Here is a 57,671-nt window from a genome sequence, read left to right as displayed (position 1 = left end):
CATTGTTGTAGAACAGCAGCTCGTGCGTGCCTTCCGGCATGGCAACCCGTCCTCCTTCATCGGGCAGGTTGCTCTCCATACGTTGTCCGTCGCTGGTATAGACTTGGACGCGTATTCCGTCGGCCGGAGCAGGGCGCAAATCGTCATAGTCATGCTTCCAGTCCTCTTCCCACAATTCTTCCCAGTCATAGGTATAAGCACGTTCCCATTCCTGTTCCCAGTCGGAAGAGAGATTCACCTTCACGGACAAGCCATGTTCGTCATGATCGTAACACAGGTCCTTCCGGCAGCTCGTGGAAAGGAATGTCAATCCGGCGAGCGTGAGTCCCATGAGGGTATATCGTAGCGTTGTTTTCATCGTGCGCCTCCTTTCTTTTTACCGGTATCCCACAACCGCCACACGAGGGCAAACTTCAGTTTCAACGGGCCGAAGTAGTTCATCCGGTTTGTCTGCTGGTACACGTAGTGTCCGTCGATGGGAAGGTATTCCTCGTACTTGCTGTGCATGTAGCCCACCCCGATACCGGCCTCTAAGGAGAACCGCCGTCCGATGGGGAACATGTAGCCGTAGCTGACACCCACCATTTCGGCCTCGCCCTGATAGCCCTCCTTGCCGTTTTCGAGGTCGTACCACGTGAAGCCCCCGAACACGCCGAGGTAGTGGCCGTGCCACGGGTTGCCTTGCTTCTGCCCGAACCACCAGCGTCCCTCCGGGCTGATCGTGGCCACTTGGTAATACTTGTGCCTGCCATCGTTCTTCCACCACGCTATCTCGCCTTCGAGGTTCACCGTCCAGCGGTCGGCAATGCGGTATTCGACTTCGAGCGAGGGCATCAGTATCGCGTCGTAGAGCAGGTTGGTCTTGACGGCCAGCCGCTGCACCGTCGGTCTTTGCGGTTGCACGGTCGCTTCCTGCCGCACCGTTGCTGGCTCGGAGGTCGTTTCCGCCACGCTATCGGGTTGCAGGGCCGGTTCCGGCTCTTTCACTTCCGCCTCTTTTCGGGAAATAGTCACGGGCGATTCCGATTTCCGGTAGCAGGCCACCGAGAGACTGGAACGCAAATCCGGGAAGAAGTTCTCCTGCATGTACACGTAAGGCCGTCCGCCGCGCAGCTCCATGAGCTGTTTCTTTCGTCCGTCCACCACGCGTCCGGATTCATCGAACACCCATACCGGCGTGTGATCGAGGATGTGCAGTACCTCTTTTTTATAAAGCATATCTGAGGCAGCGACCATCCGGCGCAACATGTCCCACGCGATACCTTCGCCATGCATACTGACGATACTGTCGGGGATTCCGGCATGGCGCACGAGATAAGCTTTCAGGGAGTCGGCCCTGCGCTTCGACAGCACCTCGTTAAGACGGTTCGCACCGTCGGGTGATGCCCACGAGCGTATCACGACGTTTTCGAGACGCCCCGTCCCGTGTTCTTCGCGCAGAATGCGGATAAAACGCTCCAATTCCGTGCGGTTGTCCCGGAAGAGCACGTCCACGTTCCTGTGCCCCTGCCGGTAATGGATACGGGCCGAGTCCAGCTCCTGCGCATGAACATACCCGCCACAGAATAAAAGAAATAATAATAGTATTCGTTTCATTGTCATATTCCGTCTATGCCAATTTATATCAGCTATTTATTCAATTCCCTGTACGTTTATCCGTGCCGTTCTTCCCCTTTAAAAGGATAAAAAGCACCAAACCAACAAATAATCAGCCGGATAACTGTCAGTTGTGCCGGTTTATTTGTTGGTTAAATCGTTGGTTTAATCGTTCATTAAAAAAGCTATCGGAAAAAAGGTCGTATTATTCGGACACTCCGGGAAAATTTGTCCTGCTCAAAGAGTTGAAACGCAAATTCTTGCAGATTTTCTTTGTGGATAATTTCTATTTTTGTAGCTTTGTGGCTGAAAACGAACGTAAAATCATACCGTCCGTTTTTGCGACTTTCCTTTCCGTCTTGTCTCTTTTTCTTTCATGGCCTTGTCTATTTCCTTATAGCGGCTGCGGAATTTCAAGAACGTATCCCGCGAGATGTCGAAACGCCTGCATATATCGGTAATCGTACAGTCTTGCTTCAACATGCCGACGACGACCTTCCGGTTTTCAATCAACACGTTCATTTTCGTGTAACTGCCTTTTTTCCTGCCGAGAACGACACCCTCGGCTTTCCGCAAGGCAAGCGCCTCCTTGGTGCGCATCGAAATCAGGTTGCGCTCAATCTCCGCCACCAGCCCGAAAGCGAAACAGAGTACCTTGCTATTGATGGAGTTGTCGAACGAATACCCCTCTTTGGTGGTGTAAAGGTTGATTCCTTTCTCCAGACATTTGCCCATGATGGCCATGAGGTCCGTCAGCGTGCGGCTTAGACGCGACACTTCCGTTACAATCAGCGTATCGCCATGTTTCATGCGCCGTATCAGCCCCCCTAATTTACGGTCGCACCCCTTCTTTTTGCCGCTGGCGACCTCCGTTACCCACTGGTTAATGGAAAGATTTCTACTGTCGGCGAAACGCCGGATTTCATCTTGTTGATTAGCCGGGTTCTGTTTGCCCGTACTGACCCTTAAATAACCTATTATCATATCCTTAATTATTTTACGGGAGCGACATTGCTCCCGTCTGATATAAATAAGGCATGATGGTTCGAAATGAAAGGATTTTGTGCGTAATTGTAGATATAACATCTTATTTTACACCTGTTTTAATATCTTTCCGTTATTTCTTTCCTCTTCTCTTTTCGTCAGCACTCCCTTGTCGGTTGGATTTTCCTATGCAAAGGTACAGCGGTCGTCCGGCATCAAGCACCGCCGTGCTAACGGCTCGTGGATTGCCCGGAAGCCTTCCCAAATCAGAGATGTCCTTTCAGTCCCCCGCCATGCTTTGCCTGTCGGGTTGGGTATTCCGTGAAATCCCCGGCTGTTTGCTTGCCTTCCCGTCCTTTCCCCGCTGTCTGACCTGCATGTAAAATCTCTCCCGACAAGGAAAGCCGAAAGGCTTCCGAGAGGAGGGAAAAGAAAAACAATATTTAACGAACCAATAAAAAATTACGATTATGCCAAACTGGTGCAGTACAGCGTATGCCATCGAAGGCGACGCACAGGAAATCAAAAAACTTTACGAGTTGATGAAAAATTTGCAGGAACGGAAAGAGCCGTCCGTAGAAAACGGCTTCGGTACATCGTGGCTGGGCTGCCTCGTGGATGCCTTGGGCGAAGACTGGAACAAGGTGAGCTGTCGGGGAGACTGGGCGAACCTCGAAATAGAGGACGAAACCCTCCGCTTTACGACAGAGACGGCATGGGGACCGTGCAATGAGACACTCGACCTCGTATGCGAGAAATTCCCGTCGCTCCGTTACTATTACCAGACGGAAGAGCCGGGCATGGGCATTTACGAGACCAATGACAGCGAAAGCAGATATTTCCCAGACAAGTTCCGTGCCGAGGTATATACTCTCGAAGATGAGTATTATAGCGAATACTTTACCAATCGGGAAGCCATGTTCGAGTGGCTGGAAGAAATCTTCGGGCAACCCGTAACCTCCGAAACGGATGTGGAGCGTATCATGGAGCAATGGAAGGAAAAAAATGAGCAGGTTTATTGCAGCGTGGTCAAGTACGAAATTGTGGAATAAAATTCGAGACGACATGAAAACCTATCATTGGAAAGAGTACGGTTTCATCGGGACAGTGCCCGACTTTGCCCGACATCTCGGAGTATGCAAAAGTCAGACTTTTGTCAATGCGGTGCGGAGAGTTTCCCGACACGTATATAACTGTATGAGTGCGCGGGAACAGGCGGAATATGAAGAGAAGCGGGAGCGGGTAAAACCCGCTTTCCGCCTCTATCTCGACCAAGAGCATACGCAATTCGTCACGGTCACGAAAGAGGAATACGAGGCTATCGACCTGCCCGTGGTGCAGGAGGAAATCGGAACATTCAAACTGTGTTACAGAAACAGAGTCCTGTCTGCATCGTTTGTAGGGGATAACCGTGATGAAATCTCTGTGGCATCTGCCATGAAAAAATACAAGGAGGAAGCCGTGCGTTTCGCCGAGCAAGGCATGTTGGCCACGGGTTACTTCAATACCCGTCTGTACTCGGAGCAGTTCAAGGTTGAAATAAGCTATACAGCATTGGTGTTTTTACACGGACTGGGATTGCTCGTTCCTGCCTTCCTCCTGCTTCCCGGATGGCTGGGAGTAAAGGGAATCTGGCTTTCCATGCCGCTTACTGAAATAACGACCTTATTGCTCGTCTTCCTTTGGCAGTACCGTATGAAATAGAATAATAGCCCAAAAGCCTGAGAGGCAAATGGGCTATTAAAGCTATTTAACAAGCTATTCCGCATTGAAAGCCTTTCGGAAGAACGTTTCTATCTTGTCGAAAGGAATCACGCTTAGGTTGTAGTACAAGTCGGTATGGTGCGCCGGATACGATCAGCAGCTCCTTGTTGCCGCCTTTCAGGCGCTTGAAGGTGTTTTCCCTGAAATAACGTGAATGCGTCTTCTCCCGTGCATCCCCGATAGTCTTACCTTCACCGATTTCCACACCGGGCAGAAGATAATGCCGCCACCTATCCATACATTTTGCCCAGATTTTAATTGGTCCTACCTTAATAAAGCACCTGCAGAGATCATAATTATTAATACTGGATTAATATTTATGTAAAGTTGAAGAATGAAATAAACGTAAATTGTTATTTTTGTGACAAATTATTAAATAGACTTTACCATGAAAAAGAACTCAGTAAAAATATGGGCTATTTACCTTTTAGCCGCAGGAAGTCTGATGGCATGTGGAACACAAGACATTCAGACCGGAAACCTGAATGTCATCCCGTTGCCGCAGGAAATTGTAGAAACCCCGTCGGCGGCACCCTTTGTCATCAACTCTTCCACCACAATTTGTTACGAAGAGGGCAACGAGAAACTGGCAGGCACAGCCCGTATGCTTGCAGGTTATATCAAGGAAGTGACAGGAACGGAAGTCAAAATAGGAACTAAGGCTGGAAAGAACTGTATTATCCTAAAGGTCGATCCGTCCATTACACACAAAGAAGGCTACGAACTGAATGTTTCGGTCGATGTCATCACCTTGACAGGTGCTACAGAAGCAGGTGTCTTCTATGGCTGCCAGACCATACACAAGGCACTCCCCATAACGGATGGAAAGGCGCTTGCCTCACTGCCCGCAGGAACAGTGAAAGACTTTCCGCAGTACAACTATCGCGGCTTTATGATAGATGTAGGCCGTCATTTCTTCCCGAAGGAATACCTAAAGGAGCTGATAGATGTCATGGCACTGCACAACATCAACTACTTCCACTGGCATCTGACCGAAGACCAAGGCTGGCGTATTGAAATCAAGAAATATCCAAAACTGACTGAAGTCGGCTCTTACCGTAAGGAAACAATTACTGCGCCGGGGTCCGGGAAATTCGACGGTACACCGGTCAGTGGTTACTACACACAGGAAGACGCCAAAGAAATTGTAGCATACGCGGCAGAACGTTTCATTACGGTCATTCCGGAAATAGACATGCCGGGACATATGTTGGCAGCACTGGCTTCTTATCCGGAACTGGGATGTACAGGCGGTCCGTATGAAACGGCTACAAAATTCGGTGTTTTCAAGGAAGTGCTTTGCGGAGGAAACCCTCAAACACTGCAATTTGCCAAAGACGTGGTAAACGAACTGATGGATATATTCCCGGATGCACCTTATATTCACATCGGAGGAGATGAATGCCCGAAAGCGGAATGGATGAAATGTCCGAAATGTCAGGCCAAGATTAAGGAACTGGGACTGCACGACACTGAAGAACACAGCAAGGAGAACCAGCTTCAGGTGTACTTCATGAACGAAGTGGAAAAGGAAATTGCCAAACGAGGCAAGAAAATGCTGGCATGGGATGAGATTCTGGAAGGCAATCCTAATCCGGAAACCACGACCGTCATGGCATGGACAGGCATAAAGGCATCCGTCAAAGCCGCACAACTGGGACATTCCACTATCGTCTGCCCAATCAGCCACCTGTATTTCAGCAATCCGGGTTATAACCGCCTGAAAGGCATCAGCAGCGTAGAACGCGTATATATGTTCGAGCCTCAGTCGGAGAAGCTGACCCCGGAAGAAAAGAAGAATATCATCGGAGTGCAAGGATGCATCTGGACGGAATGGACAAAGGACAGCGTGAAAATGGAATGGCAGATGATGCCGCGTATCGCCGCGCTGAGTGAGTTGCAGTGGTGCAATCCGGAAAGGAAGGACTTGAACGGATTTCTGAAACGCCTCCGTCACCAGATGGATTTATACGAATTGTACGGCTATCATTACAAAGAAGACATAGAGGATGTGACAATAAGTGTCAAGCCTAAAGGACAGGACGGCATTGCGGTTGTCGAACTGAATACATTCGACAATGCATCGGTCTACTACACACTGGACGGTTCCGAGCCGACAAGCGAATCGCTCCGGTATACGGAACCATTCATGATAAATCGGACAACGACCATCAAGGCACGAGCTATCCGCAACGGGCGTGAAAGCAATGTAACCGAAGAAACTCTGACGTATAATCTGGCTACCATGCATTCCATCACCCCTTGAGTTCAACTTATAAATGCAACTTTTTGGGTGCGGATAATAAGCAATAAAAACATTTATTTTTCAGAGAGGAAAGAGAGACAATGTCCCCCTTTCTCTCACTCTGAATGGATAAAGTTTGCTATCTTTGCTTTAATTGTCCGTCCAAAGAAAAAAAAGTTGCAGATGAGCAAACATATAACCGAGGAACAAAGGTATGCAATTTCTATGATGTTGCAAATACCGATGAGCAAAAAAGCAATAGCGGAAGCTATCGGAGTAGATAAAAGCACTGTTTACAGGGAGATAAAGCGCAATTGCGACGCCCGAAGTGGTAGCTATAGCATGGAGCTTGCCCAGCGAAAAGCAGACAGGCGCAAGCAGCAAAAACATCGCAAGGAAGTGCTTACACCGGCAATGAGAAAACGGATAATAAAGCTGTTGAAGAAAGGATTCAGCCCGGAGCAGATTGTCGGCAGGAGCCGCTTGGAGGGAATTGCGATGGTATCTCACGAAACGATATATCGCTGGATTTGGGAGGATAAGCGGCGGGGTGGCAAACTGCACAAATATCTTCGCAGACAAGGTCGCAGGTATGCCAAACGTGGTTCTAAAAATGCAGGGCGAGGATTTATCCCAGGCAGGGTGGATATTGATGAGCGTCCCGAGATAGTGGAACTGAAGGAGAGATTTGGTGATTTAGAGATAGATACAATTATTGGTAAGAACCACAAAGGTGCCATTCTTACCATTAACGACAGAGCAACAAGCAGGGTCTGGATACGCAAGTTGTCGGGAAAAGAAGCCATCCCGGTAGCTAAGATTGCAGTATGGGCACTGCGGAAAGTGAAAAACTTAATACACACAATTACGGCTGACAATGGAAAGGAGTTTGCAAAGCACGAGGAAATTGCGCAAAAATTGGAAATAAAATTCTATTTTTGCAAACCATACCACTCATGGGAACGTGGTGCCAATGAAAACACCAACGGGCTTATCAGGCAGTATATCCCAAAGGGTAAGGACTTTAGTGAAGTAACCAACAAACAGATTAAGTGGATTGAAAATAAACTCAATAATCGACCTCGTAAAAGACTTGGATACCTCACGCCAAACGAAAAATTTAAACAAATTATTAATCAGAATTCTGTTGCATTTGCAAGTTGAATTCAGCCCCTGAAATGCGAACCCGACGAAAAATATACCTATCAGGGAGCAAACTTGCTGGTAGACGGCTTGCAGGGTGACGATAATTATCGTTCGGGACGCTATATCGGTCTTTACGGACAGAACTTCGATGCAATTATCGACTTGCAGGAAACGAAAGAAATATCTTCGGTCTCACTCGGCACATACCTTGTTCCGGGAGACTATATCTTCGGTCTGACCGGTTTGGAAATATATGGTTCTAACGACGGAAGCGCATACAGCAAGATTGCCTCGAAGACCATACCGGTACTGGAAAAAGGCAGCAAGAACAATGTACTGAAACGTGATACGGTAAGTTTCGGAAAGACCAAAGCACGCTATGTACGCATTATCGGAAAAAACACTCCGGTACTTCCGAAATGGCATCCGGGTGCAGGTAAACGAACTTATCTATTCCTTGATGAGATTACTATCGACTAAATTTAACAGACGATCACCGGAATAAGCCATCGACCGTATCATTACATAAAAGGGGTAACTCAAAAGTCAAATTTCATAAGGATGAGCTTATAAACAGTAAGTTAATGCCTTATTATTAAGAGCCTTGTCATGGCCCCGAGTAAACTGCACCCCGAAAGTTAGACAAAAACTTTTGGAGTGCAGTTCTGTTGATTCGAGGGGCTTTCTATATCATCTGTTTCCACGAGACAATTTTCTGTTTTAGCCGTTGTCCGTATCCTTTATATCATCGGGCTTTCCCCTTTATTTCACTGTTGTATCTTATCTTATTCTTTCCCTTATCTCGTTTCTGATACTCCCTTCCGGCTGGATTTTTCCATGCAAAGGTACAGCAGGTAAATCCGACAGTTTCACGCTTCAGTTGTTCTTCCTGTGGCATGTACGGATTCGGAAAGAACCTGAAAATCTTGCACCGTTCAAATACGCTTTGGAAGCCTGTTGCTTGGATAATGTACAGACTTTCAGTCGCCGATACATCACGCTCGAAAAAGCATTGCTTCATTGCCTGAACGGTTTCAATGAGAATGCGGTCATTCCGAACCGTTACCAATCCCTGCAAAACTATTTTTGCAGACATACACATGGCAAACGCTAATCCCCGGCAGAGGATTGTCTTGCAGTACAAGTCTCCGATCCTGTAAAACAGGTTTCGGAGACTTTATTCTGCACGGTCATTTCTCCGGTTGTCTTTCTATGTCGGCAGCTTCCTTGTTTAAGCCGGTACTCTATTCCTCTTATATTCAGCCGAATTATTTTTTATTCTATGATTTTTATTATAATTGTGTATACTTTAATGTTACTATTCATTCAATTTTACCCACTTTCGTTGGTTAGTACCAGACTCCATGACAAGACATTTTCCGTTTTCTATCATGTAAATGTGGGCATATTGGCAGGGGACAACCTCTTTCCCCTGCCGGTTGACAACACCGTTCCGGTACGTGTATTTGGCGACAGCTTTGACCGCTTCGGCATACTGGCCGCCACCCAAGTTGAAGCTTTCAATGCGGACATATCTGTCACAAGGAATAACCAACTTGGCTTCTTCTACGGTAGCACGTCCGGCAAAACCATCCTTTCCGCTTCCTTTGATATAAAGTTTCAGCCAATCGTCATATACATACATTTCATCATAGATTGGCTCGAGCACAATATTTCCGTCCGGGTCTATCATGCCATATTTCCCATCAAGGGAAACTTTGAGCAGGTTGTCCCTATATTGCTCTATTTTGTTATAAACTTGGGATGTGACTTGCTTGCCTGTCCGGTTATCCACCAGATAACAAAGACCGTCTTTATAAAGCGCATACCTGTTTCCCGGCAGTGTTCTCGAATAGTCGTATATGGGCGGAATGACCTCTTTTCCGTTCGAGTCAATGTAGCCAACCTTGTCGTTGAGAATGACATGGGCAAGGTTTCCGTCTGCAAACGCACCTATTTTCTCGTATTTGCATGGTGCCAGTACATTGCCTTCAAAGTCCATCAGACCGTATCTGGAATTATACGAGATGCGGTAATAGGGAGTGTCGTCTTTCGTGCGCAGCACTATCAGGGGCTTGCCTTCTTTATCCTCTATGGTATAGTAACCGTATTGGCAGGGCAGAATCATTTGTTTCTGCGCATTGAGGAAACCCTCCCTGCCGGCTTGGTTAACAACGAATAGCCCGCTTTTCAGTTGTTCTATTTTATCGTATTCAAACGGCACGAGCACTTTACCCTCCGTATCGATGATGCCTGTCTTTCCGTTCTTTACCGCATAGGCTTCGTGTGAGGCAAACGGCGTGATACGTTCATAAATGCAGGGAATGATTTCCCGGTTTTCCTTGTCGATGAAACCATACAGCTCCTCTTTTGCCACCAATGCCCTGCCTTGGTGGAAGTAAGCAGCCTGAGTATATTGCAGCGGGATGACGATTTCTCCTTTACGGTCTATGTACCCAAAGTACCTGCCCACTTGCACTACTGCCAAATCTTCGGAAAATTCTTCGGCATAATCGTATTTGCCTTCTATCCATTCCTTGCCTTTTTCATCGACATAGCCGAATTTCCCGTTTTCGCAACGGTGCGGTATAAGGGTAGATGGTGGTTGACTGTTACATGACACTATGAGCATAAGCGGAACAGCCAAGAATAAATGTTTGAGCATACTTCTGATCGTTTTCATAAATCTAAATTAGGTTGGACGATGTTTAATTTATTCTGATATATTGAGAACCCTCCTTTCGCCACGTCTTGCCTGAACCTGTTACATCTTTGTAGATTCCAAAGCCATGTTCGTAGGCTTCATACGTACCGTCATAATCTTCAATTATGATATTTCCGCGACTTCCATTGCTCCCTCCACTGCCGGAGAATGCTGCCAGCCCCAGCCACAGTAAAGCTCCAAGTATCAAGGTGCTCAACATTCCAAGAAAAGAAATTCCCAAACCAAAAGCAAACATCGTGAACGAAAGGCTCATCCAAATACCACAATCTCTTAACAAATAGAGCAATACTGCCATATAGGCAACGAAAGCAAGTACGAAATGCCAAGTCTCGTTAAAGAACGGAGCTCCTGGCGAATCAGGGGTGATACTGTCGTATCTATTGTAATTAAAAATACCTAAGAACAGGATTACTCCTACAATGATAAAGATACCAAACAGAAGTTTTCTCCAAAAGCCATCGAAAAGACTGCCCGTAAACTCCCGGTAAATAGTGTACTGGAAGAACAGGATGCCAATAGCTACAAAAAAATTGATAATAGTAAATATCCATCCTACATCCGAAGGGTCGCAGAACCAGACGAGTGCGCTGTCACTCCCAGCTCCGAACATGAACAGTTCAGCCCCGCCCCATAAAAGGCAACCTGCGTGGAACAACGATCTGGTATCTGTACGTAGTCCGATGAAGGCAATGACGGCAAACAGCAATATGGCAAAAGGGGTATAATGCCGGAGTTCGGAAAGACCGACTGTGGAGTAAGATGTTCCAGCCGGAGCAGCCAGAGTGGAGAAAGGCTCAAGGTATTGTTCATGCACATAGCCCGTGCGACCGTCATTCAAAGACACTTGTGCCCAATCATCTTCGCACGCCGTCACCTGCACGAGATCTCCATTGGACAACGACCCGATTTTAGCCCCACCCGGTGCATTGCGCACATTGAGCGTGGAGTTAACGTTTACCCGATATAGACCGGGAGCAATGGCGGCAAAAGCGGTCATCGCAAAAAGGACTACCGCCAGCATTAATAAAAATCTTCTCATGGCAAAACGAACGGTTTATCAAATGACGACTGGCGCAATCTCCATAAGACTGCCGCACATAATGCAATCCAACACAGGTCGATGGCAATATACCCGCATGGCAGCGGAAACATGTTCAGCAGGATAGATACCACCATAACTGTCGCACCCGCAATGCCTAATACTTTGTCTTTCTTAAACAGTAAGGCAAAGACAATGGCAAATGCCAAGAAAGCTGCCCAAAGCGCCCAATTACCGTAATAATTCAAATCGTTCATCCAATTCCAATTATTCCCTACACGGGACGAAAGCAGAAGCCACATAAAAGGATAATCAGACTTGCCTTCCGTTTCCCAATAATTCTCCAAAGAACGGTACATTTCATCTCCGTCAAAACTGGATACCATATACAAGTCGTAAACGGTATTCACCAAAATCGGAACGAGACTGACACACCACAGCACAAAAGCCGTTTCGCCCAGCCACTTGTTTACGTGTACTTTCACTTTGGCGAAGAAAAGCGTCGTGAAGAAATAAAAGCAAACTGTGTAAGGAAAGTTAAGCCACACATAAAGAGGATATAGGGTAGTCGTGCTGTTTCCTCCGAACTCACTATACCAACCAACCTTTACCATTTCATCCTTACCGAAACCGGACAGGAACATCAGATTGACTAACAGCACATACGCCGTAGTCAGCAGCATTGCGGTTATAATTATTTTCGTTTTCATATCCATAAGTTTTAGCTGTTTATTCGTGTGCATGGAGAGTGATGCCCTGACAGTTCACCCGTTGTTTTACGAATTGGTGGTTGCCGTCCTCAAAAAATGCTTCAAACGGGTCTGAAGAAAGATTGTACCGCCTGATATAAACATCCATGTACAGGTCTCCTATACGAAGTTCTCCCGCCCGTAGGGGATAGAGTAATAACTTCCGGAACACCGCCACCTGATAATTCTTTCCATTCCGATGCTCTATTTGCCATGCGCTGCCCCGCAAATCTATCGGTTCTATTTTGAAATCGTCCGAAGAGATGAGTTGTTCCATATTGGCGAGGCTATCTGCAAGGGATGTGGTATATAACTTGCATTCCAACACGACGGGTTCATTTATACGAGGAGAGCGTTCTGATACGTTCATTGTCATAAAGACATCCGGTTTTGGTTGTGGGTCGGAAGAAGGAGGTAATTTCCCGTCAGGTACGACATTCACTGCGAGTTGCTGCGAATGTAGCTGATGCCCGTTCACCACAATACTTGCAGAGGGAATGGAACACCTGCCCACCTGTAATGCCTGCAACACATAAGTATAAGACTCTTGATATTTCCGGTTTATTTCTCCATCTACTTTTTCCACATTGGTGGCACTGCTTTTGGTGGGGCCAAGTAACACCTTAAAGCCTTTCAATTCGGGCACAGCAAGATTCTGTATTTCAACAGTAGCAGGTTTCTCCGGGAAAGATACAATAAATGTTAGCCGGAACTGTTTATTAATTTCGATATTCTCCGGAGCAGAAACTGTAAACGTAGGATCATTATTTGCGTATGCTTTTGCCGCTGTTCCGATAGCGCATAAGCAACATACCCATGCAATAAGTCGTTGGGAAAGAAATGTCTTTTTTGCGTGAACCGATAATTTATCCATCATCCTAAGTTCTTTTATGTCTTCCCAGTCCTTAGAAGGCTGTTATTAAATAATAAAAGCGTGAACTGCAAATGCCACGTCTTAAATCGAAGGTCGTAGGAAACCTGTAGTACAGATATGGATATAGCAGCCCACGCTATAGCGTGAGAACCACTATGCCTTCCTTGTACTACATCTGAAAATTTCCTACGTTTTCGATTTACAAGATAAGCATAACGCTTCTTTCTTTTCTAAATATGTCTTGGATAGAGTTGCCTCAATCCGATTGCAAATATACGAAAAAACTATCAATAAACTCTTTTCCTGATTAGAAAAGAAATTGCTATTCAGTAAATTATATAACTTGAACCTTATGACCGCATTTGGCGACTGCATAATATGCACATAAAAAACGGCCTCGAATGATTATTCCGAGACCGTTTCTGTCAAATTCAAGTTATATCAGTCCTTTATATGGCAAGCGCGTTTTCAAAGGTGCGTCTTGTGGAATGTCATAATATTGCTTTTCTATCTCTTCTGTCTTGTATAGAGGAAGAAAGCCGTTTTTGTCGTAATACTTAAGCACCCTTTCCTCGTTGTACGCATCCACTACGATAAAGCGGCATCCCGTTTTATTGTCCTCGTGACGGAACCAGTCTTTTATAAAGGTCATCAGTTGCTGTCCTACATGGCTCGGTGTGCCCTGATATTCCCGGTTTACCCCCAGTCTTCCTATCAGTACAGCCGGGTAGCTACGCCCACGTTTTGGGTTTACGATATTACGTTACAAACGATTTTTGTCATTGGAAGAGATTAATTTGGTCTTGATGCTGTCATTAGCCAAGGTAAACAACGCTACAATACGGTGCGGAAATTCAGTCGTCACCCAACATTAAGTTTTCCCTAAAAGTTCATCCGCATATAAATCGGCATCATGAAGGAAAAAATCATCAAGATCATCCTCGCCGCAAGTGAAAGGGAGACACTTTTCCCGCACTTCCCTGTATAGGCAAGCATGACGCAATCATCGTATAAAGAAATCCCGTTCATTGTTAGTTGAATCGGAATGAACGGGATTTCTCCAATACCTTTTGTAGCCGTTTCTTGGCCGCCACGGACAACTGTGGAGTTACCTTTACGGCATTCTTTTCTGCATTACGCACGAAATCTTCTGCCGTAGCACCTTCCAAAACCGGAATATTCTTAATCGTTATAACCATAATCATTAATTTTATGCAAATACTACTTTATTACCATACAACAAAATGGTACGCTGAATTTAACAATAACAGGGCTATATCAATTCACAAACAATTTGCCACTTTTTTATGTGGTTATTCTAACCATATTACATTCCTCTTACTATCTTGTCGTCGCTCCCTCGCCGGTTAGATTTTCCCATGCAAAGGTACAGCGGTCGTCCGGCGTCAAGCACCACTGTGCTAACGGCTCTTGAATTTGCCCGGCAGCCTTCCGCAAATCAAAGATGGCCTTTCAGTTCCCCGACAGGCACGGGCATGTCGGGTTGGGTATTCCGTGAAATTCTCGGCCGTTTGCTTGCCTTTCCGTCCTTTTCCCGCTGTCTGGCTTGCATGTAAAATCTCTCCCGGCAAGGAAAGCCGAAAGGCTTCCGAAGGGAGGGAAAAGAAAAGCAAGTTCAACAAATTAAAATTCAAGGTTATGCACAGCAAGATTTTTCAAATTACTCGAACCCGAGTGGACAAGGACAACTACCTGAACGAGGACACCCTCATGCAAGGCGATGACAGCTTTTTCGATTATTGCGCCGAGATTGACGACGAAGAACGCCAGTACCATATCGACAACTTGGTAAACAATATTCTGCCCAAAGGCATGTTCGAGTTTGTTTCCGACGATACCATACGATACAATGGTGGTGCGGCACAATGGAGAGAAGATTTTGTCGCAGACATTCGAAGCAGGGCGGAAGCCGTTACCCCCGAAAGCGTGCAAGAATGGATTGGCCCGGTCTATCAGCTCGAGAAATTTCTGAAAAACCCGCTCGATACCGCCTACTGGTTCTACATGGACGAAGAGGGATTGCAATCCCACGCCGAGCAATCCTACGAGTTCCTGCGACAGGTATGCGAATTTGAACCCGGCACGCTACTCTATATCGGCGGTGTTATCGACTATCATTTTTAACCTCAAAATGCAGAACGATGAAAGGTACGGAACATTTCAAACAGACTATCAAGGAATACTTGGACGAAAAGGCACGGACGGACAAACTTTTTGCCGCGTCGTATGCCAAAGAGAGCAAGAACTTGGACGATTGTATCACGTTCATTCTCAACCAAGTCAAGGCAAGCGGCTGTTGCGGAATGACTGACGACGAAGTGTGGTCGCTCGCCATTCACTACTATGATGAAGACAACATCGACGTGGGAAACCCCATTAGCTGCGGTGTCGTGGTCAATCACAAGGTAGAACTGACCGAAGAAGAAAAGGCACAGGCTCGAAAAGACGCGCTGAAAGCCTATCAGGAGGAAGAAATGCGCAAGATACAGCAACGCCACAGCAAGCCGAAGCCGACTGCCAAAGCTGCACAGAGCAACCAAACAGAACTTTCACTTTTTGATTTCTGACCATGAAAGCACGGACGAAATTCCAACAACGGGTAGCAGCCGCCAATGGGCGGTTGCTGCCTATCACAGAGAAGCAGACAGAATGGGCGTTCCGGCATACCGTCAGACATTATGCTTTTCGTACCCCCAGCGGACGGACGACCTGCCTTGATTGCGGATATCGGTGGAACGAGACGAAAACTAAACATTGCCATTGTCCGAACTGCCATGCCAAACTGACGCTCAAAGACACGCTTTGCCGCAAGACGGACGAGAAAAGTTATTTTTCCGTCATCACCACGCAGGACGGATTTCAGGTACAGCGGATTTTCAGAATGACCGTTTATTATCACAAAAGCCGGAAAGCTCGGACGGACGTGTGCGAAGTGGCGAGGTATTGGATGGACGAGAACGGGAAAACCGCTCTGACGGCCTTACAACGGGCAATGGGACGTTACTTGGATTGTTTTCTATACGGGTCGGGGCTGGAACTGCGGAATGATAACTATGTGTATCGCCACATTGCCGACTGCTATGTCTATCCGAAATACACGGTTATTCCGAAGTTACGGCGTAACGGCTTGAAAGGTTCGTTTTCAGACATCGCCCCGCAAAAACTGATGAAAGCCCTGCTGTCGGACAGCCGTGTGGAAACGATACTCAAAAGCGGACGCAAACGCGACCTCAAGTATTTTATAGACCACGCACAGGATTTGGATTTATGTTGGTCATCCTACAAAATCGTGTTACGCCAGAAGTATCGGATAAAGGGCATGGGAATATGGGCAGATTATCTCCGTATGCTCGACAGGTGCGGCAAAGACTTGCACAACGCCCACTATGTCTGCCCTGTCGATTTGAAAGCCGAACACGACAAGTACCAGAACAAGGTGCGTATTCTCCAAGAACAGGAAAAACGCATGGAGCAGATGAAACGGGCGAGGGAAAACGAGGCACGTTTCAGGGAGTTGAAAGGCAAGTTCTTCGGTCTGGAGTTCACGGATGGGACGATAGTCGTCCGTGTACTGGACAGCGTGGAAGCCTACTACGACGAGGGCAATGCATTACATCACTGCGTAGGACAGTGCGAATATTACCTCAAACCGGATACGCTGGTATTCTCCGCACGGATAGAAAACAAGAGGGTCGAGACCGTTGAGTTGAGCCTCGAAACATTCAAGGTGCTGCAGTCGAGAGGGCTGTGTAACAAAAATACGAAATACCATAAACGGATTATGAACCTTGTGCATAAGAACATCGCACTTGTCCGAAAGCGTATGGCCGCCTGATACCGGCTGCTGTCGGTCAACCACCTGCCAATCGGGACAGGTGGTTGTTTATATTCCGGCCGTTGCCGCATACTTTTGTAGGTAGCGAACTACATTGAATCAGCCATTTATATGCCATGAGCAGGCAGGACGTTTATAGTTTGCTTCTCCCTTTTATACCGTCGGATTATCATTTCCTCGAAGCTCGTCACCGCCACAGACTGTTTTTACCGTGCAAAGGTACGGCGGACGAACGGCAGACCAAGTATCGCAGAGCTACCTTGCTGAAATTTGACGAAAACTTTCCGGAATCACAGATTTCGGTATTTCATAAAATTTCATCGGCGGTTCCTTGTTCGCGGTTCTTGCTTCCGCCGTCGGGTATCGCACATAAAAACCGACCCTGCGGCAGGCTGAAAAGCTCGGAACAAAGGGAAATAAAAAAACGAAACGATGACAACAACAGAACAAATTATCGCAGTAGCCACAGGATTGGGCTGGCAAGTATCGACAACGAAGCACGAAAATAGCGTGGTGTTCGATTTTCAGCAATATACGCCCAAAGGGCAGGACTTCAACGTCTCTGTTGAAATGAAAGACGGGGATTTCGACGGGTTTCTGTGCGGACTGGAAAATTTCTACGAAGGTTTCGACCCCGACTATGAAGCCTACCTGTGGATAGGCAATGACGGGCACGGCAAAAACGGTGCACCCTACTACATCAAAGACATCGTAACCGATATGGAAGAAGCCGAGAAAATGATAGAAACCCTGTATGAAACATTAAAAAAGCAATAGCATGAGAATGAAAACACTTTACACAAAAGATGCGGAAAGGGCAGGAATAAGCCGCTTTCCAAATTTCCACAGGACAGGAAGCATCGCCGGAATGAAAGAACTGTATTATGGCAAAAACGCCCTTTTGGTACGTTGCGGCAATTACATCTACAATGTATCGAGTGAACCCGAAATTTATTATAACATAGCACATTAAATAATATTCATTATGGAAAGGACAAGTTGTAAGACAGATTTTCAGAGTTGGAAAGGTATAATGGCTCTAAAATTACTTTGCTGCAATATAGTTGCAGGCCGTTTCGATTGGAAGAAATATTGTTGCCCACAACCTTATTGTGGTCAGGAAATTTGCGTCATACCGCTACATTGCTCCTATGGACAGATAGGCTATACCGTGTATTTCCCTTATGCTGATATGCCGGAAGTGGAATATGATTGGGAAATGAACAAATTAACTATCGACAAAGAGAACTGGGAAAGCTATTTAACGTGAGTATAATTCAAAATATAGCCAGTTGCCCGTCTTTGAAAAACATACATCAATGGCGGGCTTCTTTCAAAAAACAGTATGTTGTTATGGTAGAAAGGGAGTTGAAAATAAAGTTATATTAAAGGAGCGGGGCATAGAATATTCAATATCTTTATCTTCAACCATATATTTTCCCCGAAATTGAGCAATTTCTTTGCAAAAATCATCTGCCATACGATAAATCTCCGTAACTTTGGTCTCTGAAAATATCATGGTAATTGCTTAAATGTCGTTAATTGAATACTATAAATTCAATGCTTTTATTGCTATGTGCCTAATTTATTTACAGAATTAGAATTGAAAGAATATGACACAGACTTTTTATACCAAATGGCAATTTTCTGTCCTTGCAGATGCAGGGGGTTATGTATCAAAGGAATACAATAACTTCCAAACGGCGTTGTTGAGTGAAATATCCAAATATGCAAAAGCCGTGGATGCGGCAGTTGTAGCCGAGAGCAAGGGGCATTACCTTACAAGTTGCTTTATTGAGCGTAACGGTAAATTCGTGTACATAAGCCATTCTTCGGATGCGCGGATGGACGGTGGGGTAAAAATAGAACTTGATTCGTTCCTGATACGGACCGCCCGGCACGCAAAGGATTATACCGGTGGTATCAATCAATATTGCGATATGTCACAGCTACAGTCAATGATTGACAAACTGTTGTCTTAATGTAATGTATAAGAATGTGAGGTAGCGTTGAAGTGAAGCCACCTCACATTCGTTTCCGTTATCGGTGCAGACCGCTGATGTAGCTTTCCTCTTGCACTTCACCCTGATACTCCTCCATTTCGCCCAGTTTCTCGTTCACGCTTTGCAGGTTGGCCTCCATCGACTGACAATGGTCGTAAGCGAAGCGGTGTCTGTCGGGTATATCCGTACCGGTAAACGGTCCGGCATCGAGCGTGTCGGTTTCCCTGTTATACCAGACGAACAGATGTTTTCCGTTCGGCATCTCGAACATCGGGAGTTTCTGATGTTTCAGGACATCGAACTCTTCCGCCGCCATATCCTTGGCCACCTCTTTCACATCATCGCTGGCGTGGTCGGTTCCGTAACGCCGGATATGGTCTCGTACCTCCTGCTCCGTGTACTTCAGCATGATGTCGTAAGTGCCCCCGACACTTCCGTTGTACACTACGGCAAAGTCTTTATCCTCGATTAGCAGATCATCTCCCCGGTTCTGGAGGGGAGAAGCGAATGTATGCTGCTCGTCCATACCGTTGCCGTCGTAATACTCCTTGGCGAGTGCCAGCAATCCCTTGTAGTCGCCTTTGTCCTTCAATTCGTCCAGTTGCGTCGTGTCATCGGTAGATTGGAGATAAGCCACCGATGCGTAAAAGATACGTTCCTTGGTCGAGTGTTTGTTCTCTTGCTCTTCAGTAACATTTTGTTCCAACTCCTGTGCAATCTTATCCACCTTTTGGGTAACGATTGACGAAGCCCTTTTCACGTCCAGAAGCGTCGTCTTGATAAACTGTGGCGATTCCTTCAATTCATCGAGCCACCCTTTGAGGTATGCGCAACTGTCTTCCTTGATATGCTTGGTCATGCCATAGCGTTGTGCGATCAGTGCACTGCCGAGTTCGGCCACCAGTTCCTCGCGGGCATACTCTTTCGAGCCGAAAGATGTCGGCTGGAGACGGTCGAGAACACCCTCGGCGCCGGTGGAGTGGACCATTTCATGAAACAGCGTTCCGTAAAAGGCTTCTCCGGACTGGAACTGTTCTTTTTCGGGCACGATTATCTCGTTTCTCGTAATCGAGTAGTATGCTTCGTCCTGATGTTTCGGTTTGATGGGACAAATCCAAAGCTTGTCCCGAATCATCGTATCGACGGGCACGAAACTGAAATGTTCGCCGTTTTCGACCCTTTTCCCGTTCTCTACCTCCAACTGCTCCCACAACTCCGGTCGTGCCTCCCGCAAGTTGGTCTGGGCGACATTGAACACCCGGAACACCTGCATACGGGGATAAACATTGTATTGCGCCTTCTCCTCGTTGGAGAGCTTCTTGTAATCGTCATACTTGATTTTTTCCTTTGTTTCCTTGTGTATGCAGGTGAATGTGGTCAGCATCACGGGAAAGGATTTCTCACCTTTCAGCACAGATACCCTTGGCAGTTCTTGTCCGTCCTTACCGGGCTTGTTGAGCCGCTGCACACAGTCGAACGTACAGAAACGGGGAATCTTGTACCCTTCGTTCTCACAATGCAGGAGCAGTAGGCTCGGTATGGGACGCCTTGTCGTCTTTCGGCGATAGGTTTCCCCATACCTGCCTCCAAACCGAACGTACATGTCTCCATGTATTCGGCTTTCCGTTGGTAATGTCAATTTTCTGTTAAACATAGCTTTGAATCAGTGTATTGCATTTTTCGCATACTGCCAATGTCTTGCGTCCTCTCTTCAGCATTAATCTATTCCACTCCGTATCTGCTTTCAGTTTACAGAGTGTTCTGACATGGTGCATTATCAGTGGCACTTTATTTCCGCAAAGTTCGCACACACCGTTATTTAGCCTTTCTACAAGCGATGCCTGCGGCAGAAAATATGTATTCGGCATGTGGTCACATTCTGCAAAATCATTGACAGTTTTTCTTCTGAACCCCTCATTGTACAATACCCTGCACTTTTCTTGACCCTTGTTGTCCATATATCGGACAACAAAGTCCTGCCCTTCACGATAACGTTTCCATTCTTTACGCATGGTACTGTTATGTTTGTGTGCAAGAGTTTTAATGCAACTGCGTTTCATGATACCTCCGAAAGTACCTCCGACAGCTGAGATGTTATTGGCTATCGAATAGTAGTTATAGAACCCTCTTATTTCAAGGTTGTATCTGGCTATGATATCCTCCTCTTTCATGCTTGTTAGGAAGCCTCTGGATTCAGCCCACCATATTTCTTTGCCATTGACTTGTTTTATTGCCATAGCATTCATAGCGAGCAGTTTCTCCCTTGCAATTTCAGTAGGGACATGTAGCCTTACATTTCCGTTGAACATTCGATTCGTTCTACCGAGGCTATTCTTTACCTTGCTTTCGGAACGTTGTACATAAATTTCATATCCGAGAAATTTTGCCTTGTCCTGTGCGTTTGTGATTAAGGTCTTTTCCTCAGACAGCTCAAGTTTTAGTTGTTCTTGCATGTACTTTTTGAGGTCTGCCTTTATCGCTTCACAGTCGGCTTTACTGCCGATAACCCCTATAAGGAAGTCGTCAGCATATCTCACGTATTTTAGTCGTCTGTACTGTTCGTCCATGTCATTCCCATACGGGAGTTGTTGCATTTCTGTACGCATGTTTCTGATTTGCGAGATAAGGATTTTCCTTTTCTCCACGTCAATTTCGGCGTTCAGTTTACGTTTCAGCGAGTTTCTTTTGTTGCAAATACGGTTGTAGGCTGGATTTACCCGTCTCTTGTTACCCTTGTCGAACCTCTTGGCATACTCGTTCATGAACTTATCAAACTTGTCAAGATAGATATTCGCCAGTATTGGACTGATGATTCCACCTTGAGGTGTTCCCGAATAAGTATGATTGAACTGCCAGTGTTCTACATATCCGGCTTTAAGGAACTTTCTAATCAAGCGAATAAAGCGAACATCGTTTATTCTTTCTTCAAGTATGCTTATCAGTACGCTATGGTCTATGTTGTCGAAGAATCCTTTAATGTCTCCCTCGATGAACCATTTAGCCCCGACAAACCTTTTCTGAATGCTTGATAGTGCGGTGTGGCAGCTTTTGAAAGGTCTAAACCCATGTGAGGTGTATTCAAAATACCCTTCATATATGGCTTCAAGTATCATTCTTACCACCTCCTGTACAAGTTTGTCTTCAAAGGAGGGTATGCCCAACGGACGCATTTTACCGTTCTTCTTGGGAATATATACCCTCTTTGCCGGATTAGGTTGATATGTCTCGTTTTTGAGACTTGCTATAAGAGATTCTATTCTTTGAATGCTCATTTGGTCAATGGTCTTGCCGTCAGTACCAGGTGTCATATTGCCTTGCTTAGTGTAAATACGTTGATAGGCAACATAAAACATCTGTTCATTGAATAGATTTCGATACAGCCTTTCGAACCTGTAGCCCGAAACTTTGCTGTGTTCACATAAATTGTTTAATACTTGCTTTGGATTTCTCATAATGTCTCTCACATTATCCGTTGTTTGTATTAAAATTACCAACTGCTTCCCTTCGCCATGTACAAGGCTTTCCCTTGCTCAGACTACTACGGAAGCTCCGTTGCCATGTCGGGTATTCAGAGTCTTTACCCATAGCCTTTTGGCATCCCGATTTAGGCAATCTCCAGTTAGCACGCATAGTAACTATTGGCACGACAGATTGTCGGATGCGACTTTCGTTCTTTTCTTGCTTATCGCAAGTGCGTCGTGGTTGATACCTTTTGCCCATATTCCTAATGCTTTGGAATTGAGTACCACGAGAGGGCGTAGATATAACTGCCTTTCCGCCCACGCCACGCCTTATGCCGCTGAACTATCGTTGAACCAATGCAGGCTTCATCCTTATATCTGTCTTTCCCCCTCACGGAACTGTGTCGCATGACAGTTAGCCACACATTCCGTTTTACTGAAATGCTGTTTTCACCTTTTGCTTTCGCTCGGGGCTTATTCAGTTGGGAGTAGAACATATTGTATCCTATTCTAATCTCTTGCCACAGAGATATTTACTATGCGACCATTCTGGACGCACGCATCAGGGCATTCATACCGTTATACTCGCGCCCTGACAGGTTACGCGGCCATTGCAGTACACCCTCGGTAAACCACGGCTTGTGCCAATCTTTCTGGATGCTTTCGATTTTCTCGATCATCATCTCGGCAAAGAGGTCCAGCGCCTTATCCTCGCTGTTCGGTCCCTCCGTATTTCGCTTTCTATAACCGGCCATGACTGCTACTGATTGGAGTTATCCGATTCGGGAACATATTGCGTCAATTCTTCCACCCGGCAGGAGATGTCCGGCTTCCCGTTATGTGCCGAGACTGTCAGTTCGCCCTTGGCCTCTACCTTGACACCCGGTTGCAACCACTCTTCGCGTTGCCTGTCGAAGCAGAAGAAGCGCACCCACTGGTACTCGAAATTCTCATCGACCTTCTCGGTGCTGAATGCCGAGAACATCGTATAGGACTTATCCTTTTTGTCTTTCCGTTCCTCGATGTTTTTGCCCACCTTGCCGCGGAATGACAGTTCGCCCTTGATGGAATCTGCGATGTCTTTTGCCGTGGCGATACGGTCGGCAAAGAGGTTGAAATAGAGCTTTTCGCCCCGGCGTTTCAGGAACAGCGTCCCCGCAACCTCGACACGCAGTCCGTTTCGATAGCTGGATACCTTCTTTTGGGCACCCTCCTTGCTGACACTGATCTCGACCGTTTCGTTCCGGCCATCCTTACCTTGGATCACGATGCGGAGCGGAAAGGTCAGGAATGTTTTATCTTCCTTGGTTGTGCGCATCGAAGCGTCGCGGCTGATGGTGCCGCACGCCGTAATATTACACTTAATCATCTTCTTTTGTCTTTTTAGTGATACATAATCCACCGGACAAAGCGAGGTATCTTGAAGTTGAACATGCTGAAACCGTTTCCTAATCGGGTGCACGTATTCTCATGTAGATAATCCAGCCGGCAATACCCAGTTGAATGCCCACGATGACAAACGTCGCCGTCCAACCGAAGAGTCGGGAACAGAACAGGATATGCAGGGCGCAGGCGGACAACCCGGACAAATACCCGCAAAGTCGTATCATCACGCGTTTTATCATGACTTTTGGGATTATCTTTTCAGGTTTTCCGATTGTGCCCGTTGTTCGGACATTCCCCGTTCAAAGTTCTGCGAAACCGCCTCCGAGAGGATGATCGTGTTCAGCGTTCCGGTCACACGCAGTCGTTTGGCTTCTTCCGAAAGAGAACCGTCATTAAGCGTCACCGACAGGCGGCTTAACTCGGCAGAGGTCAGTTCTCGCGATACTTGGACGCTTCCGTTGTCCACTTGCAGGACAGCCCGCCCGTTTTCCCCGACCACGAGGTCGCAGGTTTTCATGCCCGGCAGCAGCGTTTTCAGGTCGATACGCCGGCTGTCCATCGCCTCGGAAATGGCCGCCTTTTGTTCTTCCTCGTTCTTGCTGTCGATTTGCGTCGCCAGCAACATCAGAGAGGTAAAAGCGGTCATGGCCATCTCCACGATAGGGTCGCTACACCCTGACAGTCCCACGCCACTGTCCTCCGAGGAGAGCAGTTTTTTCATCCATGCGTCGGGCGAAAAGTCTTTGCCAGCGACATTTCCTTCTGTTCCCTTATATCGGGCGAGCAGGTCGTTTCCGTTATGCAGCACCTGTTGTTTGATGTGACCCTTTTGGGCGATTTCAGCCAGATAAGCCGCCGGATCGACGTCCCGCTGTGTCCCGTCCGCATAAATCTGTTTGACGCCGAAGTGCAGATGTTCTCCCGTTGTTCGTGTTCCTGTGTTGCCGGATCGACCGAGCTTCTGGCCCGCCTGTACCATATCGCCTGCCTTTACGGAAATTTCGCCAAGGTGCATGTAGGTACATTGTACCTTACTGCCGTCCGGACGGGTGTATTCCACTGTCAGTGACTTGCCGCCGGGCGTATTATTTTTGCCATTGACAGCAATGACCTTTCCATCTTTCTCCGTGGCCAAGACTGCATCGCCGTCGCACCGGATGTCGATACCCTTGTGCATACGCTCCTTGCCGTCTGTCGGATCTTGCCGCATACCGAACGGTGAGGTGACGAATAGAAATTCTTTCCGTTCCACCGGAAACGAATACTCCGCCGCATTTCCGGCTTCCCGGAGCGGGTTCTCTTCCAAACCGAACCGTTTTCCCTGCGCTTCCATCTCCTGCATGACCTGACGGTCGTACTTTTGCAGCCCGTTCTGCTCGATGATACGTTGCAGGCTGTCGGCATAATGCCCGCCCGTGGCATAGCCCGCCTTTTCGAGGCCCTGCGTCCAGCCCTTGTAGTCGTCGGGAGAAAGCGAGAAACAGCGGGCATAGCGGCTGTTCTCTTTCAGGAAGCGTGAGTGGTGCTCATACGAATCGCCCACGCTGTCATAACTGCAGAACTTCTCGTTCGGCTTGTCATCGGAATACAGGCCGTACCGGCCACCCCCGGCAATCCATTCGGGCGTGGCCTTGATACCGAAGTGGTTGTTCTCATTCTGCGCCAGACGGCTCTGTCCGTTGGAACTTTCCAGTATGCCCTGTGCCAGCGTCACGGAGGCCGGAATGCCGTATCGCCGCATCTGTTCCATCGCATAGTCTGCGTATTGTCTTGTATATTCTTGATTCTTGTTTGCCATATTTCTACCTCCTCATGGTTGGACGTTGTTCGTTCTCGTTCTCTTCGTCGGTTGTTTCTGCAGGCCCGTTTTGCTGTGCCTTAGACATACCGTCACAATCCATCACGTATGCCCGTAGCGCATGAATTTGCTGCCTTGTTTCCTCATTGTCATGCTCGAATACCAATATGATTTTATTTGCATCATACGGAACGCGTTCTTTGCTCGGAGGCAGGTTCAGTTCGTTCGCAATGGTCTCCGCATCATACATGGAAGCGTAATAATTGTTCCCATGTTTGAAAAGGACAACCGCTTCCGGTTGTTCCTCTTTGATTTGCTCGTACTTACCATACATTTGTTCCGGTATATCTTTTATGGACAACTCTTTTAGGGATGAACCGGTTTTTTGGGCTTCTCCATCGGCTTGTTTCGAGTTCTTGTCTTTATCCTGTTGTTGGGTATCTTCTTCTTGTCTCTTTCCGGCAGTCACTTCCTGCGTCTGTCCTTTACGCAGCACATCGGCAAATAGCGTGGCCGCCAGATGGCATTTGTATTTGGCACGGTCCTCCGCCACCCACATGCGTTGCCATTGTTGCCGGGTGACGCTTCGGGGTTGTAATTTCTTTCCGTCAATGGTCGCCACGCACAGAGTCCCTTCTTGTTTGGTCTTGAACACGGACACGCGCTGAATCCGGTTCAGGTCAATGTCCTGCGCCCCGCTGCTGAACAGGTCCACTTTCAGGTCGGGTTGTGTTTCCGCCAGCGCATAATACTTGTGCGCCAGCTCCATGCGTACATTTTCGATATTGTCCATCGACTGTTTGAGTGTGGAGAAGAAGCGGTTCAGGTCGTCCTTGTCGGGATAGATACTGTACCCGCTCTGATGTTCGGGCTTCAGATACAGCGCCCAGCGGTTCTTGTCGTCCTGAATCATCTGTACTTGGTCGAAGCCGATTTCGTCCGCCCGTTTGACCGCGGGCGTTATGTCCAGTGTGGAGAGCATTTCCAGCGCCCAGTTTTTCAGCCGGGCCAGTGAGATCTGTTTTTGGGCGAAATAAGTATCATCGGGCCTGTACCCCCATGTGCCGTCAGGATTGAAGAAACGCACGTTTTCGATCCCTTCCCTTCGCAAAGCCCTGCCGATACGGGCCTTGTTCATGCCCGGCACTTCATTGTCCACTTCCGGCGACGCACCGGCAGGGAGTATCACGTCCGCCGATTTCGAGGACGGGTCGATGACGATGACAATGGTCCTGTCCTCCTTGTTCGGGTGTTTCCGGATCTCGTCGGCTACATAGAAATGCTTGGGTAGCTGCTCCTGCATGTCCGAGGTCTGCCGGCGGTTGCGCATCGTGGCATATTCGATTTTCTCGCCCCGTTCTGCCTTATGGATTACTTCGAGGGCGTTGTTCACGTCGCCTTCGAGGGCATCCATCAGGTTGGGGTTCTCCTTGAGTTCCCGGTTCCAGTAGTCCACCAGTTCAAGGCTTTTGTCGGACAGACGGGCGGGCAGCCCCAATTCCAGCATTTTGATTCCCGAAGCCACCTCCACGATTAGCCGTTCCTGTTTGAGGGCATCTTCCGAGGGACCCATGCCGTTTTTCATCACCATGCCTTCACGGGCCAGCCGTTGCTGGTGTCCTGTGGCACTTACGATTTGCCGCAGTGCCTCCTGTACATAATCGTTGTAGTGTCCGAAATCCCGTTGGCGCGGCATATAGACCGCATCGCGATCTGTCTCGTAATGGGGCATTCCGCTTCCGTCCGAACGCACGGGCACGAGATTATCCCTCATTTTCAGCAGGAAATCGTTGAAACGGATATGCAATCGCCGTTCGTCGGCCTCGGAATATCCCCGTTCCACGGCACTGCCGTCTTTCAGCAATACCATATCGTATTCCTCCTTATCCACGTAAGGCAGTGTCGTTTGGTCGATATTGAAGAGCGTGCGGATCTCCCGGTTATGTATGCCCTTGTACTGTTTCTGCACCTCCTCGTCCAGTTTCAAATAGGCATCCCGGCTGATGATGTCCTCCGGGTTGTTGCGATGGACGTACTTGTTCCAGTTGTAGAACAGGAACGGGACTCCCTGCTCGTGCTCGCGTACCGATGTGCCACGTGCCTTGGCATCGCTGTAAAGGGTGAACAGGTTGGTCTTGCACCCGTTCCGGTCCGAATGCAGTGCCATGAACAACCCGTTGAACGGGCTGACGGCGACGCCGCGCGGATAGAATTTCGGAAAGCCCTTGCCTGCGGCGTTGAGCCAGTGTCCTCCGGCATTCGACGCTTCGTTCAAAGCCGTGGAAAGCAACTCTATCTGTCGCTCCTCGGCATTCTTTTCTATTTGCGATTTCTCTTTCATACTCCAATTTTTTTGTCGGTTACGGGATTACTGGATGCCTCGCGTCCGCACGATGGTCTCCTGTTGTCCGTTGTCGTAATTCTGCGAAGCCATCTGGCGGAGACGGTCGCTTTGGACGAGCACGGCATTGGCCAGCGTGTTCAGCGGCAAGGCACCGGCACGGTAGGCGTCCGCCACCGTGGAATTAAGCTGCACCGTGCAGGGCACGTGGTCTATCGTGGCAATAAGGGTATTGCCTTGCAGTACCGGATTCACAATACGTGGATTGAGCGGCTCATCGGGATAGCGTCTGTACTGCACCTTTTTGTCGGTCGTGGCCACATTTCCGTTTCTCTCCGTCCTTTCTTTTCCCAGTGCCTCATGTCCCGCCTTGTTCAGCAGGTTCGCACCACCCAAGCCGATAAGCAACATCTTCAGCATCGGATTCTTGACGAATATGCCCGCCACGATACTCGCTATCGGCAGCAGGTTTTCTTTCAGTCCCAGCGATTGCGTCTTGCCTGTGAATATACCCAATAGCATGTCTGGCAGCATGGCCAACACACTGCCCGGATTACTCATGACTTCGCTGAAACCTTCCAGTCCGAGGAAACGGGTCAGCCCATCCCAACCGTTCTCGTTGGTCTGTATGGTCTGCGGTTCTTGCCCGGACGGCTCTTCCCGTATCGTTTTCTCGGTGGAGACTGTGGAAACCTGCACTTCTTTCGCCTCTTTTTCCCTCTGTTCGGATTCCTGACCGGCTTGTTCCGCTTCGGTATTCCCTCTTTCCAAGTCTTGCAGATAGGCTTCCTCCTGTCCGGGAGCGACCACCAACGGCACATCTTTATACCGTTCCGCCCGCTTCCGTTCTTCCCCGGCAGTTTCTTCCCGCCACGGCATATTTATACTGTCTGTTTTCCACCAATCCATAAAATCGAATGTTATAATCGGTATCTTTTTCTGTAACTCTCCGTTGGCTTCGGACAAGAGTGTGTTCTCTTTGGGTGGAATCGCCGCTGCTTCCTTACGGAATCCCTCGAACACATTGCTTTCGCTGCCGAACACCCCCTTGCTGATACACTCCTCCGCAGAGAGCGTCTGTGTCTCTTCTGCCCCGAAGTGATCGGCAACGGCCGAGATGGCTGTATCCGCTCCGATGAACCGTGCGAAGCTTGCCCATGAACCTGCACCGCCCAGCATGACGGTATCGGCTGAAGCCCCCAACACCCAACCTGCGCCTTTCTCCAACTTGCTCGGACGATAAGCGGCCTCTCCGCGCTTCTCTATCTCTTCGGCCAGCGGCGAGCGGCTTAACGCCTGCGGCAACCCCAACAGACTTGATTCAGCCGCTTTGCGGATGATGTAGTCCGCCGAGGACTTGGGCATACGTTCCTTTACCAGATGGTCTATCATCAGTTGCTCCACGCGGTAGTCCACGAAGGCGTAGGCGAGGTCGCAGCCCAATTCCTGCGACAGTTCATCGTAACGCTTGCGTCCGACTTCCAGCACGACGGTATCGCGCCACTCGCCGGCCATGTAGGCGAGATCGTGCTGTATTTCCTCCGACGAGAGAATCCGTTCCTTGCACATCCCGATGTAGTCTTCGGTTGTCTTGGAGTTCCATTCTCCTGTTACCTTGAGTGTTTGGTACGGGTCGGAGAGCGGTTGGCCCGCCGACGCCATCATGCCGAGTATGCCGCTTATGGAAGTCGAATACTTCTTCATTTCCTCGCCCTGCTTCTCGGTCAGGTAGGTTTGCGTCTGCGTCATGACGGGGACGAGATGATAGCGGAAATAACTGCCCATGAGAGTCTCTATTTCCGCAAACCTCCTGCTATGTTTGATTTCGTCCATATAATCAATATCTTTCTATATCATGTTTATCTGTTTCAGCAGTTGTTCCTTCGTTTGTTCGATGGCGTTGTGGTACACTTCCATTTGCTTGGGGAAAAACTCTTCGAGCCATGCATCTTTTTCGATACGGTCTTGAATGAAGCGTACCGCCTGTTCCCGTTCGATTTCCACCGAGGCTTCCCCTTCTTCCCGGTTGTTGAACCATGCTTTCGTCCACCAGCGGACTCCGGCGCGGTCGGGATAGACGGAGACGATCCTCGATATGTCGAAGCTCTGGATGTCGATGTCCAGCTCCGCCAGCGGGTCGATGAGTCCGCAGCCCGCTACAGCTTCGTCATGAAGTTTTTTTTTACCTCGCCGCCCATTGTGGAGAGGTACACCTCATGCCGCAGGGCAAGGTAGTTCAGGAAATCCGCTATCAGTAGGTTCTGAACTTTGCTGGCAAGCGGCATGGCTTTGCGCCCCAGTCCGAGGGGATTGGCTATGCTCGGCATCTGCTCGTAGAAATACTCTTTCATCGCTCCCATCGTGAAGATGTGGCGTAGCGACTGTTCCGTATGTGCGGGCACCGTGTACGCTCCCCGCTGCAAATCCTCCATGTAAAGCGGCAGAAAGCGGAGCATCAGCTCTTCTATTTCCCTTTGGTCCTTCTCGTAGTCGTTTGTTACCCCAGTTTCCGTATCGTAAAAACCTGCCGGGCCGTTGCCGTCGGTTTCCTGCAAAGCCTTGATGTTGCCGTACAACATGGTCAGGAACTCTATCGGGTTCAGCTCCTCGCCCTTGAATTTGACTTCTATATGCAGCCGTTCACCGCTCAAAGCCACCGTTTGTCCGGCTTCCACCCGCTGTCCGAATTGGGCGAACACATTCGACAGATGACCGTATGTCACCTCGTACCCGCCGTAACGGACTGTCTGGCAAATGCCGTGTACCGGGTCGTTTCCCACGCCCGACACGATGCCGCTGGCCACAGCCGACAGCATGTAGCACCGCGCTTTGAAGTCTATCCCGTGATGAAAGAACTTTTCTCCCGTTGTCGGGTGTACCTGCTCACCGTAACCGAGCGACAGTTCCACGTCTTTTCCCCGCGGCTCTTCGAACGGCATACAGTAGCCGCTGTCCGAGTGCAGGATCATTTCTTCCGTATATTTCATTGTGATATATATTTTTTATGTGTTCCTACCTTCTCATTCCTCCGCTTTGCGCTTGTTCCTCCGGAGAGAGTGTCGGCGTCTGTGTCCTCGATACCGTTTCCGAGGGAACCGTGCGGACAACGCCCGCATTGTTACCGATAAGCATCATGCCCAGAAACAGACCGGCGATTTTACCCAGCCAGCCGGAACGTCCGAACACGAGGTACGCCGCCGCAATCAGTCCTGCAATGTTCAATCCCGACACATTGCCTCCTCCGAGGTTTCGCAAAAAGCCGCTGAGCATGTTGAACAACCCACCGCCGGAGGCTTCCCGCAGGAAGTTCGATACCCCGTTCAGTTTCGAGTCCGCGCCTCCCACAGCCTCGCCTATGGCAGAGACCGTCTCTCCGGCTTTGTCTTTCAGTTCCTTCATGTCTTCGGTCGTACCTGCAAGGGCATCCGTGGCGGATTTGCCAACTACGGCCTCACTGACGATCCGTGCGACACTTTTGTCGGTGGTCAGTTTTTCCCAGCCCACATAGCCGACGGCAGCTCCGGCGGTAGCCGTCTTGACCGCCTGCCCGGCTCCCCGAAGGGTCTGCGAGGGATGCAGTACCGCATGACCGGCACTTTTCCCCGTCGCATTGGCGGCCTTGCCCATGCCTTTCATGGCCTTTCCGCCGTATTTCAATATCGTATCCCAAGCTCCCATATTTTTATTCTTTTTTAGGGTCTAACATTTCTTCCATTTTGCCGCCATCGTCTTTGGGCGGCTTTCACGATGTCGTACTTGTCTGCGACAGGGCGTGCGCCCTCGTCGATTTCCCGCCAGATGTCGCCCATCGTGGTATATTTCACGGCTTTGGTCAGCCGTTGCAGCGTCCGGTTCATCGACCGGAGTTTCGGGCGTATGCCGAACACGATCTCCATACGTTCCCTTTCCGTCATCTTGTTGTCCGACAGGCAGGCCGTGCGGATGTCGTTCACAATCTCCACGCTGTTCAATATCATCTCCCGATAAATCTGGTTGCGCCGCGTGGAGAGGGCAACGGCCAATGCGTTGGTCGAATGTCTGCTCAATTGTTTGGTGAAGTCGCCCATGTTGTCTGTAAGCTGCGATATTTCATGGTAGAAACCGTAAATCTGAGCCGCATAGCAGACAATCGAGCGGAACGAGTTCAGGTAATTGTTGAACTCCCGTTGCAAGTCCGTCGTGCCTTCCACTTCTTCCTTCGTCCACACATGCCCTGTAGTTTGCATCAGCATGACCTTCTCTTGGTTTTTCAGTTCCTTCTCGGCCTTGTTGGTATAAACCAGAATCATTCCCGCAAGGGTCGCATCGTTCTGCGCCTGTACCTTCGAGATACCGGCGCACAGCAACAGAATCCATATCGAGATTATCCGCTTCATCGTTCTTCGTTTTTTATTTCCCTTCTTTTCAACGGGCGATGGCTGCCGCCCTGCGCCAGCGGGACATGGCCAGACGGGCCACCTCGCCGTTGCTGCGATCTATCATACCCGCCGTTATGTTGTTCCACACGTCGTTCAGGGTATAATAGCGCAGGCTCAAATAGAGCAGATGCAGTTTCCGGCTGAATGCCGCAAGCTGATCGTTCAACGCCCACAGGGTTTTGCTCCGTTCCGCCCCCGTGAGCATGTTTTCCGTTCCGCCTTTGGCCACGGCATCGTTCAGCAACGTGAACACGGAAACCAGTTCCGTCGCCGTCTCGATATAGAGGTTGTTCATGTTCATGCTGGCAACGATACCCTGCGGATTGTTCCGTATCGCGTTACCCAATTTTCCCAGTGTGAGGAAAATCCGCACGCCGTCATTATAGAGGTGCGTGCAGGCTTTCAGTGACGAGGCATAGCCGCTCGCCGTCTTGAGATAGCTGTTGTACTGTTTCTCCCACTCGTGTATGCGGTTGAACTCTGCTGCGATACTGTTTTGCATCAGGGCAGTCTGCGTCTGTCCTTTGATTTGTTTATCTATCTGGCCGTTAATCAATTCATTGCCCTCGGCCAACGCCGCCCATTCCAGCGGGTTTGAGGCAGCAATCTGCGCCTTGGCCAGTTGCGGAAGCAGACCGACAAATACAACACACACCCATATACTAATGATTCGTAATCTCATAGATTCCCTTTTTTCGTTTATTGATTTCCACACGTTCACGGATAATCGCCACGATGTCGTCCCTACGCCGTATGCCGATAAGGTCGAGCCTTGGCGTGTTCCGGTCCATTGAGAGAATGCGAACCGTCTTTAACCCGCAAATCTGTTGCAGGAGGCTCTGGTGTTCTTGAAAGTCCACGATACGGTACAGTTCCATGTAGTCCACCCTGCGTATGAAAATGCCGTGTTCGCTGACAAGCTGTTCTTCGCCGACCCTGTAACGTATCCGACGCAGGTAGATGAAGCGATACAGCAGCACGATGAGCAGAAATAAGGAAACGACTCTCGCCATACTACTCAATGGCAGACCTTCCATGCCGCCGTGCACCAGCCCCGCCATGCACACGAACATCAGCGGCAGTTCGTCTATGACGAATTGCCCGGCGTGCGGCCGCAGGATGACGTTCCGGCTGTCTTGTATGGGATGCAGTGCGCTCATCGGCGAAAATGGGTCTGCCGCTCCTGTCCGGCTTTTTCTTCCGGCTCCTGCTCCTGTCCCTGTCCGACGGATGCTTCCTGCTGCTTCCGTTCGGCCAGAAGCTGTCCGTTCCAGCTCGTATAGCGATAGTCCGGCTCTTTACGGGTAATGGCGACGTCGTGTTCCTTGTCGATACCGAGGAACTCCCGCAGTTTCACCCGGAACTCCCGGTAGCATTTGTTCATCCTGTTTATCTGGTCCTGTACGTCTTCCGGGGCGCACAGCCTGCTCGAGCTCATCGAAAAGGCTTCATCCCGCTCGGCATCGAACTCTATGCAGCTCTCTTGCAGACCGCCCTTGGGCAGCAGATAAAATTCCCCTCCGTCCAGATCGTCGCCGTCCGGTATGGAATCGAGGTACGGTTTCCGTTCGGGTGTTACCTCGATGGCCTCACGTATCGTGCGGTATATCTCCTTTTGCAGACTTCTGGCAAGCACGCTTCCCGTATGGTCGTTGTCGAAACAGATATGCTGCCGGGCGGGGATTGTCTGCTCCAGCACGCCCCGCATCTGTTTCTCGGTCAGGTCACCGCCCGTCGAAATGAAGACCGCCTTTCGCAACTCTTGGTTTTGCGCCCGATGAAGCTGGTAAAAGGCCATCGCGTCGTAGGCGCTCCCGAACCAGTAGATATGTTTGGCCTCGGCAAGAGGCGTTCTGGCAGGGCTGGCGATCCATAGCCCTTCGTCCGTATTGCTGCCTTCTGCCATGCCTTTGTAGCTGTCTTGTCCGTCCAAGCGGGCGCGTCCGCACTCCTCGAAGCCTACGATTCTGTCCGTATTTTGGGGTAACGCCATCGGGAAAGCGAGGCAGATGTCCCTATGCCCGTCTTCGCAGTGTCGGGTTGCCAGACAGAAATCCCGGTAAAAGGCGTGCTGCGTGCCGAGGTCAATACCGCGGTGCTTGAAATAGGGGGCGAATTTCTTCTGCACTTCCCGGTCCTTCGGGTCGAACTTCTGAATGTCGTATTCCGTTATGTCGAACGGTCGGATCTCCCGTTGGGGCTGTACGATCGGCACCTCGTATTCCTCTTCGACGGGTATGTTCAGCAGACGGCTGCATACGAGGTCCACCAACTGGTTCAGGTCCATTCCCTCATAATATTCCGCGAATAACGTCGGGTGCTCCTTGATGAACGAAACGACGTTGTATTCTTTCTGCTGGGGTGGTTGGCAACAGCACTTCCCATGCTGTGTGATGACGAACTTGTCGCCCCGGATACGCTTTCCCTCGTTGTCCGTGCGGATAAACGAGGAGAGACGCAGACCGAAGCGTCGGTTCTGGCGGTAGCCGGCATCGAGCAGTATATCCCGTATGTCAATCCTTTGCAAAAAATCGTCCTGTGTAAGTTCCTTGTCATTCATTGTTTTCTCTTTTATTGTTTCATGTGGGGTGTGCCGTGTTGTCATCGGTGGAAACGTACTTGCCGTTCCTGTTCGGGTTCTTCTCTTCTGGCCGGCTCTTCGTGAACTGATTCTTGCAGCTTGGCCTTTGCCAAGAGCTGTTCGTTCCAGTCCTTATAGCCTTTTTCAGCGGGCTCGTACACAATAAGGCCGGTGCCGTCCTCGCCGGGAGCGGGAAGATTACGGATCGCATCCTCTATGGCCATGATATTTTGTCTCATGCCCTCCAGCGTTTCCTCACTGGCCGAACCCTCGGCAAGAGCCATCTCGTACTCATCTTGGCACACCATGCTCATCTCCTGCAAATATCCGTCGCCGATTGTCCGATAGTCAAGCGTACCATCTTCCCGATAGATTTCTTTGGGACGTAAAAGCGTGCCGACTATCCTGTGAAAGTCGAAGGGTTCGAGTTTTATTTCGTAGTTCTGGTTCTCCTCGCCGCTGATACGGACCTGCAGTTTGTCGTCTTTCGTCACGTTGCTGGTGAATGTCTTGCCCGCATGGGTGAGCGCGAAGTTGATGGCGAAGATCTGCCCGGCACGGTCCCCGTCGAAGCAGAGATGGTGGTAAGCGTGTGGAGTGGCCTCTGTCATGGCTTTGAACTGTTGCTGGCTCGGTGCTCCGCCGGTAGAGACGAACACTCCCTTTCTAAGTTCCTTGTCCCATTTCTGGTTAAGCTGGTAATAAGCCATTGCGTCGTAGGCACTCTCGAACCAATAGATACGCTTGGCTTCCGCAAGTGGGGTCTTGGCAGGGCTGGCAATCCACAGCCCCTCGCTCGAATTGCTGCCCTCGGCCTTGCCTTTGTAGCTGCCGCTTCCGTTCATTCTTGCACGTCCCCGTTCTTCGAAGCCCACGACCGTACCGTCGCCTTTGGGCAAGGTCAGCGGAAAAGCGAGATTGGTGTATGCCGCACCGTCCTCACGATGTTTCGTCGCCAGACAGAAGTGGCGGTGGAAGGCATATTGCGTGTAGAGGTCGATACCCCGGCTCTTGAAATAAGGATAGAACTTCTTCTGTGTCTCCCGGTCCTGCGGGTTGAACTTGTGGATGTCGTAGTTCGCGATGTCGAACGGGCGGATGTCCCGCTTGGGCTGGATAATCCATGTTGTCCGGTCCTCGATGGGATGGTTCAGCAGCCGGTTGCACACGAGGTTCACCAGCCGGTCGGGAGACATGCCCACACGATATTCAGCGAAAAACTGCGGGTGCTCCTTGATGAACGAGATGATGTTATAGACTTTCTGCTGCTGGGCTTGGAAACAGCATTTTCCCTGTTGCGTCACGATGAACTTGTCGCCGCGGATACGCCGCCCATCGCTGTCCAGACGGACATACGAGGGATAACGCAGGCCGTCGCGCCGGTTCAGGTGGTAGCCTGCGTCAATCAGCACATCCTGAATGTTCAGCCTTTGCAGGAAGTCGTCGTAGGTTAGGTCTCCTTCTCTCATAGTTGTCTTTATCTCCCTCTTCTCATATCGTTAATATCCTGATTCATCTGTGCCTCGAAATTGCGTATGGCCACGTCTCTCGGCGTATCGACACCGGGTTTGAAATACGGGTGTGGCGGGCCACCGAAACGCTCGCCGTAGAACTCCGGACCGTGATGATGATGCCGCAAGCCGTGGACAACGCCCGCCGTGATGACGGTTCCTGCCGTGAGGGCAGCGAAAATCTTCACGCCGAGACCGCGCTGCGCTTCCGGACGCATCTTCATGTCCACCTCGCTGAATATCTTCGAAAAGATTTTCATGCGGTGGTAGTCATCGACCGCAAGGAATTTGTCGTAATCCTTCTGGCTGATCTCGTGGCTGATGACTTGCCCGTCGATGACGGCCGTCATCTTGTACTTACCCTCTATGGGGGATGGGTGTACGGCTATTTCGTCGACCTCGACCTCCCTGCCGTGCCGTTCTTCCCGGTACCAGCCCTTGCGCTCGTCGAGCACGGAAATATCCCGTCCATCGACGGAAGCGGTTGCGCCATACGGCATCTCCTGCCGGAGTCGGGTTTCCAGCGGGGAGAGAATTTCCTGCTCCTGTTGCTGACGTTGCGTCAGTTCCTCCTGTACTTCGGGGTGCAGGCCGAGGGCGATACGCCGCTCGCTGTCGAGATCCGCCATTGTTACCTTGTCGGCGAAATCCGCCTTGATTACCCCGTTCAGGACTTCCAGTCGTTTCTCGACAGGTTGCTCTTCGATGGAGTTGGAGGTCAGGACGGCCGTTTCTTCTTCCGTCAGGTCATAGACCAGATCGGCGGCCACCTTTTCGGACTGTACGGTCAGGGTCCGTGCCTCCTTATCGACGATAAGACCATGTGAGGCGAGGCACTCCTGCCATTTCTCGTTGGAAAAATAGACCGGAGAAGCAATCAACTCCTTGTAGGTACGAGCCGGTTCCGTACTACGCGGACGGCTGACCATCGGCGTGATGACCGTTTGCAAGTCCTGCAGGACATCGGTCTGTCGTGCGGACTGTATAGGTTGTCCGTCCTTGTACTTGTAATAGAATCCGTAGCCGCCCGATTGCAATTCGCCCGGCTTCATTCGCCCGTCCCACCGTTCAGGGACAATGGGTGGTCCCGGATAGAATAGTTGTCCGCCGACCCGCCGCAGATGGAAACCCCACTGGTGGCGTGGCGTCCAGCCGAGGAACGGAGGCGGCATACCCAGCCGTCCCACACGTCCGTATTCGCCGATACCGATACGGTAGCCGTGCAGTCCCATAGCGACACGACCGTTGGCGTTACGGGCATGGACGAAGTTCTTGGGCATATAAAAGTCTTTCCCTACAATGCTCGTGAACACGTTGTAGGCTTTCTTGTTGGCCGAGTTTGTCCCCCAGTCTGTCAGGGCCAACATCTGACGCTCGGTAAGGTCATAGGTCAGCAGAGGCGAATCGTGGCCCTGTACCACGAGCCGGTAGCCCGTGTCGTCGCTGACTACGTGGGCCTGCATACCGTTACGCCTCAATATGTCCTGCATTTCGGGTTGCAGGTCCATCATTCGGGGGTTGGTATTCTTTCGTATCGCCATAATCCGTTGTTAAAAAGGTTTCCGTTATGCATCTTCGTTCTCCATCGCCGCTTCCAGTTGCTCGTCTTTGTAATGGACGAACTCGGCAGCGGATTCGTTGCCCACCATGAGACCGTGCTCCTTGCAATAGCGGGTATATTCCTCCTGCCACTCGGCTGAAAAATGGTTCACATAGTCGAGCCAGCCATATTCGCCGCGCTCCATCTTCTCGATAAGTACCTCTTCGGGATAATATTGGTGTTCTGCCATATTTGATGAATGTTAAGATGTTATTTGTGAAGTCCCGCCGCACGGTTACGCTCGGCGCTTTTCTTCTGTTCATTCCACAGTTCCTCGGTATATTCCTCTTCGGGAACGTAGTCGAGGTTGCCGTCGTCGTCCATCACCCAGCAGCCGTACACGCCGAAAGTGTACTTGTCCCACTCTCGCTTGGGCTGTTCCTTCCATTTCTGGCTGTCACCCGAACAGAAGCGGATGCCGGTCTTGTCATGCAGGTCGATACCCACCGTAACGGGTTCGTCGTCCACGACCAGTGTCAGAGGTTCGCCGTTTTGCATTCCGTTTACCTCTACCGGACCGAGATGCATTATTTCGGCCAGCACTTGCAGATTGCGCCCGATAATCGGCGTAGGGACATACATCACTTGCTTCGTTCCCTCGTCTATCTGCACGAATGCCTTGCTGTGCCGCCCGTCCGCTGTTTCCACGTCTGCGATGATGGCCTTGCCGTCGAGCAACTGTTTCTGTTGCGCCTCGTCATAGCGTTCCAGCGGCGAGGATTCCAAAACGGGATAAAACACCACGTCCGGCCGGCCGTCGTCCCTGCGGACAAGGGCGAAGCGGCTGCGGCTCTCAATCAGTTCTCCTTTCTCGTCAAGGACACGGACCGGAAGCACGGGAGAGTGTCTGCCGTCGCAAATCTCGTCAAGGACACGCATCGGCAAGTCCTCGATCATCTCCTGTGTAAGCCCGAATCGGGCCAGTGTCGGATAGGGTAATTCAATTAGTTCAAATCGTACTGTATTCATATTTAATTTTGTATTTTGAATTATACTTTGCAAAGATAGATTCTTTTCATTTACTTGTATATAATAGAATAATATTAGTGTATTAAGAGTGTTTATTTTTATGTTCAGAGTATGATTTTACGCATAAATTCATACTCTGAATGCCTTTTTTATTGTACTTTGGTCGAAAAAGGTCGTGGAAACGGGACATCTTGGGCGGAGCTGGTTATATTTGCCGCATGAGAAAGAAACTACTGGTTTTGATGGCGGGCATTGCGGGCGTCGCAGGCCCGGTCCAAGCACAATTCAATACGGTTTCGACCGTACCATCCCGATACAGGGTCGAAGTCGTTTCTGCTGATAGGGATAATGTGGCGACCTTGCCCGGAAACACGCTTTCCGTCCAAGACACTTTACCGTCGGCAGGAGACGCTGCCTCGGCATTACCCGCCGACACCTGCAAGCACGTATGGATAGAGCGTTACCTTAGCGTAAGCTATCCGCTGCGCCGGATGAAAATCAATTCGCTTTATGGGTATCGGAAAGACCCTTTTACCGGAAAAAAGAAGTTTCACAACGGAATCGACCTCCATGCGAGGGGCGACGAGGTGATGGCCATGATGGCGGGAGTGGTAGTGAAAGTCGGGCAGGACAAATCCTCCGGTAAGTATGTGACCTTACGGCATGGAGACTACACGGTCAGCTATTGCCACCTATCACGTGTTCTTACCCGGAAAGGAGCGGCTATCCGACCGAGGGATGTCGTCGGCATTACCGGTTCGACAGGACGCAGCACCGGTGAACACCTGCATATTTCCTGCAAACTCGAAGGCAAAAGCATTGACCCGTCAGTGATACTGGATTACATCAGATCCATACGCGAAGAGTGTGTGGCGGCATTGACCGAACTATAGTTGTCCATGATTTTATTCTTCTTACCTTATCTGTTTCTATGAAACGGGAACAAGAATATCATTTTTTGTCAAATAGGCACAGTCTTTGGGCAAAATTTATAGCTTCAGCAGAATTATTTGCTTTTAACTTTTGCAATATGTTTTGCCTATGACTATTTACAGTGTTAATGCTAATTTGCAGGGTATCTGCAATTTCCTTGCTTAACAAACCTTGCTTCATCAAACGTAAGACTTCTAATTCTCTATTTGTCAAAGGCTCATTCAATGTATCAGATAAATCTATAAAAATCTGGTCTCCTGTTTTTAAGTTATACAGATGGCTTTTGGTTATTTCCAGTTCTTGGTTTGCATCAATGTCAATAACTGACAGCATAAGCCAAATATTTCCCGATTTATCCAACTCAAGAACTTGTTCCTGTTCTATTATGCGGATATATTCACCTCGGACATTTCTTATCCTCATTTCATGAATGGCTTTATAGTTCATCTTTTCTGCATCGGAGAATGAACGTAATATCGAATAGATTTTCTTTCTTACAAGTAATCCATAATCTATATCGTCCGGATGTATAAGTTCTATAACCTGCCGATGTCCGTCAACAAACAACCTGCGGGAATCAACTCCATATAATTTAGGAATATTGTCAGAAACAAAAACAAATTTATTAGTGTAGCAATCAAACACCAATACAATACTATGCGTAATTTCTGAAAGTTTAATCCAGTCTTCTTTCCTTTTTTCAAGAATGGAATAATCAATTTCATCAAACATAGTGTTTGATGTTGGAAGTATATTTATGATTTTCTGTTCTATTTCATCAATCATCATGCTTGCTACAACATTTATTATTAAACAGTTAAACTGTACTCATTATAAATGACTATTGCCCTTGGAGTATATAGCATCTATCTTTGCACAAAGATACGCAAAAGAGTATAAGTATAAGATAAATAGATGTTTAATGTTTTAATTGTTTCTGTATGATAAAAAAGATTTGTTTAACGACACGGGACGGCAAAAGAGTTGTAGGTTGCAAAATTGTAGTGACATCAGTATTTGAAACTGACATTGAAAATATTTGGTGTAAGATTCAAGATATTGATACTTTAAGGGAGATTTGTAAACCCAAAGCAAGTTTTATATCCTATGACGATGTTCCTTCCGTCTGGAAAGAGGGAGAGACATTTTGCTTCAAATTGTTCCTTCATAGATTTATCCCTATTGGAAAACATACAATAAGCATAATTAAGATAGACAAAAAGTCAAGAGAGATAGTTTCAAATGAGTATAATAAAAGAGTAACTATATGGAATCATTATATTCAAATGGAAAAGATTGCAGAAAATGTTACAAGATATACAGATAGTATTGAATTGCATGCGGGTTATTTAACTCAGTTTGCAGCTTGGTGGGCTCTCAAATTTTATAAGCATAGGCAAAAAAAGTGGCAGGAAATTATATAATACAAGCCTAAAAACTATTTACAGAACTTTGGAGGTTATGCTGTTTACCCGATATGCGGAAGCCTTTCAGCAAATAGCGTAACCTCTTCTTTCCCATTCTATTTGTTCTTTCATATTGCTGGTTTCAACAATTTTTTTCAACCAGTTTTAATGTAGCCGCCCCAGACCACAGCCTTTACCAGTAACATCGGCGGTACGCTGACGGTCTTGCCATAGAAAATGGCCGCCACCACTTTGCCACCGCACCGCTCTATCTCCTCCTTGTAGTCAGCCATACTCTGTCCGCTCGTCAGCACGTCATCCACGATGATGACCTGTTTCCCTTTTATATCCCCCGTAATCCGGTAGTTCCTTTCAAGGATGCGGTTTTCGCCGCCCTTGGCCTCGTGCAGGCTGTCGCGTGGCTCGAACACATCGACATCGTACAGCCCCGAAGTCCGTCCCTTCCGATGGGTCCTAATGTACCAGTCAAGACGCTTGAACCGCCGGGCATACTTGAACTCGTCGCTGCACGGCATGAACATGATGTGGTAAGGGGCATCGTCCAGCTTCAAGGCGGACATACATGCCTTGAAAAAGCCGATACCGTGATTCTCACCCTCTTTGAACTGGTAGAGGGAACGGCAGAACGCACGCTGTTCTTCGTTGAGCAGGTCTGTGTACCGCGAAGGATAGTAATACCCGTAGAAAACGACCTTTATCCCGTGTGACTTGAACGGTTCGAGCGGTCGGTGGTCCTCGAAAAAGTCCGAACGGGCAAGACAGAACATCTTGCAGGCCTCCCGATGGCCCGCCATGACAGCCAGACGGCAATAACGGTCACGATCCTCGGCGGTAGCGGCTGCCCGTGCGGCTGCGAATGCCGCTTCTCCGGCCTTCCTTCTCCAGAAACCGATGACATATAGGAGAAGAGCCACGACACTGCACAAAAGAATAAACCAAAGTTTCGCTTCCATAATCGGCCGGATTAAATACGTCTATATCGTTTAGGTTGATTGACGGTACCTTTTGTCTCCTTCGAAATCAATCCAGCACATTGTCCAGATGAGTGTAATTCAAGAGTTTGATTTCCCCTGCGGTGTTTTCGAGCGTGCCTGCATAGATCACCGCCTTGCCCTCTACAGGACCTTTGACCCAGCCGTCCATCTGTTTTAATGCCTTTTCAAAATCAGCATGGTAAGTCATTGCCGACTTGATTTCGATACCGTAAAATTCCGAACCTTTTTTCAACAACAAATCGACCTCGTTCTGGTTCGAATCCCGGTAGAAATAGAGGTTGCTCTCCTTACCTTGGTTGTATCTCCGTTTCAACGCTTCCGTTACGATGAAATTTTCGAACAACGCTCCCCGCATTTTATCCCTTGCAAGCTGTTCCGGCGATTCGATGCCGAGCAAATGGCAGGCAAGCCCCGTGTCCGTGAAGTAGAGTTTGGGCGTTTTGGTCAGCCGTTTGCGCGTATTTTCGAAATATGGTGGCAGTAGGGCCACGATATAGGATGCCTGCAATACAGACAGCCACGCTGTAACCGTATGGGAACTGATGCCGATTTCGTTCGCCAGCTCGGAGGCTTTGAACAACGAGCCGATACGCCCGGCACATAACCGGATAAACGTGTGGAACTGCATCATGTCCTTGATTTGCAACAAATCGCGCACGTCCTTGTCCAGATAGGTTTTCATGTACGCCGGATATAGGAATTTGGGTACGTTGCGCCCTGAATAAATGGCGGGATAGAACCCGTTAAACAACAGATGGTCGAGCGGCGTATCGGCAGCTATCTCCCGTATCTCGGAGTAGGACATGGGCAGCAGCTCGAATACAGCGGTACGTCCCGCCAAGGACTGAGTAACCTTTTTCAGCATGGCGAACTGCGAACTGCCCGAAAGGATGAAGCGTCGGTCTGCATCAGCGTCCACCATACCTTGGATATACGACAAAAGGTTCGGGGCATTATGCACTTCGTCGAGAATCATGCCCTCCGTGTGCTGGTTCAGAAAAGCGACCGGGTCGTTTTCGGCAAAGCTCCGCACGTCGAGGTTCTCCAAAGAGTAGTACGGCAGGTGCGGAAACAGATTACGGATCAGCGTCGTCTTGCCGGACTGTCGGGGCCCGGTAACGGTTATGACCGAAAAGTAACGGTACGCCTCTTCTATCACGGCGGATAATTCCCTGCGTATATATTTTGTCTCCATATTTGTTTATGCAATTTTGAAATACGACTGCAAAATTACATAAATCCTGTTGCGGCGCAAATTTTTCGGGGTAGTTTCTCCTGCCTGTCGCCGTTTTTTTTCTGTTGTATCGGCAATTTTCTCTCTCACGTTGGCGGATCTGCCTTTCTCTTTTTGTCGGCGAATGTAGGACAAAGCGCATAAACGCCAAGCCGCATTCCATTCGGATGGCGAAAACAGACCATTGCATAGTCGGTTTTCTATCCGGGTTTGGCTCATTATGCCGATGCTTTATCCTCTCTCTGCCTTAAAAAGTCGAAAAACAGACCTGCACCGCAAGGCGAAAGCAGGGAAAGAAAAAAACGGCTTTCAATGTTTAACGAACTCTTAAAAACAAAACGAGTATGACAGATGAAATCAGACAGGACGGCAAAGTGGTGCTGTCGAGCGAGGACGGGTTTTCTATCCCGATGTTCTTCAACAACTTATGCGGCAAGAACTTTTCCGGCGAAAAATACCGGGATTATATCAAGTATGTAGCCCTCGGCGAGATGGGCTTCAAGCCCGGTATTATCGAGTTCTATCGGGACGGGGTACTGCAAAGAACGGGCGAAATCCCGAAGCCCTGAACCGCAAGCCCCGAAAATTCAACAACGAGAAAAACAGAACTTAATGATTTGCAGATATGGAAGCATTTACTATTCACCCGGCGGAAGCCTATCTCCGCAACGAACAAAACCCTACGTCATTGTATGTAAAGATTGAGGGGAAACGCAGGCGTTTGTTTATCAACCGTAACGAAAATGTCATCGGCATTGTCGCACCGGGGAAACGGAAAAGAGGCTATATTTTTACGAACTGGGCAAGTATCGAGGAGATATATTACCCGTCCCAAGAGCAGGAGGCAGGCAGTGGACACGGACAGGAAAATGATTTTAAAATACCAGAAACTTGCCCAGCTCGCTACACACGCGAATGACTGGCTGCGTAAAATCGCCAATGCCGATTTGGAAAAATCCCTTTACGAGAACCGCATTACGACCGGCACACGCATAGACGGCCAGTGTATCCGGCTTTCCACAATCGAAAAATATTGCGGTAGTGTGGATATGCACCTTTTCAGGGAAGCCGTGAAACAGGGTAAACAGTTTTCTACCGTGCGTTTCGACTTTCGCGGATATGACGGTACGCTATGGTGCGAGCCGCGAGAAAACGGCGATGTGATGGCTGGTTTTAGCAAGGAATATCGCGGCTGTCTGAACGGTTACTATTACTTGCTTATCAACGATGAATACATGATAGGTTACGACATCGACTGATTGTACAATGAAACTATAATCCGTATCGGGTAAGGCTCGATACGGGTTTTGTATTTCGGTCTGCCGACGGCACGATGCCCTGTTATACGATGATTTTCTCCTTTTCTATGCCCGTTTCGTCCTGTTGCCCTTGTACCCATTCTCATACCTCCCTCTTTTAGCTGTCGGTTTCCGTGCCCAGCCTTGCAGCGACCTGCGGGGTATTATTTTTCCGCAAAGGTATCCGGCAGTTCCAATCCTGCCAATGCCGGCTACGCCGCGAGTGAGGCGTAAAAATCTTCCTCTCCGTTGTCGAGCGTATTTTTTCGCTTCAGCCTTGTTCGATTGTCCCTGCCACCTTCAAAGGGCAGAAAAATAATCCCTGCGGTCGCAAACAGGCCGAACAGAGGGAAACAAAAACAAGGTTAAATTATGAGTTACAACAAATTGAAATCACTGGTGGCAAACGTGGAAGCCATTGCAACGGCAATGAAAATCCGTATCGACGACCGACAGGCCACCGACCAAGAGAAAGAGGTATTATCCCGATATTCCGGTTTCGGGGGTATTAAAGACGTGTTGAGCATAGGAACGGAACACACCGTCAGCAATGATGTGGCCGAGCATATCCACAGGTTGCAAGACCTGATAGAAGCATATCCTTATTATGACGATGCCATGCGGCAAGCCGTCATCGACAGTATAAAATCCTCCGTCCTGACCGCTTTTTACACGCCGAAATTCCTCATAGACGCAGTAGCCCGGCAGATACACGCCACATTCATGGATAACGGCCTGCAAATGCGCACCTTTCTCGAACCCAGTGCGGGAATCGGCGGTTTTCTGCCCGTCGCCATGCCCGACACTCGCGGTTACGCCTTTGAAAAAGATTGCCTTACGGGACTTATCCTGTCGCTTCTGCATGATAAGACAACCACGGTAACGGCAGGTTTCGAGACGATAGCCGACCAGCATCTGGAGCATGGGAGCTTCGATGTTATCGCCTCGAATATCCCGTTCGGCAATTTCCGGGTATTCGATGCGGAAATGTGGAAGAAAGGCGGCATGTACGAACAGTCAGCCAAGACCATACACAACTACTTTTTTGTCAAGGCAATGGAGCTGTTGAACGAGGGCGGCCTACTGGCGTTCGTTGCGCCGAGAGGAATTGCCGACACACCGGGCAACAAGTTCGTGCGCGAGTACCTCGTCAACCATGCCGACCTCATAACGGCCCTACGGCTGCCCGATACCCTTTTCATGCAGACAAGTGGCATAGAGGTAGGGAGCGACCTCTTGATATTCCAGAAACACAGCCGCAAGGCGACCCTCTCGTTACGGGAGAAGATGTTTTTGCAGGTCTCCAAGGAAAAGGCCGACACGGCAGGAACAATGACCGACTATGCGAATAAAATCTTTACCCTCCCCAAGACCGCCCTTGCCACGGACAGTCGCATTGCGCTGAACCAGTTCGGAAAGTACGTTCGCAAATACCAGTGGTTTGGCGATGAAAACGCCATGTCCCAATACCTTTCCGCACTGCTCAAATACGATTTCGACCGCTATTTTCGCAAGGCTCTTTTCGGCGGTCACGGCCAAGACAACGCCCCCGTACAGATGTCTCTTTTCGGCGAGCCGCAGACAGCCAAAGGCATACGTGCCTACACAGAGGACATGGAAACATGGATGAAGAACGGCGCAATGGTCGTTTTCGAGGGGCAGGTAGGTACGCTCCGGTTCCGCAAGTCGAGCCGTTACACGGAGACAGCCGTCGATTTCGTGCCGGTGGACGATGGCAAGGTAAACACGGACAGGGCCGCCGACTATTTCCCCATACGCAAGGCGTATTTCGAGCTGTCCGGCAGGGAACGGGAAGAACAAAAGGAGTACCCGGAGTTCCGTAAACAACTCAATGCCCTATATGACGCCTTTGTTGCCAAATGGGGATTCTTCCACGATAACGACAACAAGGAGTTTATCATGCTCGACAGTCTCGGTACGGAGGTGTTCACGATAGAAATGCAGGTCGGCAGGGACATCTTCAAAGCCGACATCATGCGTGAACCCGTTGCTTTCAAAAAGATAAACGACACGGAAACGCTCACACCAATAGAAGCTCTGGCAAGCAGTCTGAACTTTTACGGCAAGGTCGATATGGACTACATGGCACAAGCCACAGGCAAGGACGAAGAAGAAATCATCGAAGCCCTGCAAGGGGAAATCTTCTACAATCCGGCAGCCGGAGAATGGGAGCACAAAGGGAAGTTCCTTGCCGGAAATGTCATAGCCAAGCAGCAAGAGACACTTTCATTTCTCCCTGACCTCACCGGAAAGGAGAAAGAATGGGTCGAAGCGTCTGCAAAGGCACTGGAGAACGCCATACCCGAACCGATACCCTATGAAGAACTCGACATCAACATGGGCGAGCGGTGGATAGATACGAAACTGTACGCCGATTTTGCTTCCGAACTCTTCGGAGTGGGTGCGAACGTGATGTATTTCGACGTGAACGACACTTACTTGATTCGGCTGCAGGGATATTCGCCTGTGGCATACAATACCTATTCCGTGCGCAGCTACAACGGCGAGGACTTGTTTGTACACGCCCTGCACGATACCGTTCCCGAAATAACGAGAGAGGAATACCGGGATGGCAGCAAGGTACGAGTACCGGACGAGGAAGCCATACAGGAAGCCGCCGCCAAGATACAGGAAATCAGAGAACGTTTCAACCAGTGGCTCGACAACGAGCCTTTGGAAGTCCGGGACGAACTGGTAAGGACATACAACGAGCGTTTCAACTGTTACGTGCGTCCGCACTACGACGGCTCGGCGCAGACATTCCCCGGCCTCTCTTTCGAGCAGTTCTCCTACGACAGCCTCTATCCGTCGCAAAAGGACGCCATTTGGATGATAAAGCAGAACGGCGGCGGTATCTGTTGGCACGAGGTCGGCACGGGCAAGACGATGATTATGTGCGTGGCCGCTTATGAGTTGAAACGTCTCGGAATGGTTCAGAAGCCTCTCATTATCGGACTGAAAGCCAACGTGCACGAGATTGCCGACACGTTCCGCAAGGCATATCCCGCAGCCAAGGTGCTCTATCCGGGCAAGGAAGATTTCACCCCTGCCAACCGCAAAGAGGTATTTTCAAAGATCAAGAACAATAACTGGGATTGTATTATCTTGACACACGACCAGTTCAGCAAGATTCCGCAGTCCGAAGAAACCATGTACGACATATTCTCGGAAGAACTGGCCGACGTGGAGCGCAGCCTCGAAGTGTTGGAACAGTCCACCATGCGCTACCGGAGCGGCAGAATGCAGAAAGGACTGGAAACCCGGAAACAGAACCTTAAAGCCAAGCTCGCCGAACTGCAGATGAAGATAGACCGCCGGAAAGACGATACCGTCGATTTCCGCTTGATGGGCATAGACCACATATTTGTGGACGAATGCCACTGCTATAAAAATCTGATGTTCCAGACACGCCACACGAGAGTAGCGGGTATCGGCAACGCACAAGGCTCGCAAAGGGCGATGAACCTTTTGTTTGCCATTCGGGACATTCAACGCCGCACGGGAAAGGACTTGGGGGCTACGTTCCTTTCCGGTACGGTGGTCGTAAATGCGCTGACCGAACTGTACGTGATGTTCAAATACCTGCGTCCGAGGGAACTCAAACGGCAACAAGTAAGCTGTTTCGACGCTTGGGCGGCTATCTTCACGAAAAAGACCGCTGATTACGAGCTGAACGTAACGGGTACGATAAAGCGCAAAGAGCGTTTCCGTACTTATATCAAAGTGCCGGAACTGGCGATGTTCCTGCGGGAGATTACCGACTATCGTACCGCCGACATGATAAACCTCGACGTGCCGGACAAAAACGTGCGTTTCCTTTCCAGTGCGCCCACTATCCAACAAGAGGAAATGATCGGGCGGCTCGTCGCCTTTGCACACAGCGGACAATGGGAAGATTTGGGGTTGGATATTCCGCAACCGGACAATCTCGACAAGGCAAAAATGCTTGTCGCTACCAACGTGGCACGCAAGATGTCCCTCGATATGCGCTTGTTGGGCGACAAGTTCGGCGACGACGGGAACAACAAGGCTTCTATCTGCGCACGGACAATCTACGACTACTACGTGCGTTCGACCGCCAACCGGGGTACACAGTTCGTCTTCAGCGACCTTTCCACCTACAAGCCGAACGAGTGGAACATCTACAGCGACATCAAGGACAAACTGGTGGCTATGGGGATTCCTGCCGATGAAATCCAGTTTATCCAGTGCGCCAAGACCGAACGGGCGAGAAAGAAACTCTTTGCGGACATGAACAGTGGCAGGGTACGGGTGTTGTTCGGCTCTACCTCGATGTTGGGAACGGGAGTGAACGCACAGGAAAGGGCCGTGGCGGTGCATCATCTGGAGATACCTTGGCGCCCCGCTGACATGGAACAGCGCAACGGCAGGGCGGTACGCAAGGGCAACACCGTCAAGCTCTGGGGAAACAACACTGTGGACGTGGTGATTTATGGCACTGAAAAGACACTCGACGCTTACAAGTTTAACCTGTTGAAGAACAAGCAGATGTTCATTAACCAAATCAACAACGGCACGATTGCCGTGCGCCGTATCGACGAGGACGCTATGGACGAGGACAACGGCATGAACTTCGCCGAGTTCGTGGCTCTCTTGTCGGGAAATACCGACCTGTTGGAGAAAACAAAACTCGACAACAAGATTATGCAGCTCGAAAAGGAACAGGCCATTTTCAAGAAAGACCGCATCAGGGCCGAACGCAAGATAGCCGCCAATCAGGAAGATATGATAAAGGCCGAGAGTGCGGCAGAACGCATGACACAGGACTGGGAGTATATCACCTCTTACACCGGAGACCGGACGACCCGGTTGTTGAACCTCGCACAAGCTACGGCGGAAGAGACCGGACGGGAACTGCACCGCATTTCCAAAACCTACCGCAACGGGGCAATCAGCACGATAGGCACGTATGCCGGATTGAACCTGTCGGTGTACAGTGAATATGACAAGGGCGGTACATTCTACCGCAACACGTTCCTCGTCGAGGGTGTAAGCGGGCTGAAATACCGTTGCGGCATATCGGGAGCATTGCCTCTGGGCTTCGTGGAATCCTCCCGATACCCGCAAGCCGCCCTTGAAAAGCTGCCCGGCATGATTGAGGAACAACGGCAGAAGATAGCCAAGCTGGAGAGCGAGATACCTACCTTAGAGACAATCATAGCCCGTAAGTGGAGCAAGGCGGACGAGTTGGCAAGGCTCAAACAGGAGTGCAACGCTTTACAGCACCGGATTGACGAAAGCATGAAAGAGGCGGAACGCACGCAGCCAGTCCTTTCCGGACACGAGGCCGGCGACAAAGCGGCCTGACCGTAATTCATAAATTTAACCTTTTCCCTCTGTTCAGTTCACAATGACTGGGCAGGGGGATTTTTTTCACCTTACGGTCTGCCGACGGCCATACCCGGTTGTAGCGGAATCTGCCCCTTGTACCTCCGATGACTCCTTTTATATCATACTCCTTTTTATAAGCAGACTTCTGCTTCCACCTCTTGTAGATTGAGTTACCATCACGGACCGACGACCGCAAAGCCCGACACTTTTTTCCCGCAAAGTTGATTGCATCTCAAAACTTTGCCGCAAGGCCCATCTTCGATTTTCCTGATGAAAAATCTTCCTTCTCATTTCATTCCAAGCGTATTTTTCATGGAATCCTTGCCGCAAATCCTATGATGCAAAGACGAGGCAGAAAAAAGCATCGGACTTCCCTCCCTGTAATCGTTCGAACCGAGGGAAATAAAAACTTAAAAACAAATTGAAACATGGAAAGAAATTACAAAAGATACGCCCACGTGAATAAATAACTTGTATAACCCATAAAAATAATTCAAAAAATGAAACTTACAATGTATGAGCTTGAAAACAACCGGCAGACGCAGGAACGCGGCGAGAACCACCTGTACGATTCAGATTGTCCGGACATGCTGCCGGAACAAGACCCCGAACTGCCGCCGAAAGAGGACGCTTTCTACGACAAGGTTTTCGTTTGCGGCAAATCCGAACTCTCCCGCCGGGAACTGGAATCCTTGCCGGAACCATTCGACACCTGTCATGTTACGGACGAACAGATGGAACAGATCGTGTTTGAAACGGAAATGGAGACACGCGACAGGCTGCGGCTCGGTGACAATGAATCCATAGATTTTGACGACGACCGCCATAGTGAAGTCTGGTGGGAAGAAATGGAAAAGACAGTGGTAAGGCATGGCATACCATACTACGAAGACGAATAACCAAAATGTAACCTGCTCATCACATGCCAATGATGACGGATCGCCGCCATAGCTGCGGCGGTCATTTTTTCAAAACGAGGCTTCCTCCTTTTTTACCTTCAGGCTGTTTCCCCATTATATACCGGCTTTCCCAACCCGTGAACCAGTGGAAAGTCTGTGCCGTAACAAGTCGTCAGGGAAAGGTACGGGAGGCCCGTTCAAAACCGGCGGCAGCCCGGATCGTGCCGTTCCATGCCGGAGCTTCGACCTGTCGAAACAACACGGTATTCCACAGCCCGACCGGTCTTTATGCCGCTGGTTTCGGACTTTCCGCCTCTGTTCCGTATCTTTCCCTTGTGACCTGCCACGTCAAGGGCAAACGGCGATACTTCTTATCCGCCCCGCGCTTTCATTCCGCTCGGTCGAAATTCAGGCGTGGGACGGATAAGGAGAATCCCTTTCATGTTTGCCCCGGCAGACCATTGCCTGACCCGCCCAAGCCGCACTCTTTTCTACTTCATTTTCTCCTGCATTTATATCCGGCAAGGCCGTACCCCCTTTTACCGTCATACTTTCCGGACCGTTCCCGTCTCTTCTCTGCCGTTGCCGTCCGATTTTCCAACTGCAAAGGTCGGCTGCCGCGCTTGATCCGGCGGCTTGAAGTGCATTCCCTGCAAATTCTTCCTTTCTGCGAAAGAGTAATTGGCCGGGAAAACCGCTGTATGAAGCCCTGCCGGCAGTCGTGTACCGCATCTGTAAAATCCCGGAACGGTTCAAGCAGAGAAAAGAACCGAAAAAAGGGTAAAAAACAGATGTTTCACATAAAAGACAAGAGATGGACAAGAAAAACTGTAAAACAGGCAAACGCACAAAACGGCAGGTTGAAAAAATCCTGATGGTTATCGACGTCAAACGGGAAATCATAGATATTCTTCAGATAACCAATCGGCGTTTTATGTATAACCCGCAAACAGGCACTTTGATTTTAGGAGATGAAATGTACGGCAAAAGTATTTGCAGCTCCCATTCGCAAGAGTTCTACGCCTCAAAAGCAGAAGGACGCTTCGATGATTATTTGCGTGGGTGGATAGGTGTCTCGAAGAGCTATCCCCACGGTATTGTTCATTTTGCCCCCGCTGTCAGCATGGAACAGTTCGACTGTGGATTTGACGCGTTGCAAATGTTCGCCAGACTTGAGGGTGTAAACGGAGCTACTATCGTTCGGGGATTTTGCACTATGCCGGAACAGAGGATGGGGGATTTGCTGCCTTCCTCTCTTTGAGATACCGGCCCGGTCAAAATAGGCTATAAACGGGAATCGTGCCTATGGCAACACCATTGGCGGAGGGCACGATATCCGTTTATAAATACCGCAACTCCGTTGGCGGCTTCCTTTTATACCTCTCTCTTTCCCTCTGCTCTTATACTTTGGCGAAGCCCTCTTCCCTTTATATCAGTTATAGATATAACCTCTACGGTCTCCTCTCTGCCATCGCCGTCCGGTTTTTCAGATGCAAAGGTCGGCTGCCGCGCTTGATCCGGCGGCTTGAAGTGCATTTCTTGCAAATTCTTCCTTCTACGAAGAGTAATTGGCAAGAAAAGCCGTCGCATAAAGCTCTACCGGCAGCCATGTACCGCATCTATAAAATCCCGGAACGGTTCAGGCAGAGAAAGGAACCGAAAGAAGGGAAAAAATAAACAGTTAGGTAACGGCAGGACCAACCACCTTGCCACAAACAATTTTCTATTATGTTACATGTTCACACTATCGGACGCATCGGCAAAGATTGCCAGGTTATTTCAGGAGTACACGGCTCATTCATGGCTATGGACATAGCCGTTGACGATTATTCAAGAGGACAAAACACTACCACTTGGATAAGGGTACGTAGCAACAAGGACAACCATATCCATTTGTCCGAATATCTGACGAAAGGAAGACTCATACTCGTTGACGGTACGCTGTCATCTTCCCTGTGGAAAGACAAGAATGGCGAGAGCCAAATACAGCTCTCCATCACGGCAGAAAGCATTGCCTTTATCAATACCGGAAAACGCGAGGGTGCGGCAGCCGGAGCGGACAACGATGTAAACGGTGCAGACAGCGCACCCGTTCCTCCCGCCGATTTCCCGCAGGACGAAAAGGAGGATTTGCCCTTCTGATAAGATAACAACTATCTGAAAATAAGCAGATACTAAATATAGTATTTACTAATCATAGTAAAATAGGAAATTAGTAAACCTATTCTTGTTAAAATTAGTAGATACTATATTTTTGTTTTTTAGTTTCGTCCTTTCTTAAGAGTTCATACATCTCAAACATTTTTTCTATCCTTACAGAGTTTTTCAGAAAATGTTAGCCCATTATTTAATAGATTTGTCTTTCTTGCAGTTTATTTAATATTGGTTTTAGCACAATAGACTTAAAATCCACTCCTAACTTTAAGAAAATCACGGTATATAAGGTCCTGTTTCATGAAATTTCACTACCTTTGTGCCGGATTGAGGAAACTCTTTCCAAGACATATTAGAAAAGAAAGAAGCGTTATGCTTATCTCGAAGTCGGGAACGTAGGAAATTCAAGACTATTCAGAGAGAAAAGCGTAATTGGTTTCTCACGCTATAGCGTGGGCTGCTATTACCATACTCTGAATAAAGGTTATTCCTACGACCTCCGACTTAGAACGTGGCATTTGCAGTTCCACGCTTCGTGGTTTAATCAAGCAGACTCTACGGGACTGCAAGAGTCTTAATTTATGATGAACAGATATAGCCAGCAAAGTATTTGTATGCTGAAGAATATGTTCGTTAGCAGAAACATTGTTAAATGGGTTTTGTTTCTAATCCTTAATTTTTCCCTATGTACGCAATCTTTTGCAGATCATTATCGAGTGACCGCTCCCAACGGTCTTAATGTACGAGCTTCAGCCAATAAAAACGGAAAACTATTAGGACAATTGTCTAAGGATAACGTGATTGATGTTGTATCTATAGAAAACGGATGGGCTAATATCAATTATAATGGCTGGCAGGGTTATGTCAGCGCATCGTATCTGGAAGCCGTAACAGAAACAGACGAAGCGGGTACTTCCACCAAAGAAGAGTCATGGGACTTAACCTCTTGGTTGTTTGATTCCGAAGGAGAATCGGCTTGGTTCACAGCGATAAAGTGGATACTGTTTTTAGGCATAGCCATCTACATTATCAAGATTGTGTTACAATTCTTCGCATTGATGCTGGTTGTAGGTTTGATTGTTGGAGCGATTGGATTGGCAGTAGGTTTTATTCTTGATTGGCTGGGTTGGATAGACTCTGGTACCATGTGGGATATGGCCCAATGGGGATTCAGTATAGGCAACGGGATAGGTCTTATTATGGGTATTCTCGGTTTTAAAGACTTGCATAAGGGAGCGACGGAGTCTTGGAGCGGTTCATCATCAAGCAGTTCAAGTGGTTTGAAAACAGCAAGTTTTACTGATTCTGGAACATTATATCATCTTACACAAGATTCTCCCTATAGCGAGTGTGATTATACCGACCAATTTGGCGGCAAATGGGGACGCGACAGTTCCGGATTTTATCGCAAATAAATGAATAATGTAACGTATTGATAATTAAACAATAAAACTGTATGAAAAAACAAATTATTTTGAGCAGTTTACTATCCGCACTGCTGATTGGCAATTGTTTGGATACACAGGCTGCAAATGAGGCAAGAACTATCAATGATTTGCCTTCGATGGCAAAAGTTTCCCAGAACAAGAGAGAGGTGTCTCCGGAATTTCCCGGTGGTATCACCGCATTGGTACAATTTTTATCAAAGAATCTAAAGTATCCGACAGTTTGCAAGGAACAGAAAATACAAGGCAAAGTGTTGGTGAAATTTACAGTCAAGAGCGATGGCTCTATCTCAAATATTCGTGTTACCAAGTCTGTAGATCCTTATTTGGATAAGGAAGCTGTCCGCGTAGTGAAGTCCATGCCTCGTTGGATTCCCGGTACACAGGATGGCAAACCGGTAAATGTGGAATACACTCTGCCTATCACGTTTAAACTCTGATGAATCTAAAAACTATAAAACGATATACGTATGAAGCGATTATCTATTTTACTATGCCTCATTGTCTTAGGGGTATTTTTCATGAGTCATGCGACTTTTGCGCAAACAAGTTTTTCCATTCCTCCCAAGAGTTATCCGGTAAATGTGCCGTTCAAATGCGATGCCGGAGTGGATCGTTATTGGCATGTTACCAGCGTTACTTGTACGGGACGCGCCAATGGCGGCTATAAATTTCAGATAAAGGGAGTGGCACAGAAGACAAGCCGCAGTTTGCCCATAGACTTGTTCTACCTGATGCCGGGCAATCGGATAAAAACAGCGGGCACTTATTATTTCCCACGTATCGAGGAGGGAAAAACATTCAGTTTCGAAGTGGTATCGGCATTCTCCGGGTACGCTCCTTCCAAGTTTAACGGTTTTCTTATCTCCAGTGAAGTGTTGCAAAGAATATTACAACAGGAACTGGAAGAGCAAAAAGAAACAGACAAAGATACTCCCGAAAGAAGATTTGGTATGCCAACCACTCCGAAGGAAGATAGACGAGAACCGGCACAATCCAAGGTAAGCCCCAATAAGGTGTACAAAGGCAGCGAGGTGGATAAGGAGCCGGAATACCCCGGTGGAAACCAAGCATTGCTGGCGGATATTGCCCGAAGCATACGTTATCCCATGATCTGCAAACAGCAGAAGATTCAGGGCGACGTGCTTGTTTCCTTTATAGTGGAGAAAGACGGTTCGGTATCTGATGTTACGGCTGTGAAAAAGGTTCATGCCAATCTCAATACCGAAGCCGTAAGAGTGGTCAAGTCCTTAAAGGAATGGACACCCGGAATCAAAGACGGACAGCCTGTACGGGTACAGTCTGCCGTATATGTCACTTTTAGTCTTTAATTTTAACCATATAAAGCAACAGCATAATGAAAAAATTGATATGCCTAAGTTTGATAAGCCTTGTTTGTGGCTTCTTGAGTGTACACGCGTCTATACAAGCAGATGACACAAAACCCTTTGTGGGCAAATGGGAATATTGGAAAGGCAACAGCCAGATTCAGTTGGAAATAGACCTGTACAACACACCGACAGATGGCAGTTACGGTGCTTACAATGTGTTTGAAGGAGGCTATGGGCTTGCCTATAGTATTGTAGACGTCTATCACATTGATAATACAGAGGCTTCGGTTGCCGTAGAAAGCAGTATGGGAAAACAAAAAGCGGAGTTCAAGTACAATCCCACCACGAAGGAACTGTCCTTCTTGCCACCCGGTTCAGAGCCGGTAGTGTTTAAGCAGAAAGATAAATGTAACTATGTATTCATCAGTGGAGGAGATAAAATCAATGTCCGTTCCACCCCTGTATCGGGTAGTCCTTTAATGAAAGCCAACCGTGGACAAAGTTTCAGATTCTTGGGGAAAGAAAAGGGATGGTTCAAGGTAGAGCTTTCTGCCCAAGACAAACGTATCGGATATATTTCTCCGGAGTATGCTTTTTACTTGAAAGATAATACCATCCCAGAATCAGCCTTTACAAAAAGTTATGCCAACGGCTTAATATCTTTCACACTGGAAAAGAAAGGAGAACAAGTTTTTATGGTCAAAACGACCATGTATCCTCCACAAGGTGAAAGCATTCCTATGTCAAGCGTGGAGTCGTATGCCGGAAAAATAGAGGGTAACGCACTGGTCTTTACCTATTTTAGTGGAATGCCCACGCAGGACATCAATGAAATGTCGAAAGTAGAGCCTTATGTGGTGTATTACTGGAAAGAGTCGGGAATGTTTATCATGGAGGGCGAGAATTATGCAGCAGATATGTAAAAAGAGCAGCATCATGAAAAGAATGGTTTACCTTGTCGCTTGCCTGCCTTTTTGGCTGACATCGTGTGAAGAGAAAGTCACCGCCTTGCATTTCAACGAGGCGGAACAGGTATTTGAAATCGGAAAAGAGAGTGAACTGCGTTTCCTGAACGAAACGTTCGAAATCAAGGATAAAAACATGGAAGCACAAACGCTGCTCACCGATGCAGGCAGGGAGATTCCAGCAGATGAAGTGCGGATTAAACTGGTGAAGGACATCGAAATCAGCGGTGAATGGACACCGATTAAATTCCCGGTTAGGGAGTTCGACGGCAACGGACATACCATTACCTTCGACGGAATACGGGTGGTCATTGAAGAGAGTTCCAAAGGAGTATTTGATGTCGGTCTGTTTGAAGAAATGGGTGGTGAAAAAGAAGCTGTGGTCAAGGATCTGACATTGGCAGGTGACATGACCATCGACGCTCAAAAGAGAGAAGACGGTTATAGCCTGCTTGCCGGTTCTCTGGCGGGAAAGTTCAAGAATGGGTGTATCAAGAATTGTACCAGCAAGGTGGATATCTCATTCGCTGACAATAAGGGTATCTGTACACTCTGTCTGGGTGGACTTGTC

At 48.7% G+C, this 57,671-nt stretch carries 55 protein-coding genes and 5 pseudogenes (2 of these 60 cut by a window edge); 28 read left to right on the top strand and 32 right to left on the bottom strand.

The annotated features are described in order from the left end of the window. The 3 genes from BQ5591_RS07445 to BQ5591_RS07435 form a co-directional block, all read right to left on the bottom strand. On the bottom strand, positions 1-358 hold the start of the coding sequence (locus BQ5591_RS07445) for a DUF5119 domain-containing protein (protein ID WP_004294376.1). 671 nt of this gene lie to the left of the window's left edge; 358 of the gene's 1,029 nt are visible here — the first part of the coding sequence; the start codon lies at positions 356-358; its stop codon lies off the left edge, out of view. Continuing rightward, the gene (locus tag BQ5591_RS07440; RefSeq protein ID WP_004294377.1) at positions 355-1,602 is read right to left on the bottom strand and encodes a DUF3575 domain-containing protein; all 1,248 of its coding nucleotides are present in this window, start codon (positions 1,600-1,602) and stop codon (positions 355-357) included. The genes BQ5591_RS07445 and BQ5591_RS07440 overlap by 4 nt, the downstream gene beginning before the upstream one ends. Positions 1,603-1,920: 318 nt before the next feature. Beyond that, positions 1,921-2,580, bottom strand: coding sequence for a recombinase family protein (locus tag BQ5591_RS07435; RefSeq protein WP_004294378.1), 660 nt, complete (start codon positions 2,578-2,580; stop codon positions 1,921-1,923). Positions 2,581-3,050: 470 nt separating this feature from the next. Here BQ5591_RS07435 and BQ5591_RS07430 point away from each other — a divergent pair, with 470 nt between their 5' ends. Together BQ5591_RS07430 and BQ5591_RS21780 are read left to right on the top strand one after the other, a co-directional pair. Next, positions 3,051-3,632 (top strand): hypothetical protein, encoded by a 582-nt coding sequence (locus BQ5591_RS07430; RefSeq protein ID WP_007219405.1) that lies wholly within the window; start codon positions 3,051-3,053, stop codon positions 3,630-3,632. Between the two features lie 13 nt (positions 3,633-3,645). Next, positions 3,646-4,284 (top strand): hypothetical protein, encoded by a 639-nt coding sequence (locus BQ5591_RS21780; protein WP_007219406.1) that lies wholly within the window; start codon positions 3,646-3,648, stop codon positions 4,282-4,284. A gap of 54 nt (positions 4,285-4,338) precedes the next feature. Here the strand turns inward: BQ5591_RS21780 and BQ5591_RS21775 are convergent. After that, positions 4,339-4,510, bottom strand: a pseudogene (locus tag BQ5591_RS21775) (alpha/beta hydrolase); the annotation flags it as partial. A 222-nt stretch (positions 4,511-4,732) separates the two neighbouring features. Between BQ5591_RS21775 and BQ5591_RS07415 the strand changes: the two are divergent. The 4 genes and pseudogenes from BQ5591_RS07415 to BQ5591_RS21770 all read left to right on the top strand — a co-directional run. Then, on the top strand, positions 4,733-6,610 hold the full coding sequence (locus tag BQ5591_RS07415) for a beta-N-acetylhexosaminidase (RefSeq protein WP_007219408.1): 1,878 nt from the start codon (positions 4,733-4,735) through the stop codon (positions 6,608-6,610). A 162-nt stretch (positions 6,611-6,772) separates the two neighbouring features. Beyond that, positions 6,773-7,753, top strand: coding sequence for an IS30-like element IS4351 family transposase (locus BQ5591_RS07410; protein ID WP_005794072.1), 981 nt, complete (start codon positions 6,773-6,775; stop codon positions 7,751-7,753). Next, positions 7,754-8,215 carry a discoidin domain-containing protein gene (locus tag BQ5591_RS07405; protein ID WP_080707532.1) on the top strand — a complete coding sequence of 154 codons (462 nt, stop codon included), beginning with the start codon at positions 7,754-7,756 and terminating at the stop codon, positions 8,213-8,215. Between the two features lie 370 nt (positions 8,216-8,585). Then, positions 8,586-8,849, top strand: a pseudogene (locus BQ5591_RS21770) (hypothetical protein); the annotation flags it as partial. Positions 8,850-9,053: 204 nt separating this feature from the next. Here the strand turns inward: BQ5591_RS21770 and BQ5591_RS07395 are convergent. From BQ5591_RS07395 to BQ5591_RS21560, 6 genes and pseudogenes are all read right to left on the bottom strand, one after another. After that, positions 9,054-10,400 carry a WG repeat-containing protein gene (locus tag BQ5591_RS07395; protein WP_007219411.1) on the bottom strand — a complete coding sequence of 449 codons (1,347 nt, stop codon included), beginning with the start codon at positions 10,398-10,400 and terminating at the stop codon, positions 9,054-9,056. Positions 10,401-10,443: 43 nt separating this feature from the next. Beyond that, positions 10,444-11,499 (bottom strand): SH3 domain-containing protein, encoded by a 1,056-nt coding sequence (locus BQ5591_RS07390; protein WP_032541073.1) that lies wholly within the window; start codon positions 11,497-11,499, stop codon positions 10,444-10,446. Next, entirely contained in the window at positions 11,496-12,209 is a 714-nt protein-coding gene (locus tag BQ5591_RS07385) for a hypothetical protein (protein WP_225651448.1), read from the bottom strand. The genes BQ5591_RS07390 and BQ5591_RS07385 overlap by 4 nt, the downstream gene beginning before the upstream one ends. 19 nt (positions 12,210-12,228) lie before the next feature. Continuing rightward, the gene (locus BQ5591_RS07380) at positions 12,229-13,125 is read right to left on the bottom strand and encodes a BatD family protein (protein ID WP_007478987.1); all 897 of its coding nucleotides are present in this window, start codon (positions 13,123-13,125) and stop codon (positions 12,229-12,231) included. 433 nt (positions 13,126-13,558) lie between these two features. Continuing rightward, a pseudogene (locus tag BQ5591_RS22080) lies at positions 13,559-14,151 on the bottom strand (N-acetyltransferase). A 2-nt stretch (positions 14,152-14,153) separates the two neighbouring features. Further along, positions 14,154-14,321 (bottom strand): hypothetical protein, encoded by a 168-nt coding sequence (locus BQ5591_RS21560; protein ID WP_007219681.1) that lies wholly within the window; start codon positions 14,319-14,321, stop codon positions 14,154-14,156. A 460-nt stretch (positions 14,322-14,781) separates the two neighbouring features. On the opposite strand from BQ5591_RS21560, the gene BQ5591_RS07370 reads away from it, so the two are divergent. The 7 genes from BQ5591_RS07370 (at position 14,782) to BQ5591_RS07345 (ending at position 18,960) form a co-directional block, all read left to right on the top strand. After that, complete coding sequence (locus BQ5591_RS07370; protein ID WP_004294379.1) at positions 14,782-15,267, top strand: hypothetical protein; 486 nt, start codon at positions 14,782-14,784, stop codon at positions 15,265-15,267. 17 nt (positions 15,268-15,284) lie between these two features. Beyond that, the gene (locus tag BQ5591_RS07365; protein ID WP_004294380.1) at positions 15,285-15,710 is read left to right on the top strand and encodes a PcfK-like family protein; all 426 of its coding nucleotides are present in this window, start codon (positions 15,285-15,287) and stop codon (positions 15,708-15,710) included. A gap of 2 nt (positions 15,711-15,712) precedes the next feature. Continuing rightward, positions 15,713-16,978 (top strand): PcfJ domain-containing protein, encoded by a 1,266-nt coding sequence (locus tag BQ5591_RS07360; protein WP_004294381.1) that lies wholly within the window; start codon positions 15,713-15,715, stop codon positions 16,976-16,978. Between the two features lie 432 nt (positions 16,979-17,410). Beyond that, positions 17,411-17,755: a hypothetical protein gene (locus tag BQ5591_RS07355; protein WP_004294382.1), complete on the top strand. Its 345-nt coding sequence runs from the start codon at positions 17,411-17,413 to the stop codon at positions 17,753-17,755. Between the two features lies 1 nt (position 17,756). Beyond that, a complete protein-coding gene (locus BQ5591_RS07350) occupies positions 17,757-17,951 on the top strand; it encodes a hypothetical protein (protein WP_004294384.1) in 195 nt (64 codons plus the stop codon). A 12-nt stretch (positions 17,952-17,963) separates the two neighbouring features. Then, entirely contained in the window at positions 17,964-18,248 is a 285-nt protein-coding gene (locus tag BQ5591_RS20720; protein ID WP_007219680.1) for a hypothetical protein, read from the top strand. Positions 18,249-18,591: 343 nt separating this feature from the next. Continuing rightward, the gene (locus BQ5591_RS07345) at positions 18,592-18,960 is read left to right on the top strand and encodes a hypothetical protein (RefSeq protein WP_004294386.1); all 369 of its coding nucleotides are present in this window, start codon (positions 18,592-18,594) and stop codon (positions 18,958-18,960) included. A 58-nt stretch (positions 18,961-19,018) separates the two neighbouring features. Here BQ5591_RS07345 and BQ5591_RS07340 read toward each other — a convergent pair whose 3' ends face one another. The 19 genes and pseudogenes from BQ5591_RS07340 to BQ5591_RS07255 all read right to left on the bottom strand — a co-directional run bounded on the left by BQ5591_RS07340 (position 19,019) and on the right by BQ5591_RS07255 (position 39,046). After that, positions 19,019-20,584 (bottom strand): zincin-like metallopeptidase domain-containing protein, encoded by a 1,566-nt coding sequence (locus BQ5591_RS07340; protein ID WP_017140671.1) that lies wholly within the window; start codon positions 20,582-20,584, stop codon positions 19,019-19,021. Positions 20,585-20,627: 43 nt separating this feature from the next. Beyond that, on the bottom strand, positions 20,628-22,433 hold the full coding sequence (locus BQ5591_RS07335) for a reverse transcriptase/maturase family protein (RefSeq protein ID WP_007219678.1): 1,806 nt from the start codon (positions 22,431-22,433) through the stop codon (positions 20,628-20,630). 569 nt (positions 22,434-23,002) lie between these two features. Beyond that, positions 23,003-23,197, bottom strand: a pseudogene (locus BQ5591_RS07330) (ArdC family protein); the annotation flags it as partial. A 5-nt stretch (positions 23,198-23,202) separates the two neighbouring features. Beyond that, positions 23,203-23,811 (bottom strand): hypothetical protein, encoded by a 609-nt coding sequence (locus BQ5591_RS07325; protein WP_004294390.1) that lies wholly within the window; start codon positions 23,809-23,811, stop codon positions 23,203-23,205. Positions 23,812-23,890: 79 nt separating this feature from the next. Continuing rightward, complete coding sequence (locus tag BQ5591_RS21550) at positions 23,891-24,067, bottom strand: hypothetical protein (RefSeq protein WP_007219676.1); 177 nt, start codon at positions 24,065-24,067, stop codon at positions 23,891-23,893. Positions 24,068-24,078: 11 nt separating this feature from the next. Continuing rightward, positions 24,079-25,626, bottom strand: a complete 1,548-nt coding sequence (locus tag BQ5591_RS07320) for a glucosaminidase domain-containing protein (RefSeq protein WP_004294392.1) — start codon at positions 25,624-25,626, stop codon at positions 24,079-24,081. A gap of 4 nt (positions 25,627-25,630) precedes the next feature. After that, on the bottom strand, positions 25,631-27,967 hold the full coding sequence (locus BQ5591_RS07315) for a zincin-like metallopeptidase domain-containing protein (RefSeq protein ID WP_004294393.1): 2,337 nt from the start codon (positions 27,965-27,967) through the stop codon (positions 25,631-25,633). 27 nt (positions 27,968-27,994) lie between these two features. Then, positions 27,995-29,800, bottom strand: coding sequence for a hypothetical protein (locus BQ5591_RS07310; protein ID WP_004294394.1), 1,806 nt, complete (start codon positions 29,798-29,800; stop codon positions 27,995-27,997). Positions 29,801-29,815: 15 nt separating this feature from the next. Next, positions 29,816-30,100, bottom strand: coding sequence for a hypothetical protein (locus BQ5591_RS07305; protein ID WP_029429260.1), 285 nt, complete (start codon positions 30,098-30,100; stop codon positions 29,816-29,818). Positions 30,101-30,123: 23 nt separating this feature from the next. After that, complete coding sequence (locus BQ5591_RS07300; RefSeq protein ID WP_004294396.1) at positions 30,124-30,954, bottom strand: M23 family metallopeptidase; 831 nt, start codon at positions 30,952-30,954, stop codon at positions 30,124-30,126. Between the two features lie 25 nt (positions 30,955-30,979). Continuing rightward, positions 30,980-31,645 (bottom strand): hypothetical protein, encoded by a 666-nt coding sequence (locus BQ5591_RS07295; RefSeq protein WP_004294397.1) that lies wholly within the window; start codon positions 31,643-31,645, stop codon positions 30,980-30,982. Between the two features lie 14 nt (positions 31,646-31,659). Next, positions 31,660-32,343, bottom strand: coding sequence for a hypothetical protein (locus BQ5591_RS07290; RefSeq protein WP_004294398.1), 684 nt, complete (start codon positions 32,341-32,343; stop codon positions 31,660-31,662). A 28-nt stretch (positions 32,344-32,371) separates the two neighbouring features. Beyond that, positions 32,372-33,067 carry a hypothetical protein gene (locus tag BQ5591_RS07285; protein ID WP_007219674.1) on the bottom strand — a complete coding sequence of 232 codons (696 nt, stop codon included), beginning with the start codon at positions 33,065-33,067 and terminating at the stop codon, positions 32,372-32,374. Beyond that, on the bottom strand, positions 33,048-33,545 hold the full coding sequence (locus BQ5591_RS07280) for a PH domain-containing protein (RefSeq protein ID WP_004294400.1): 498 nt from the start codon (positions 33,543-33,545) through the stop codon (positions 33,048-33,050). The genes BQ5591_RS07285 and BQ5591_RS07280 overlap by 20 nt, the downstream gene beginning before the upstream one ends. Further along, positions 33,542-34,945 (bottom strand): toprim domain-containing protein, encoded by a 1,404-nt coding sequence (locus tag BQ5591_RS07275; RefSeq protein ID WP_004294401.1) that lies wholly within the window; start codon positions 34,943-34,945, stop codon positions 33,542-33,544. The genes BQ5591_RS07280 and BQ5591_RS07275 overlap by 4 nt, the downstream gene beginning before the upstream one ends. Positions 34,946-34,986: 41 nt before the next feature. After that, positions 34,987-36,435 (bottom strand): toprim domain-containing protein, encoded by a 1,449-nt coding sequence (locus BQ5591_RS07270; RefSeq protein ID WP_004294402.1) that lies wholly within the window; start codon positions 36,433-36,435, stop codon positions 34,987-34,989. Positions 36,436-36,443: 8 nt separating this feature from the next. Beyond that, the gene (locus BQ5591_RS07265; RefSeq protein WP_004294403.1) at positions 36,444-38,018 is read right to left on the bottom strand and encodes a hypothetical protein; all 1,575 of its coding nucleotides are present in this window, start codon (positions 38,016-38,018) and stop codon (positions 36,444-36,446) included. A 24-nt stretch (positions 38,019-38,042) separates the two neighbouring features. Beyond that, positions 38,043-38,267, bottom strand: coding sequence for a hypothetical protein (locus BQ5591_RS07260; RefSeq protein WP_004294404.1), 225 nt, complete (start codon positions 38,265-38,267; stop codon positions 38,043-38,045). A gap of 20 nt (positions 38,268-38,287) precedes the next feature. Next, entirely contained in the window at positions 38,288-39,046 is a 759-nt protein-coding gene (locus BQ5591_RS07255; protein ID WP_004294405.1) for a DUF4099 domain-containing protein, read from the bottom strand. Between the two features lie 140 nt (positions 39,047-39,186). On the opposite strand from BQ5591_RS07255, the gene BQ5591_RS07250 reads away from it, so the two are divergent. Further along, entirely contained in the window at positions 39,187-39,939 is a 753-nt protein-coding gene (locus tag BQ5591_RS07250) for a M23 family metallopeptidase (RefSeq protein ID WP_007219671.1), read from the top strand. Positions 39,940-39,997: 58 nt separating this feature from the next. On the opposite strand, the gene BQ5591_RS07245 is transcribed toward BQ5591_RS07250, so the two are convergent. After that, on the bottom strand, positions 39,998-40,768 hold the full coding sequence (locus BQ5591_RS07245) for a LuxR C-terminal-related transcriptional regulator (RefSeq protein WP_007219670.1): 771 nt from the start codon (positions 40,766-40,768) through the stop codon (positions 39,998-40,000). Between the two features lie 152 nt (positions 40,769-40,920). On the opposite strand from BQ5591_RS07245, the gene BQ5591_RS07240 reads away from it, so the two are divergent. Beyond that, positions 40,921-41,403: a hypothetical protein gene (locus BQ5591_RS07240; RefSeq protein ID WP_007219669.1), complete on the top strand. Its 483-nt coding sequence runs from the start codon at positions 40,921-40,923 to the stop codon at positions 41,401-41,403. Positions 41,404-41,540: 137 nt separating this feature from the next. Here BQ5591_RS07240 and BQ5591_RS07235 read toward each other — a convergent pair whose 3' ends face one another. Further along, positions 41,541-42,359 (bottom strand): phosphoribosyltransferase family protein, encoded by an 819-nt coding sequence (locus BQ5591_RS07235; RefSeq protein ID WP_004294409.1) that lies wholly within the window; start codon positions 42,357-42,359, stop codon positions 41,541-41,543. Positions 42,360-42,426: 67 nt separating this feature from the next. Continuing rightward, a complete protein-coding gene (locus tag BQ5591_RS07230) occupies positions 42,427-43,596 on the bottom strand; it encodes an ATP-binding protein (RefSeq protein ID WP_004294410.1) in 1,170 nt (389 codons plus the stop codon). A gap of 383 nt (positions 43,597-43,979) precedes the next feature. Between BQ5591_RS07230 and BQ5591_RS07225 the strand changes: the two genes are divergently transcribed. The 13 genes and pseudogenes from BQ5591_RS07225 to BQ5591_RS07170 all read left to right on the top strand — a co-directional run. Next, complete coding sequence (locus BQ5591_RS07225) at positions 43,980-44,204, top strand: DUF7688 family protein (protein WP_004294411.1); 225 nt, start codon at positions 43,980-43,982, stop codon at positions 44,202-44,204. Between the two features lie 56 nt (positions 44,205-44,260). Next, positions 44,261-44,894: pseudogene (locus BQ5591_RS07220) on the top strand (hypothetical protein). A gap of 411 nt (positions 44,895-45,305) precedes the next feature. Further along, entirely contained in the window at positions 45,306-50,282 is a 4,977-nt protein-coding gene (locus tag BQ5591_RS07215) for an N-6 DNA methylase (protein WP_071148891.1), read from the top strand. A 524-nt stretch (positions 50,283-50,806) separates the two neighbouring features. Beyond that, positions 50,807-51,205, top strand: a complete 399-nt coding sequence (locus BQ5591_RS07210; RefSeq protein ID WP_007219661.1) for a hypothetical protein — start codon at positions 50,807-50,809, stop codon at positions 51,203-51,205. Between the two features lie 145 nt (positions 51,206-51,350). After that, positions 51,351-51,632, top strand: a complete 282-nt coding sequence (locus BQ5591_RS21350) for a hypothetical protein (protein ID WP_137570003.1) — start codon at positions 51,351-51,353, stop codon at positions 51,630-51,632. Positions 51,633-52,019: 387 nt separating this feature from the next. After that, complete coding sequence (locus BQ5591_RS07200) at positions 52,020-52,466, top strand: hypothetical protein (RefSeq protein ID WP_004294415.1); 447 nt, start codon at positions 52,020-52,022, stop codon at positions 52,464-52,466. A 44-nt stretch (positions 52,467-52,510) separates the two neighbouring features. Then, complete coding sequence (locus BQ5591_RS21520) at positions 52,511-52,882, top strand: hypothetical protein (protein ID WP_007219658.1); 372 nt, start codon at positions 52,511-52,513, stop codon at positions 52,880-52,882. 51 nt (positions 52,883-52,933) lie between these two features. After that, entirely contained in the window at positions 52,934-53,347 is a 414-nt protein-coding gene (locus BQ5591_RS07195) for a single-stranded DNA-binding protein (RefSeq protein WP_004294417.1), read from the top strand. A gap of 593 nt (positions 53,348-53,940) precedes the next feature. Continuing rightward, a complete protein-coding gene (locus BQ5591_RS07190) occupies positions 53,941-54,774 on the top strand; it encodes an SH3 domain-containing protein (RefSeq protein ID WP_004294418.1) in 834 nt (277 codons plus the stop codon). A gap of 41 nt (positions 54,775-54,815) precedes the next feature. Continuing rightward, positions 54,816-55,244, top strand: a complete 429-nt coding sequence (locus tag BQ5591_RS07185) for an energy transducer TonB (protein WP_004294419.1) — start codon at positions 54,816-54,818, stop codon at positions 55,242-55,244. Positions 55,245-55,274: 30 nt separating this feature from the next. After that, a complete protein-coding gene (locus BQ5591_RS07180) occupies positions 55,275-56,135 on the top strand; it encodes an energy transducer TonB (protein ID WP_004294420.1) in 861 nt (286 codons plus the stop codon). 26 nt (positions 56,136-56,161) lie between these two features. Next, on the top strand, positions 56,162-57,058 hold the full coding sequence (locus tag BQ5591_RS07175) for an SH3 domain-containing protein (protein ID WP_004294421.1): 897 nt from the start codon (positions 56,162-56,164) through the stop codon (positions 57,056-57,058). A 13-nt stretch (positions 57,059-57,071) separates the two neighbouring features. Further along, a protein-coding gene (locus tag BQ5591_RS07170) for a hypothetical protein (RefSeq protein WP_004294422.1) crosses the window boundary here: on the top strand, positions 57,072-57,671 show its 5' end (the start). The gene runs 705 nt beyond the window's last position; 600 of the gene's 1,305 nt are visible here — the first part of the coding sequence; its start codon is at positions 57,072-57,074; its stop codon lies off the right edge, out of view.

It is taken from the genome of Bacteroides ndongoniae (assembly GCF_900108345.1).
In the GTDB taxonomy this organism is placed as follows: Bacteria; Bacteroidota; Bacteroidia; order Bacteroidales; family Bacteroidaceae; genus Bacteroides; species Bacteroides ndongoniae.
This window is presented reverse-complemented; position numbering and strand designations above follow the sequence as displayed.

Excerpts from the sequence above, each read along its gene's own strand:
- BQ5591_RS07200 (WP_004294415.1), top strand. The coding sequence starts at position 52,020 with ATGGACAAGAAAAACTGTAAAACAGGCAAACGCACAAAACGGCAGGTT.
- BQ5591_RS07190 (WP_004294418.1), top strand. The coding sequence starts at position 53,941 with ATGATGAACAGATATAGCCAGCAAAGTATTTGTATGCTGAAGAATATG.
- BQ5591_RS21520 (WP_007219658.1), top strand. The coding sequence starts at position 52,511 with ATGGCAACACCATTGGCGGAGGGCACGATATCCGTTTATAAATACCGC.
- BQ5591_RS07245 (WP_007219670.1), bottom strand. The coding sequence starts at position 40,768 with ATGATGATTGATGAAATAGAACAGAAAATCATAAATATACTTCCAACA.
- BQ5591_RS07250 (WP_007219671.1), top strand. The coding sequence starts at position 39,187 with ATGCCTTTTTTATTGTACTTTGGTCGAAAAAGGTCGTGGAAACGGGAC.
- BQ5591_RS07240 (WP_007219669.1), top strand. The coding sequence starts at position 40,921 with ATGATAAAAAAGATTTGTTTAACGACACGGGACGGCAAAAGAGTTGTA.
- BQ5591_RS07415 (WP_007219408.1), top strand. The coding sequence starts at position 4,733 with ATGAAAAAGAACTCAGTAAAAATATGGGCTATTTACCTTTTAGCCGCA.
- BQ5591_RS07225 (WP_004294411.1), top strand. The coding sequence starts at position 43,980 with ATGACAGATGAAATCAGACAGGACGGCAAAGTGGTGCTGTCGAGCGAG.
- BQ5591_RS07360 (WP_004294381.1), top strand. The coding sequence starts at position 15,713 with ATGAAAGCACGGACGAAATTCCAACAACGGGTAGCAGCCGCCAATGGG.
- BQ5591_RS07340 (WP_017140671.1), bottom strand. The coding sequence starts at position 20,584 with ATGTACGTTCGGTTTGGAGGCAGGTATGGGGAAACCTATCGCCGAAAG.
- BQ5591_RS07275 (WP_004294401.1), bottom strand. The coding sequence starts at position 34,945 with ATGAATGACAAGGAACTTACACAGGACGATTTTTTGCAAAGGATTGAC.
- BQ5591_RS07320 (WP_004294392.1), bottom strand. The coding sequence starts at position 25,626 with ATGGCAAACAAGAATCAAGAATATACAAGACAATACGCAGACTATGCG.
- BQ5591_RS07295 (WP_004294397.1), bottom strand. The coding sequence starts at position 31,645 with ATGGGAGCTTGGGATACGATATTGAAATACGGCGGAAAGGCCATGAAA.
- BQ5591_RS07260 (WP_004294404.1), bottom strand. The coding sequence starts at position 38,267 with ATGGCAGAACACCAATATTATCCCGAAGAGGTACTTATCGAGAAGATG.
- BQ5591_RS07195 (WP_004294417.1), top strand. The coding sequence starts at position 52,934 with ATGTTACATGTTCACACTATCGGACGCATCGGCAAAGATTGCCAGGTT.
- BQ5591_RS21780 (WP_007219406.1), top strand. The coding sequence starts at position 3,646 with ATGAAAACCTATCATTGGAAAGAGTACGGTTTCATCGGGACAGTGCCC.
- BQ5591_RS21550 (WP_007219676.1), bottom strand. The coding sequence starts at position 24,067 with ATGATAAAACGCGTGATGATACGACTTTGCGGGTATTTGTCCGGGTTG.
- BQ5591_RS07365 (WP_004294380.1), top strand. The coding sequence starts at position 15,285 with ATGAAAGGTACGGAACATTTCAAACAGACTATCAAGGAATACTTGGAC.
- BQ5591_RS07370 (WP_004294379.1), top strand. The coding sequence starts at position 14,782 with ATGCACAGCAAGATTTTTCAAATTACTCGAACCCGAGTGGACAAGGAC.
- BQ5591_RS07265 (WP_004294403.1), bottom strand. The coding sequence starts at position 38,018 with ATGGCGATACGAAAGAATACCAACCCCCGAATGATGGACCTGCAACCC.
- BQ5591_RS07315 (WP_004294393.1), bottom strand. The coding sequence starts at position 27,967 with ATGAAAGAGAAATCGCAAATAGAAAAGAATGCCGAGGAGCGACAGATA.
- BQ5591_RS07435 (WP_004294378.1), bottom strand. The coding sequence starts at position 2,580 with ATGATAATAGGTTATTTAAGGGTCAGTACGGGCAAACAGAACCCGGCT.
- BQ5591_RS07185 (WP_004294419.1), top strand. The coding sequence starts at position 54,816 with ATGAAAAAACAAATTATTTTGAGCAGTTTACTATCCGCACTGCTGATT.
- BQ5591_RS07410 (WP_005794072.1), top strand. The coding sequence starts at position 6,773 with ATGAGCAAACATATAACCGAGGAACAAAGGTATGCAATTTCTATGATG.
- BQ5591_RS07210 (WP_007219661.1), top strand. The coding sequence starts at position 50,807 with ATGAAACTTACAATGTATGAGCTTGAAAACAACCGGCAGACGCAGGAA.
- BQ5591_RS07255 (WP_004294405.1), bottom strand. The coding sequence starts at position 39,046 with ATGAATACAGTACGATTTGAACTAATTGAATTACCCTATCCGACACTG.
- BQ5591_RS21560 (WP_007219681.1), bottom strand. The coding sequence starts at position 14,321 with ATGGTTATAACGATTAAGAATATTCCGGTTTTGGAAGGTGCTACGGCA.
- BQ5591_RS20720 (WP_007219680.1), top strand. The coding sequence starts at position 17,964 with ATGGAAAGGACAAGTTGTAAGACAGATTTTCAGAGTTGGAAAGGTATA.
- BQ5591_RS07345 (WP_004294386.1), top strand. The coding sequence starts at position 18,592 with ATGACACAGACTTTTTATACCAAATGGCAATTTTCTGTCCTTGCAGAT.
- BQ5591_RS07350 (WP_004294384.1), top strand. The coding sequence starts at position 17,757 with ATGAGAATGAAAACACTTTACACAAAAGATGCGGAAAGGGCAGGAATA.
- BQ5591_RS07300 (WP_004294396.1), bottom strand. The coding sequence starts at position 30,954 with ATGAAATATACGGAAGAAATGATCCTGCACTCGGACAGCGGCTACTGT.
- BQ5591_RS07290 (WP_004294398.1), bottom strand. The coding sequence starts at position 32,343 with ATGAAGCGGATAATCTCGATATGGATTCTGTTGCTGTGCGCCGGTATC.
- BQ5591_RS07285 (WP_007219674.1), bottom strand. The coding sequence starts at position 33,067 with ATGAGATTACGAATCATTAGTATATGGGTGTGTGTTGTATTTGTCGGT.
- BQ5591_RS07270 (WP_004294402.1), bottom strand. The coding sequence starts at position 36,435 with ATGAGAGAAGGAGACCTAACCTACGACGACTTCCTGCAAAGGCTGAAC.
- BQ5591_RS07175 (WP_004294421.1), top strand. The coding sequence starts at position 56,162 with ATGAAAAAATTGATATGCCTAAGTTTGATAAGCCTTGTTTGTGGCTTC.
- BQ5591_RS07230 (WP_004294410.1), bottom strand. The coding sequence starts at position 43,596 with ATGGAGACAAAATATATACGCAGGGAATTATCCGCCGTGATAGAAGAG.
- BQ5591_RS07390 (WP_032541073.1), bottom strand. The coding sequence starts at position 11,499 with ATGAGAAGATTTTTATTAATGCTGGCGGTAGTCCTTTTTGCGATGACC.
- BQ5591_RS07430 (WP_007219405.1), top strand. The coding sequence starts at position 3,051 with ATGCCAAACTGGTGCAGTACAGCGTATGCCATCGAAGGCGACGCACAG.
- BQ5591_RS07395 (WP_007219411.1), bottom strand. The coding sequence starts at position 10,400 with ATGCTCAAACATTTATTCTTGGCTGTTCCGCTTATGCTCATAGTGTCA.
- BQ5591_RS07335 (WP_007219678.1), bottom strand. The coding sequence starts at position 22,433 with ATGAGAAATCCAAAGCAAGTATTAAACAATTTATGTGAACACAGCAAA.
- BQ5591_RS07180 (WP_004294420.1), top strand. The coding sequence starts at position 55,275 with ATGAAGCGATTATCTATTTTACTATGCCTCATTGTCTTAGGGGTATTT.
- BQ5591_RS07385 (WP_225651448.1), bottom strand. The coding sequence starts at position 12,209 with ATGAAAACGAAAATAATTATAACCGCAATGCTGCTGACTACGGCGTAT.
- BQ5591_RS07310 (WP_004294394.1), bottom strand. The coding sequence starts at position 29,800 with ATGGACGAAATCAAACATAGCAGGAGGTTTGCGGAAATAGAGACTCTC.
- BQ5591_RS07380 (WP_007478987.1), bottom strand. The coding sequence starts at position 13,125 with ATGATGGATAAATTATCGGTTCACGCAAAAAAGACATTTCTTTCCCAA.
- BQ5591_RS07215 (WP_071148891.1), top strand. The coding sequence starts at position 45,306 with ATGAGTTACAACAAATTGAAATCACTGGTGGCAAACGTGGAAGCCATT.
- BQ5591_RS07235 (WP_004294409.1), bottom strand. The coding sequence starts at position 42,359 with ATGGAAGCGAAACTTTGGTTTATTCTTTTGTGCAGTGTCGTGGCTCTT.
- BQ5591_RS07280 (WP_004294400.1), bottom strand. The coding sequence starts at position 33,545 with ATGAGCGCACTGCATCCCATACAAGACAGCCGGAACGTCATCCTGCGG.
- BQ5591_RS07355 (WP_004294382.1), top strand. The coding sequence starts at position 17,411 with ATGACAACAACAGAACAAATTATCGCAGTAGCCACAGGATTGGGCTGG.
- BQ5591_RS07325 (WP_004294390.1), bottom strand. The coding sequence starts at position 23,811 with ATGATTAAGTGTAATATTACGGCGTGCGGCACCATCAGCCGCGACGCT.
- BQ5591_RS07440 (WP_004294377.1), bottom strand. The coding sequence starts at position 1,602 with ATGACAATGAAACGAATACTATTATTATTTCTTTTATTCTGTGGCGGG.